Raw genomic sequence first — 57,671 nt, forward strand, 5'->3', positions numbered from 1 at the left:
AGTCTGCTAACCCTTTCTCGTTCTGCCACCATAATTTTAATGCTTTGGCAGAACTCCCAATAAAAAGGAGTTGGCTTTGCACATCCATTATTTCTTGGCAGCCTTTGCCAAAAGCTATAACGACACCACATAAACCTTAAAGCAGTTTGAGGGCTATTAGCGCTTTCAGACTTTAAATCGTCACAACCAAAAACTTAGCAACAATAAAACTTGAGATGTGCCAAGCACAGTCTTTATAGGCTTTGCTGTGCCTTTTTTCTCCCAAAAAAGTATCTCATTTACAAACAACAAGAATTTATAACGGTAAAACTATGCCAAATTTAATTCTCCCAACACGTGCCTTATACGTTGTACATAAAGCAATTGATCTGTTTCATCACCGTGGATTTCACCTTATTGGGGTCGACAGAATAGTGAGAGAATCAGAGATTACAAAAGCGACTTTTTATAATTATTTTCACTCTAAAGAAAGGCTTATTGAAATCTGCCTCATGGTGCAAAAAGAAAAGCTCCAAGAAAAAGTAGTCGCAATGGTCGAATATGACTTAAGCACTCCTGCCATCGATAAACTCAAAAAGCTTTACTTTCTACATACCGATCTAGAAGGGCCGTATTACTTATTATTTAAAGCCGTTTTTGAAATTAAAAATAGCTATCCCAACGCTTATCAATCCGCAGTGCGCTATAGAACATGGCTAAAAAATGAGATTTATAGCCAACTTAGATTGCTTAAACCCGATGTCTCTTTTACTGATGCCAAACTATTTTTATATATGGTGGAAGGCACAATCATTCAGCTTTTAAGCTCTGGTGGGGTAAGCGAGCGGGAGGGTGTGTTTGAATGTTTTTTAAGAGGAATAACTACATGCAAATGAAAAGTTTAGGGTTTTGCCAGTAGCGGCTAAATACGAGTCATAAGAAAGGGGGCTGTGCTGTATTTATCAAAAAATAACTTGTTTATTCAGCATGGCTCCTTTAAATAATGAAAGAGAAAAACAACAATGATCTCTATAGCTGTATGAGGGAGGACGTTATTTGAAGTTATTTATTGTGATATTTATTGCCATTTTTTCGAGTATTGGAATCATTTGCTTAATCGCATTACTTAGAAATTCAAAAAATTATTCACCATCGGCTGAGCATGATTATTCAGCTTCAACATATTCACCACACCACCATATTTACGATAACAGTCACCATAGTTCTCATTCATCAAATGATTGCTCATCATTTTCTGACTCGGGCGGATGTGATGGGGGCGGTAGCAGTGACTAAAAAGCCCTTTCATATAAAAGGGCTTTTAAGCAGTTTAAGGTAAATCAAACCAGATAAATTGGCTGTCTTCATTTGCATGAATCACGGCATTATCTTCAAAGACCAGAGCATCACCCGCTTTCACTTCGTACTCACCAATACGAACTTCACCTGAAATTACATGAACGTAATTTACTCGTTTTGAAGTCTCAACTGGCAATTCACGACCTTTTTCGAGTACAGCAGATTTTACCTGTGCATCTTGGCGAATATGCATTGGTGCATTTGCGTCAGGGCCTGCAATCAAATGCCATTCGTTAGGTTGATTACGCGGGTCCAAACTAATTTGCTGATAATTTGGCTCGGCTTCTTTTACATCGGGAATAATCCAGATTTGTAATAAGTGCACTGGCGTATCGGTGTTATTAATCTCACTATGAGCAACACCTGTACCGGCACTCATAAGTTGCCATTCACCTGCTTTAATCTGGCCTTCATTTCCCATGGTGTCACGGTGTGAAATTGCACCATCAAGCACACAGGTTAAAATTTCCATATTATCATGCGAGTGAGTGCCGAAACCGTTGTGGGCATCGATTCGGTCATCATTAATGACTCGAAGTGCATTTACCCCCATATATTTAGGGTTATACCAGCTACCAAACGAAAAGCTATGATAAGACTCTAACCAGCCTGCTTTAACATGACCACGATCTTCACTACGATGCAAATAAGCATTCATGACTCGATCTCCTCAATTATTATTTATCTCTTGAGGAATATGTTAAACCTGTGGGGTAAAGCTAAAAATAGAGTAGATGCAACATATTGTTGCATTTTTAAGATGATTAAGATTTTTATAAATATTCGTTTTAAATTTTAGATATAAAAAAAGCCTGTATAAAACAAGCTTTTTAAAAAGACTTTATATATAAATGTCTACCTATAAGGCTTTAAAGGAAATTATAGAGAGACACTGAGTTTGATTAAGCAGATAAAAACTCCGCGTATTTAGAAATATCGACATTGCCACCACTAATAATAATGCCGATACGTTTGCCTTTTAACTCATCTTTTAAATTACGGGCAGCCGCAAATCCGAGACATCCTGTCGGTTCAACCACCATCTTCATTCTTTCAGCAAAGAACTTCATAGCGTTAATGAGTTCTTCGTCTGTGACCGTCAAAATGTCATCAACTTTCTGTTGAATAATAGGAAAGGTCAATTTGCCTAAATATTGAGTTTGTGCGCCATCGGCAATGGTTGGAGGGGTATCAATATGAACAATTTCTCCTTTTCTAAAAGACATTTGTCCATCATTTCCTAGCGCAGGTTCAACGCCATATATTTTGCAGTTCGGAGAAAGCTGGCGAGCAGATAGGGCAGAACCTGCCAGCAAACCGCCACCACCTAAACATACAAATAGGTAATCTAAATCACCGACTTCTTCAAATAACTCTTTAGCAGCCGTACCTTGACCTGCAATCACATGCGGATGGTCATAAGACGGAATTAATGTTAGACCATTTTTTTCGGCAATCTCTTTTCCAATTTTTTCCCGATCTTCCGTATAACGGTCAAATTCAACAATATTACCGCCGTATTCTCGCGTTGCTGCCATTTTTGCAGCAGGTGCATCTTTAGGCATGATAATGGTTGCTGGAATACCAAGAATTTTTGATGAAAGCGCAATGGCTTGTGCATGATTTCCCGAAGAAAAAGCAACTACACCTGCTTTCTTTTGAGTCTCATTAAATTGCAAAAGTGCATTCATGGCACCACGAAATTTGAAAGCGCCTACACGCTGAAAGTTCTCACATTTAAAGAACACTTCTGCTTCAAATTCATTGTTCACCGTACGTGAAGTTAAAACAGGGGTTTTATTTATAAAATCTTTTATACGTTCAGCAGCGGCTGCGACATCTTCATAATTTGGAAGGGTTAAATTTTTCATAATTAAACCTGATTCTATTCAATGTTTTCGGATGCAAGATTTCGTATTGCCAAGGAAAGCACAATCTATTGACCTTGTTTAGATAAAATATATATATTTAGATAAAATGTCTAATTTATTTTTTAATTTGATAACAATGAGATATAAGATTTTGATTTACATTAAGTTTAAAATTAGATAAAAAGTCTAAATTACTGTTTGTGTACTTCACTCTACGGTTTGAAACAGTAATTAAGTCATTAGGAGAAATACATTGGGCAATCGTGATAAACATTTACTCACTCAACTTGATACTATCGCGAAAGGGTTAAGTGAAACACTAGCGCCTTTTTGTGAAGTTGTTGTCCATGACTTAACCAATCCTGAGCATGCCATACTTTCAATACACAATAATTTGTCTGGCCGAAAAGTTGGAGATCCGGCAACTGAGTTGGGGCTGGCAAGAATTATGTCTCCGGAGTTTCCAAACCTTATTACAAACTATGCTAACCAGTTTGCAGATGGCCGCCCTGCAAAAAGCACCTCGATTGGCATTAAAGATGAAGAGGGCCAGTACGTAGCTGCTTTATGTATGAATATTGATTTAACGTTATTTAGAGGGATGCAAAGCGCTTTAGAGCATTTCACTAAAATTGAAAATGACAGCATTATTGAAAATTTGGAACCGAATGGCACGGAAGCAATTCGAAGATATATCGATCAGTTTGCTTCAAAACATGCCACTACACCGCGTATGCTAAAACTCAATGAGAGAAAGCAATTAATACAAGAACTCAAAAATAATGGCTTACTAGAAATTAAAAAGGCGGTGGAAACGGTTGCCCAACATTTAGGTATATCCAGAGCCAGTGCCTATTTGTATGTAAAAGAAACTTAATTTGCCAAATCGAGGTCATCATATTCGTTCAAGGTCTTACCTTGCTGAATATGTTCCTGATAATGTTGAGCGCGCAGTTTGTCTAACTCTGAACTTGATACGCCATCTCTCCAATAGCCAGCAATGCGCACGTCATTTTTATTTAACTGTTGGTCTTCTAGAAAAAATTGACGTAAGGCTCTTGCTTCGTTGCGTTCGCAAGCCGCCCAAATCGTAATATTTTCATAATTTTCTAGCGCAAATGCTGCCTTTAAAAGAAGGCCTTTCTGTGACGTGTGATGTTCTTTATGGAACGAATGAATTTTGACATGCTCAAGTTCGGGTAATTGGCTAGCAATGTCTTTTTCAAAACTTTCAATGAAAATATCCGCACTTATGCCGAGTTCCCATTGCTTAAGTATTGAATATAACGCAGGTACAGCCGTATCGTCGGCAAACATGACCACATGCTTTTTGGCTGTAAAGTTGGGAATGAAATGAGGGCGGGGGCCAATAAGCCCGATTTTTGTACCCACTTGAGCCGAATTAAGCCATTCCATTGCTGGGCTTAAATCTTCATGTTTAACAAAATCAATTTCGATTTGAGCATTTACAGGGTTAAATGAACGGACCGTATAGACACGTGAAATGGGTTGTCCCTCTGGCGGATTGTTCACAATTAACCGAATTGCCAAATTGGGAGCTTGCCAAAGCTCTGGTTGTAATGTGTTGATTTTTCCTTGAATTCTTACAATAGAAGGATACGGCGTCTGGATCGAGACAATAGTCATCTCAAGCTGTTCCATATCTTGTAAATGGTCTTTTTCTTTTAGTAAGTCGCCATATTCTTGTTTCGATTTTTCTGCAATTTTTGTCATATATATAACCCAAGCTTAATGATTACTATAGAGCGCGATAATTGATATAGATGTAACCTCTCTATGGCTACGATAACCAAGTTAGCCCTTAATGTAAATAATAATCATTATTAATTGTGAGTTTTAGACGATAGAATTAGTTCACTAAACGATTAAACCGAATAGAAAAATTATTTTATTATTTTGATATTTATCATTTTTTATTAATGGCTTTTAAAAGAAAGAAATTGATATTTCTCTTAATAGTAATTGTAAATGATTATCATTTATATTATTGTGCTGGGGTATCTATTATTCAAACAAACAGCGATAAAGACGACATTTTTATAACATTGTTTTGAATATTAGGTCGGGTGGTATTGCATAAAGAATAGGGTGAGGACCAAGATAAATGCTAAAAGATTTGAGTCAAAATTTAGGGCAAATGAATGATAAAAATAACAACGTAGAAAATTTCTTAAAGCGAATTTATGAAAATATTTTTGAGCAAAATTCCAATCGAACAGCACTCATTTTTGAAGGTCGTAGCATTAGTTATGCTGAGGTAGGGACTCAGGTCGCCAAGGTTATGTATGCGCTAAAAATGCAAGACTTGGCGACAGGGTCGGTGGTGGCAATTTGCCTGAGAAAAAGTCCTGAGCATATTTATACAGCTTTAGCATGTGCGCTCACTGGCTTCATTTGGCTACCTGTAGATATGGATTCTCCGCCATCGCGACTGAACTATTTATTGACGAATAGTCGGGCAGATGTTGTGGTGAGTGACTCATCCATTGCAGGTGTGCAAACACTAAATATTAACGAAATTTTATCGGCTACAACTGAGTATGAACCGAGCTTTAACGCCGAAATTAACCGACTTCCGGCATATTATTTATATACTTCGGGAAGTACAGGAACTCCGAAATGTGTGGTCTTAAATAATCAAGCCACAGAAAACACGCTACAACAGACGATCTCGGAATGGAAAATTACTGCTGACGATGTGATTATGGCGGTAACACCGTTTCATCATGATATGTCGGTATTTGATGTATTTGCTTCAATGGCAGTGGGTGCAACTTTGGTGGTTCCATCTTTTGAGCAAAGTAAAAATGCTGTTGTCTGGGCCGATTTAGTAGATCGTTGCAAGGTTACGATTTGGAGCAGTGTTCCTGCCATTGTCGATATGTTGTTCAGTGTAGCTCAAAAAGAACAATTACAGTCTTTGCGTTTAATTGCCCAAGGCGGCGACTATATCAAGCCTTCACTTATAGCGAAGTTAAGACAACAATTGCCTAACGCTCGTTTATTTTCATTAGGTGGGCCTACCGAGACCACAATTTGGAGTATATGGCATGAAATAAATGTGCAAGATCAGGAAATTATTCCGTATGGAAAAGCTTTAGAAAATAACCGTTATTTTATTTTGGATGAAAATCTAAAGCCTTGCCAAATGGGCGAGGTCGGTACGATGTACATGACTGGCCTAAATTTATCTAATGGTTATTTACTTGACGGGGAAATTTACTATAAAGATTTCGTTGAAATTCAAGTGAGCGAAAATGAAACTCAAACGGCTTTTCGTATGAGTGACCAAGGGTATTTTAGGGAAGATGGAAATATTATTTTTGCTGGACGTGAGGAAGGTTATTTAAAAATAAAAGGTGTGAGAATCTCTGCGGCTGAGGTTGAAAATGCTTTGACGAAGAACCCGTATATCCATAACTGTGTGGTGATCAGTTGTGTACATCCAACGACTGAAACTCAAGAGTTAGTCGCCGTTTACACCCTAGAAAATAAATACAAAACTACTCGCCTAAATAGCCCCGAATTAAAGAACTTCTTAAAAATACATTTACCGAGTTCACATATTCCTTCGAAATATTTGGCCGTCGAAACCATACCTCTGACCCGAAATGGAAAAATTGATCGTAAAGCTGTGCAAGAAATCGCTCAGGGGAAAATTTATGTATCTTCTACGTTGTCTGCAAACTCTTCTAAAACACAGTCATCAATCGCTGAGGTGGGGGATTCGGTTTTATCGGTTTTCCGTGAATGCATATCTGACAGTCAAGCTGAAAAAATGGATATTTTTTATAGAAGTGAAATATTAGATATAGGAATTCGTCCGAAACAACTTATGAGTATTGCTCAGAAACTTTCTCAAAAGCTCAATACACAAATTGATTTTTATACGCTAGTTAGCTGCAAAACAATTCAGGATGTGGTGAATAAAGTAGAGCAGCAAATAAAATAGAAAAATTGAAATGTGCTTAAAAGCGGAGTTGAGTTGTTTGCTTTTAAGCACATGGTGGGTTTTAGGGTAACTAGATTTGAGCTAAGGTTGCCTTCATTTTTTCGCAAATACTTTTCACTATTGCAGTCGGGAAGCGGTGGGCTTGATACGTAATGATCATGCTTAACTGATGCTGTCCATCAATCACATTTTCCATAATTTCAAAATGTAATCCGAACATCGATTCATTACGTTCCGGCAAAATCTGGCGATAAGGAAGGTCTTGTCCCTGAGGTGTTTTGAGCGCGCCGTTTAAAGCATTATTTGAATGGATATGAATAAACACATCAAATAACAGTCCTTCATCTGCGCTCATCCCTAACGCATTTTGTATATGATTGATGGGAATATCTGCATAGGCCATCGAGGTATTAATCATTGTGCTGATATTGTGGAGCAACGATTGGAATGAATCTGAAGGGCTAAACTGTGTGCGATGCGCAACCATGGTCGTAAAGTAACCCACCGTATCAAAAAACTCAGGATCAGTTCGTCCAGATGCAGAAGTACCAATCACAATATCTTTTAAATCGCCTTGTTGCTGTAATGCATTGGCGATAGCAGTATAGAGAACTGCGAAAATAGAAGAGCTGTGTTGTCTTGAAAATGCGAGGAGCTTTTCATACATTTCTGGTGCAAATTTAAGTTCGAGCCATTGAACTGGAGGTTTTTCTTTTTCAGCATTTAATTCATGTTCCGAAACAGGGAGGCTTAGACCTATGGTTGCTCCTCTTAACAGCTTAGTCCAATAATTTAGATGGTCTTGGTTAATCCCTTGCTTTTGCTGGAGTAAAGAAAAATCGAGAATAGATTGGGCTGGTGCCTTCCAGTTTGGAGCTTGAGCATTTGAGCGAGCAAGATAAGCATGCGCAAGGTCAGCCATAATGGTATTTAAAGACCATTCATCAATCACCATGTGGTGAACTAAAAACGATAGAGTTTGGCGACCTTTGGCATTTCGAATCAAACGAATTCTTAAGGGAAGTTCACGGGTTAAATCAAATTTATATGAAGCTTCACTGGTAAGCGTTGCATCGTGACTTTCGGCACTGTTCCAAAACCATTTGAATTTTTTAAGTTCAGATGTAGGAATAACCTGTTGATAGGTTTGACCATTGGCGCTATTAAAAATTGTACGTAAGCCTGCATGGCGCTCAACAATATCTGTAAAGGCTTGCAAGAAAATATCTTCATTAATTTCTTCAAGGAATTCTACGGCAAATGGTAAGTTATAAATTGGGCTAAAATCGAACGCAGAATAAGCTTGCCACAGGAAATCTTGAGCTAAAGTAAGCGGGGCTTTATCGACACTTTGTAAGGTGGATTTTTCAGTTTTTGCAGATTTAACGAAAGCGTATTGAGCTAAATCGGCAGCAGATGGAGATTTAAAGAAATCATTAAATTGAATCTCAATTCCATGTTTATTAAGTAGGTTTCCAATAATTCGCGTTGCTAATAGTGAATGGCCGCCAAAATCAAAAAAGTCATCATGCTGACTCATTTCTGGTTCAGCGAGCGTATTTCGAAACTCTTCTAAAATAATTTCTGAAACATAAGTTTGATTAGGTTGTTCTGGCGCTTTTGTAGAACTTACATCTAGATGATTTGAGATATCAATTTCCATCAGCACCAATGGCATATTATTTGGTGAGTTTTGTTGATATCGATTTTGTATAGCCTGAATAAAATCTGACTTTTGATAGCTTTCATCAAGAATCGGGTGGAGCGCTAAAATAAGAAAATAGTCTTGTTCAGTTTCTACGAGACTTGTAAAAAAAGGGGGATGAAATTCTGCATTCCATGCTTGCGCTTTTAAGGCGGCGACCTGCTCAAATACTTGTTCTGCATTGCTTTTTTTTACTTCTAGACAAGCCGAATGATCATCAAATGGATACTTGTATAAATCACCTTCGTCACTAAATGTATAGCGAACATTTAAGTCAGGTGTAGTTTTAATAATGTCTTGAATTGCTTTAATGAGCAGTTGAATGTCTAAACCTTGATTAAGTTTCCATAGATTAAAACGTCGGTTAACTTGTTCAGGCTGTTGTAATTGCAACATCCAGATATGTTCTTCGTAATCAGTAACCGAAAGGAGAGAGGGCGATTTGGAAAATTGTTCCAACATAAATGAATCCTGGTTTATCAAATGGCTATTTTCATCAATTTTTATTTCGCAAATTTTTTACATTAGATTAAATTTCATATAATTCATAATGTTATAGATTTGCTTGTTTGCAAAAATTGACCTTTTTCTAATGAGTTGATGTCCACATGAACTGTACTGATGTAACAGTAGGGTTACATTTTACCTTTAAACATACTATAATTGATTCTCATTTACATCAAGATTATTATTTGCAAGTAGATAGTGCCAATTGAGAATGACGAATTTTTAAAATAGAAAATAAATAATAAGTGATTGATTAATATTTATTTAATTCGAAATTGGTTAGGCAAAAATAATTTAAAGATGAAAAAACGATCCTAAGAATAGGGCTGTGATTTTGCCTATTTAAAAGGAACTGATTCTGTTGTCTCGATAAAATTGAGGAATTTTCATGAGAATATTCAATCATGAAAGGTTAATAAGCCCATCAAATGTTGAACAAATTTTCCCTCACTTTGGTTTGATGGGACTAAATTTGCAATTTGCATCGGCTTTATTACGCTCAAGTGGGGCACGCCACTGATGCAATTCGGCTTATTCTGTATTTTTATCATTTTATGTATTTGCTCGTTATTGCTCGGGGCTGAGCCAATACAGTGGACTACCTTATTTTCTTTTTCTCATGAGAGTTGGCTCACTCTTACAGCCAGCCGTATTCCTCGTTTAATTACTATTGTGCTTACAGGTATCGGGTTGGCGGTATGTGGCGTCATCTTGCAACATATTGTGCGTAACAAGTTTGTTGAACCGGAAACATCGGGCGGTTTAGATGCTGCCAAACTGGGAATTTTAGTGTCGTTAACTTTAGTTCCGGTAACCAGCACGCTGAGCAAGATGATATTTGCGATCATTTTTTGTTTTATTGCCAGCTTAATTTATATCGCAATTATTCGGCGGATCCGTTTTAGAAATACGGTTTTAGTACCAGTTATTGGTTTGATGTACGGCAGTGTACTGAGTGCCTTAGCTGAGTTTTATGCCTATCGCTTTAATATTTTACAAAGTATGCAAGGGTGGCTTTTAGGAGATTTTTCAAAAATTGTCCAAGGCCACTATGAAGTTATTTACATTATTTTTCCGATTGTTGCCCTGACTTATCTTTTCGCACACCGCTTTACCGTAATTGGTATGGGGGAAGAGATGGCTTCTAGTTTGGGACTCAGTTATGCAGCTATAGCCGCCATTGGTTTGATACTGGTTGCCATTACAGTTTCGACCACAGTAATTACGGTTGGTGCTATTCCTTTTGTCGGGCTCGTGGTCCCCAATTTAGTCGCACTGAAATACGGAGAAAACTTAGCTAAAACCTTGCCGATTGTGGCTTTGGGTGGGGCATCTCTATTACTGATTTGTGACATTCTTGGCCGCTCAATCATTTACCCATTTGAAGTGCCGATCGGACTTACCGCAGGTGGTGTGGGGGGAATTATTTTCCTCATCCTCATTTTGAGGGAGTTCAGATAATGCGCATTACAAAGCTATGGATGATTTATCTGATCGTTATCTGCCTAGCAGTATGTTTTTTATTTTTAAACTCAGGACTAGATTTTGATTACGTCATTCCTAACCGACTTCTGCGTCTTGCCACGATTGTGATAGCCGGTATTTGCGTTGCTTTTTCCTCAATTGTTTTTCAAACATTGGTCGGTAATCGTATTTTGACTCCCTCAATTATGGGCTATGAAGCGATTTATCTCTTATGGCAAGTTTTGTTGTTGTTCTTCTGGGGAACACATGGATTAAGCCAGTTAGGAATAAATGGTAATTTCTTTATCTCTATCGTTTTAATGCTGCTTTACTCGTGGGTAATCCATAAGTGGTTATTGCCATATGGCAGAAATGATGTCTTTCTCCTGTTGCTTTTAGGGTTAGTCCTTACGATGGTCGTTGGGACGATTACTCAATTTATTCAACTCAAAATTAATCCTGGTGAATTTTCTGTTTTCCAAGGCCTTAGCTATGCTTCTTTTAATCGCTCTCAACCAGAAACTTTATTGTATGCCAGCTTAGCCGTAGTCATTGTTCTATTTCTCGGTAGGAAAGCGCTCCCTGTTCTGGATGTTCTGATTTTAGGGCGTGAGCAAGCGATTTCATTAGGCATTCATCATCACCGCTATGTCAGTTTCTATTTAGCCCTGATCGCTATTTTGGTTGCGGTATCTACCAGCCTGATTGGCCCGACAGTATTTATGGGCGTATTCATTGCCAACATTACTTATGCGCTAACAAGAAGTTATAAGCATAAATTAACGCTGCCCATGGGCTGTGCCATCACGATTGCCATATTTATTGCTGCTCAAATTTTAGTTGAGCACGTTTTTAATTACAAAACGACCGTCAGCATTTTGGTCAACCTCGTATGTGGCATTTATTTCCTTGCGCTGACGGTTCGTACCCGAGGTGTTGCATGATTCATGTCAAGAATATCAATAAGTCATATGGAAATAAGCCAATACTGACTGACGTAAATGTTGAATTTCCTACAGGTCAGGTGACGTCACTCATTGGTCCAAATGGAGCCGGAAAATCGACTTTGCTCATGATGATGGCACGTTTAATTGAGCCGGATAAAGGCGAGATTTTTCTTAATCATCAAAATATTGCGGATATTAAAACCGCTGTTTACGCCAAGCATGTCGCGACTTTACGTCAAGCACCCGGCTTTAATTTGCGCTTAACCGTAGAAGAGCTGGTGTCATTTGGACGCTTTCCCTATAGCCGTGGTGTTTTAACCGAGAAAGATCGCCAAGTGGTTGATGAAGCTATTGAGTTTCTTTCTTTAGAGCCGCTGCGCAAATCTTACATAGATGAAATTAGTGGTGGTCAAAGGCAAATGGCCTTTTTGGCGATGACGATCGCACAGCAAACAGACGTACTTTTATTAGATGAACCCTTAAATAACCTTGATATGAAACATGCCGTTCAAATTATGCGTGCACTCAGACGCTTATGTGATGAACAAGGGCGTACTGTGATTTTAGTCATTCATGACATCAATTTTGCCACGAATTACTCGGACCATATTGTCGCGCTCAAGAACGGCAAGCTTCATTTCAGTGGGTTAACGGAACAAGTGATTACAGAGGCGCAATTAAATGATCTGTACGAGCTTGATTTTGAAATTACATACAGTGAGCGTGGCTGTATGTGTAATTACTTCAACTCATCTGGAGCTTGAATACATATGAACTGGAAGAAAAAGTATGGGGGAGTAGCCCTCATCATAGCGGCAGCTGTCACTCTACAAGCATGTGATCAAAAAGTTGCAGATACCACTCAAGCTTCTCAGAAGCTAGCAGAACCGATTACGGTGAAACATGCGCTTGGAACTACGGTGATAGATCATTTACCGCAACGCGTTGCTGTACTTGATATGAATGAAGCTGACTTTCTAGATCAACTGAATGTCCCGATTATGGGAATGCCAAAAGATTATGTTCCACACTTTTTGGAAAAATATAAAAAAGATCCACAAATTCAGGATTTGGGTGCAATTGTACAGCCCAATATGGAAAGGATATATGCATTAAAACCAGACCTGATTTTGATGACGCCATTACACGTTAATCAATATCAGGAACTGTCAAAAATTGCCCCGACCATTCATTACGATATTAATTTCAACAATAGCGAGAGTAATCATATTGGTTTGGTTAAAGACCATATGATGACCTTAGGAAAAATATTTAATAAAGAAGACTTAGCTCGCCAGAAAGTTTCTGAACTTGATGAACAAGTGAAGCAAGTACAAGCCGTAACGGCCAATCGCCCGGAAAGAGCATTAGTCGTTCTTCATAACAATGGGGCATTTAGTAATTTTGGTATTCAGTCACGCTATGGCTTTATTTTTAATGCCTTTGGGGTAAAGCCTGCAAGTGGTGTGGTGGATACAAGTCTACATGGGCAACCTATTTCGAGTGAATTCATCAAAAAAGCTGACCCCGATATTCTTTATATCGTGGACCGAACTGCTGTGATGGAACATCGCTCAAACATTAATGCTGCCAGTGTTGAAAATCCATTATTACGTCAAACCAAAGCATGGAAAAACGGTCGTGTCATTTTTGTCGATGCCGATGCGTGGTACACCACGGCTGCAAGCCCAACCTCACTCAAAATAGTGATGGAAAATGTGAAAAAAGGCTATCAATAAATTTTTGGGCACATCACTTAGTTAAATTTTACAGCATAAATTTTCACTATTTTGCTATGAATTTTAAGCAGGTAGTTAATAAAAAATGAATCACAACATTAAAGGTCTTTCAATGAACAACGTTAGCTATAACCGTAATTTTAAAACTGGGAATGATCAAAGAATTAATCACCGTTCTTTTGTATTAAATGGTGTTGCATCTGCACAAATGGCCCTTCGATTAGGCTATGCATTAGGCACCGTATTTGTTCTATGTGCATCAAATACCTATGCTGCTGTTATTGATAATTCAGCAAAAACTCTAGAACAACAAACTGCTCAAACAAATGTAGCAGCTTTACCAGCAATTACCGTAAAAGCTGAACAAGATGATACTTATGCGGGAGGACAGGTTTCGTCGAAAAGCTCAGTTGGCTTTTTAGGTAATAAAACCGCTATGGAAACCCCGTTTAATACCATTGCGTATACAGAAAAATATATTGCAGATCAGCAAGCGAAAGATATCACCGATGTGATTGCAAAAACGGATCCATCTATTTTTTCAACTGGCGCTTACGGCGTAATTGCAGAAAGTTATGCTATTCGTGGGTTTAGATCAAGTTCTGTGGCTGCTGGTCGCGATACTTCTATGGGCGGATTATATGGTATTGCTCCTTTATACCGTGCCTCACCGGAAATGTTTGAACGTATTGACGTGTTAAAAGGCCCTTCAGCAATGTTAAACGGAATGCCTCCAGGTTCAACTTTAGGGGGAACAGTTAACTTGGTTCCGAAACGTGCAGGAGATGATCCCTTAACTCGTTTTACAACGACGTATATGTCGGATTCACAATTCGGAGGCCATCTGGATATTGGACGCCGTTTTGGTGAAAACAAAGAGTTTGGTGTGCGGTTCAATAGCGTATATCGAGATGGTGAAGGACCGATTAAAGAGCAAGAAAAAACCACTCATCTATTTTCACTTGGTTTAGATTGGAGAGGTGACAATGCACGACTTTCAGCCGATTTATATACTAGCCGTGACCATGCTGACGGTATAAATCGTGGTTTAACCATTTTACCGGGTGTCAATTTACCCAAAGCGCCAAATCCCGATACTTTATTGAACCCAACGTGGACGGTCTATAACACGCGTGATACGGGAGGTATGATCCGAGGCGAGTATGACTTAAATGATAAGTGGATGGCGTATGCAACGGCAGGTATGAGTAAAACAGAATATAACACTTTAGGTGCTGCTAAAACTGAAATACAAAACGAAGCGGGAGATATAAAGTTTAATATTGCACATTTAGGTTTCAAATATGAACGTAAATCTGCTGAAGTGGGTTTACGTGGTAAATTTGATACAGGTGCTGTCAAACATGCACTGGCATTAAATGCAACACATTACCGCGAAACGGATGACGAAGCTGGTATTAGACAAGGATTTCCTGAGGGAGATCGTGTAACTAATATTTATAATCCGAATTGGGGCAGTAAACCGAATCGCGTTCCTATTGCACCTATTTTTAGTAATAAAGAAAATTTAACAAGTGTTGGCTTAGCCGATACGATGTCGGTTCTTCAAGATCAAGTCCAATTAACCTTAGGACTGCGTTATCAAAATATTGTCACCGAAAGTTTAAATGGGCAGGGCGTCCGAAATATTAACGGTCGTTATGATAAGAACGCTATTACACCTGCAGCTGCAATTTTGGTAAAAGCAAATGATCATGTTTCATTATATGCAAACTATATTGAAGGATTAAGCTCAGGGGGAACCGTACCTACCGGACAAAACTACGAAAATGAGGGGCAAATATTTTCTCCTTTTAAAACTAAGCAGATGGAAACCGGAATTAAAATTGACAGCGGTAACTTCACCAATACGTTTAGTGTATTTCAGATCAAATCTAGAAATTCGTATGTAATTAAAAGTACCGATGAAAAAATCAAATCTATTTATGGCGCTGATGGAGAACAACGTAATCGCGGAGTTGAATGGGGCTTTTATGGTTCACCTGTTGACAATATTCGTGTAATGGGAGGATTAACTTATATTGATCCTAAAATTACAAAAACCAGAATTGCAAGCGAGTTAGGAAATGTTGTTGCCGGTGTTCCAAAAGTGCAAGCTAAACTTGGTATTGAAGGTGATGTGTCGTATATCCCTGGCTTAACTTTGACTGCCAATGCGACAGCTGCGTCTAAACAATATATTTATAATGATAACTCAACTTCAGTACCTGGACGTGAAGTGTACGGAATTGGCGCACGTTATAATACAAAAATAGCTCAATTTCCTGTCACTATTCGCGGGAATATTGATAACCTCACCAATAAGTCATATTGGTCAATGCCTCAATTTACAAATTTAATGCTTGGTGCACCACGTACTTATTTATTATCTGCCACAATTGATTTTTAATTTGATCTAAAAAGAACATATAAAAAAACTGCCAAATTTGATTTGGCAGTTTTTTATTAAGCGTTTTTTTATTTTGGTAAACCATAGTGCTGGAAAGAAGACTGTTTAGGAATTCGATATGCATTACGCCCCAGTAGCTGATTAATAATGACTGAGTTTCGGGTTGCTCCGATTCCTAAGTCAGGAGAACCAACGCCTTGCTGAAAAATCTCGGCATTTTGAATGAAAATTCGACCTTGTCCCTGATCACAACGTAAAGCCGTAAAGTCTTCTTGAACAATACAATCATTTTTATCATCAACAGCTAAAATAGAACCCTTCATATTTTGGAACCATTCAGGCCAATCATGAACATAGCCTGTAGCTGCGACAAGGGCATCAGTTTCTAATTCGCAACGTTGATCGAGTTGGGTATGCAAACAAGTTAAACGCAGAGAACCCGATTCAAGTTCTTCAACCGATTCAACCTCACAGCTTGTGTATAGGCTTAAACCGGATTTTTCACCAGCCACTGAACGCTCATAAAGCACATCATATATATCGCCAATGGTTGAGAAGCTAATCCCTTTATAGATCAGGCCCTGACTAGCAGCAATATCGCGGCGTTTATCTCTAGGCAGGCTTTGGAAATATTGCATATATGCAGGGGTAAAGCACTCTTGTCCAAGTTTAGAATATTCCATTGGGTGAAAGCCGGCAGAACGTGTGATCCAACGAATAGATGCGCCTGCTTTTACTCGTTCTGGTGTAAGTGAATTAAATAAAGCAAGCACACATTCTGCTGCACTCTGGCCTGAGCCAATAACCGTGACCTGTTTACATTGTTTAAGTTGTTCCTGAATTTTTGCAAACTCCGCTGAATGTTTTACCAAAGGGTGTTTGCATGTTTCCAGCCATTTAGGAATTCGAGGTTTAGTTCCAATACCAATCGCCAGATTTTGGCTTATATATTTTTGTTTTTCGCCCGAGGCTGATTCACTTTCTATAATAAATTTATCCAGCTTGGCATCATATTCCACATGGCTTACGTTTTCTCCAAATCGACAATCGGGTAATTGTTTTGAAGCCCAACGGCAATAATGGTCATATTCACGGCGTGGAATTAAAAAACTGTCGTAATAATAAAACTGATGCAAGCGATCATGTTGATGTAAATAATTAATATAGCCTAAGGGATGGCAAGGATTGGCCATAGTAACCAAGTCGGCAAAGAAAGGAACTTGTAATGTCGTACCTTGCAATAGCAACCCTTCATGCCATCGAAATTCTGGTTTACGTTCTAAAAATACGCTTTTGATTTCGGGATGATGAGACAAAAGAGCAGCTAAACCTAAGTTGAATGGCCCAATACCAATTCCGGTAATATCTATTTTTTTCATGTTTATACTTTATCTGTTTCCAAAATGATGAAAGTTCAAAATACGAATTAATGTGCTGTTAGTAGTTTCTCTACATCAGCAATATTGCGACATTGAATAAGTTGAACAGGTGAGAGCTGAATCGCGTATGTTTCATTAATACGTTTTGAAACGACCTTTAAATGATGTGGACGTAGCCCGAGATGAGTAAAATGAGTTGAGTTGTCCACTTCCATATTTGGCGGGTGGCCTATCACTTCTAAGTAAATGTCGAGTAGTTGATTTTGCTGTTTAGCATTATTTTCAATTGGTATAGATGAATGATCGGACTCATTATTTTTAAAATATGGTCGTTTATTTTGAAGCTCACTGAAAAAATTGCTGAGATCAAAACTGAATATTTCTGAACCAATAATTTGCTTGATTGCTAATTGCAGTGCATCCAAGAAATCTTCAATCATTTGGGATGAAAATGCTTCTTGGGCATAATCAATATCGAAAATCAAAGCGCCGTCATTTCTTGTGCTAAAGCGAATATCAATTGCAACTTGGGGTGTTTGAGTAAGGCCATCTTGTTGCTGAATAGGATGAGATTCAGATAATACAGGCCATGACAAACCATTTGTAATTACAATCGGCAATACTGGAGCAGTGCCAACTTTTTCAAATAATAGTCGAGCGAGATCAACGCCTGAAAATGAAAGATGCTGTAAACCCTCTAAAACTTCAGTTTGCAAGCGGTTTGCTTGTTCAGCAAATTGATCTAAAGCTTTCCACTCAACTGCAATAAACGTAGAGCTATTTGAAAATGGTCCGGCATAGAGGGGAAGTGTAGGAACAGCAACGCATAGAGATTTATCCGTGCTCCAATGAGATAGCACTTCCAAAATAAGCGCCATGATGATTGAGTTTTTAAACAGTGAATGTTTTGCGCCAATTTTAGACAACTGTTTAAATTGATCTTTTTCTATAACCAAACTATTACGTTGGTAACGTGAAGTCGGTAAATGCTGTAAGGGTGTTTTCCACGGAAGCGCAGGAATAGCCGATAATTTAGAAAATTTTCTTTCCCAGTAAGCCATATCTGCTTGATGAACAGATAAGCTATTTTCAACTTCATTTTTTTCTATTTGTGTTTGGATATCATGTTGTTGTCCATCAAATAGCTCTAACATAAGTGAAGCTATAGATCGGCCATCTAAAATTAATGCATCAAAGCGGACAAAAATCGTTAATAGATTATTTTTTAATAAAAATACGGTGATATTCCAAGGCGACTGATTTAAATCAAATAGCTCATGCGTATAACTATTTTTATAGGATTCGATGTGGTGAGAAGCACGTTCAGGTTCCCATGTAGTTAGGTCTATTTCTTTTAAATTGACACTCACTTGATCGCTTACATATTGTATTAACCTATTTTTATCAATATAGGTTCGTAAGCTGTCATGCCGCCGTACCATTTCTGCCAATCGTTGTCTTAATAAAACAATATCCATTTTGCCGTGATACTGCCTAAACTCTTGCATGGCAACACCACCTAAAGGAAGGGCTTGAGTTCGACCTAATAGATAAGCTTGCTGTAATGCATTTAATGGTTTTTGAGACGTACGATCTGACGAGGTATTTTGTGCTGAGTTTATAATTTGTGTATTAAGTTGCTCAGGATGTGCGGCAAGATTTTTAAGTAAATGAATGAAAGATTCAAATAAATTCGTGATCCATTCTTTGGGTAGAGCATCTAAACGGATGTCCCAATTAACTAAAATACCGTCATCTACTTGAGCAACTTGTGCATCAAGTGCAACTTGCGGCCCTTGTGAAATGACCCAATTCATTGACCCAAAAACACGGCGGACACGTTCGGAAAGCAAATTATCGTTTTCTAAGTCGAGTGCCGCTGTAAATACCACGGGAGCAATCTGTGCACTACCATGATAACGGGACAGGTCACGTAGAACATTCACACCCGAATAATGTGAATGCTCTAATAACTCAAGCATTTGATTTGCTATTTGTTTGCAGAATGCGGATAAGGTAGTTGCCTCTTTCATATCGACATCAAGGATGACTAAATTAGCAAAATCACCAATAGTGCCTTCGACATTTTTTAAAACCGGCTCACGCCAAAAAGTAGGAATATTTAATCGGAAGCTGTGATCTTTGGTTGCATGACCAAGCGTATAGGCAAATAGACCTAATATCAGATTGGTCACAGTAATATGTTGTTTTCTAGCAAGTTGTTGTAATGCTTTTCGTTCTTCCGGCGATAACCACGTACTTAAACGATCACTTTTTGCTGTTTTGAATTCTTGATGAATGAAAGGTAGAGACGGAGCAGGGCTAATATGAGGCAGACGTTGTTTCCACCATAAGCGGTCTCGTTGGTTTAATTTTTTTAGGTCAGGGTCTGTCCGTATTTTTTGATACCAGTCAAAAAAATTAGGCGGACGGGAGAATGATATTTCTGGGTCTTCATAAAATAAAGAAAGATCTTCCATCAAGTTCAAAAAACTGGACGGATCTATAGCAATCATGTCCGTATCTACATGAAAACGAAAAATATTATTTTTAAGAACACTTATAGAAAATCTTGCAGTCTGGCCCTGACTTAAATCAAGTTTTTGATGGGTCCATTGTTCCCGTTTTTGCATGAGCATTTGCTCAATTTGATGATCGTTAAGCTTTGAAAAATCATCGACTTCTAATATCTGTTGAGTCTTCTCAGACATAATGTTTGCGATGCCATCGGCACTCAAACTTAATCTCAAAATAGGGTGTTCTTTATAAAGTCGTTGAAGTGCTAAATGTAATTTTTGTAGATCAATAAATTGACCGTCAAATTCTGCATAGAGGTGGGCAGCAACCCCACCTAAAGTTGCGTTGCCAGAGCGACCAAACCAGCAGGCCGCTTGCATCGAAGTTAATTCACACATTGAACGATAACTCGGTTGACAAATTAATCTTGTTTCAGCATCATACAAACAAATGAAAATGATTACCAGTTGCATTTGTTAATCATTTCCAATTTGCTGTGAATATATAGCTTGTCCGTCTTAAGAATTTTCTTTTGTCGGTATTCAAATTAAATATTTATGCCGATATGTAAGAAAATTTACGAAGAATCAATAGCTTGATAACCATTAAATTAAATTGAATATTTAGAATGTCATGAAAAAACAGTTGATTGAGTTTGTTCGCTGGTCTCCCGAGAGAGCGCAACACTATCGAAATAAAGGTTATTGGATTGACCAACCTTTGACGCGCATTTTAACGGTAGGGGTTCAATCGCATCCGCATTCACCGGCAATTATTTGTGGTGAGCGTCAGTTGAGTTATATCGAGCTGGACCAGCTATCAACAAATTTAGCTTCTCGACTAGCTGAAAAAGGCTTGGGCAAGGGTGATACTGCTTTAGTACAGCTTCCCAATGTTGCAGAGTTTTATATTGTCTTTTTTGCCTTGCTTAAGGCAGGCGTGGTTGTGCTCAATGCGCTATATAGTCATCGCCAATATGAACTAAATGCCTTTATTAAACAGATTCAACCTAAGCTTTTAATTGGTTCGCGTCAGCATGAAGTATTTAGCAATAATCAATTTATTGACTCACTTCATGAAGTAAATTTAGGTCCTGAAATTATTTTGATGCTCAATCATCAAGCTACCGATTTCGGACTATTAGACTGGATTGAAACACCAGCAGAGATCTTTGTCGATTTTTCATCTACACCTGCTGATGAAGTTGCTTTCTTTCAGTTGTCAGGTGGAAGTACGGGAACACCAAAACTTATTCCAAGAACGCATAATGACTATGACTATAGTGTGCGAGCCAGTGCCGAGATTTGCGGTTTAAACTCGAATACTCGGTTATTGTGTGCTCTGCCAGCTCCGCATAACTTTATGTTGAGTTCACCCGGTGCATTAGGCGTTTTACATGCAGGTGGATGTGTTGTGATGGCACCAAATCCTGAACCGCTCAATTGTTTTTCTATTATTCAAAGACATCAAGTCAATATGGCATCTTTAGTGCCGAGTGCTGTCATTATGTGGCTAGAAAAAGCCGCGCAATATAAAGATCAAATTCAGTCTTTAAAGTTGCTTCAAGTAGGTGGAGCAAGTTTCCCTGAATCTTTAGCCCGTCAAGTTCCTGAAGTCCTCAATTGTAAATTACAACAAGTATTTGGAATGGCCGAAGGCTTGGTCAATTACACCAGACTCGATGACTCCGATGAGCAAATATTTACGACACAAGGGCGTCCTATCAGTTCTGATGATGAAATCAAAATTGTGGATGAACAGTATAAAGAGGTTCCGGAAGGTGAAATAGGGATGCTTGCGACTCGGGGACCTTATACCTTTTGCGGTTATTACCAAAGCCCTGAACATAATTCACAGGTCTTTGATAAGGACAACTATTACTATTCAGGCGATCTCGTGCAGCGTACCCCTGATGGTAATTTACGTGTAGTAGGAAGAATTAAAGACCAGATTAACCGTGGTGGTGAAAAGATTGCTTCGGAAGAAATAGAAAAACTTATTCTTCTACATCCGGAAGTTATGCACGCAGCTTTGGTCGCAATTGTTGATGAACAATTTGGTGAAAAGAGTTGTGCCTTTATTGTTTCTCGAAATCCTGAACTTAAAGCTGTTGTGCTCAGACGCCATCTCATGGAGTTAGGCATTGCACAATACAAACTTCCAGACCAGATCAAATTAATCGAAAGTTTGCCACTGACCGCAGTCGGTAAGGTGGACAAAAAACAACTTCGCAGCATTTTAAATACATCTACAACATCTTAATAAATATTGAGCAGCATATGGCTATTTCAAAAATTTCTACTTATCTCATGCCCAAACGAGAGAGTTATCCAAATAATAAAACAGACTGGCAATTAGATCCTTCTCGAGCAGTTTTATTAATTCATGATATGCAGCGTTACTTTTTAAATTTTTACGATGCTGAAAGTGAATTAATTAAAACGGTTGTTAATCATTTAGTTCAACTAAGAAGTTGGGCACATCAGAACAATGTTCCTGTTGTCTATACAGCACAGCCTTATGAACAGCCAGCGGCAGATCGTGCATTACTGAATGCGATGTGGGGACCGGGTTTGCCAGCCTCAACAATTGATCAGCAAAAAATTATTGATCAACTTTCTCCTGCTGAACATGACATTGTCTTAACGAAATGGCGTTATAGCGCGTTTAAACGTTCGGATTTGCTTGAAAGAATGCAAAACTGGAATCGTGATCAGCTCATTATTGGCGGTGTCTATGCCCATATCGGTTGTATGGTTACGGCAATTGAAGCCTTTATGAGTGACATACAACCCTTTTTGGTTGGGGATGCAGTTGCCGATTTTTCAGAAGAAGAACATCGCTTAGCTTTGAAATATGTATCTTCACGTTGCGGTCAAGTTGTGGATACCGAATCTGTAGTGGGGCAGGTGGCAACAGGCATTACACGACCTTGGCTAGAGCAAAAGGTCCAGCAGCTTATTGAAGAAGATGAATTAGATCCAGAAGAAAACCTGATTCTTTATGGATTGGACTCATTACGAATTATGCAGTTTTCTTCGGAACTCAAAGCGCAGGGAATCAATATTAGTTTTGAAGAATTAGGACGCACACCCACCTTATCAAATTGGTGGTCATTGGTTGATGCACGGCAAAGGATTGCAGGGTAGAGGGTTGCCTCATAAGGCATACGACAAATCCTGGTCGCTAAATTTTACATAAAATTTATATCTTTGATAGCGACTCCTTAGACGACTTGTAATCGTCATATTAACGGAGCAAAAAATGATTTTATCGCCTGCTGATCAAGAGAGAATAGAGACATTCTGGAATTACTGTTTAAAACATCAATACTTCAATATTGGATATCCTGAATCTGCAGATTTTGATTATTCCGCTTTATTCCGTTTTTTCAAATTCTCTATTAATAATTGTGGTGATTGGAAAGACTATAGTAATTACGCATTGAATTCTTTTGATTTTGAAAAAGATGTGATGGCGTATTTTGCTGAAATTTTTCAAATTCCCTTTGAAGAAAGCTGGGGATACGTAACCAATGGTGGCACAGAAGGTAATATGTTTGGCTGCTATCTGGCGCGTGAGCTATTTCCTGATTCCACATTATATTACTCAAAAGATACGCATTATTCGGTGGGAAAAATCGCCAAATTATTGCAGATGAAATCTTGTGTGATCGAATCATTGGATAATGGTGAAATCGACTATGATGATTTAATCGATAAAATAAAAACCAATAAAGAAAGTCACCCCATTATTTTTGCAAATATTGGTACGACCATGACCGGTGCAATTGATGATATTGAAATGATTCAAGAGCGCTTAGCGCAAATCGGAATCATGCGCCGAGATTATTATATTCATGCCGACGCTGCCTTAAGTGGCATGATTTTACCTTTTGTTGATCATCCTCAAGCGTTTTCCTTTGCTCATGGTATCGACTCAATCTGTGTGTCTGGTCATAAAATGATTGGCTCACCGATTCCGTGTGGCATTGTTGTGGCCAAACGCCAAAATGTAGAGCGTATATCAGTAGATGTTGACTATATCTCTACACGTGATCAAACCATTAGCGGTTCTCGTAATGGTCATACCGTCTTGCTGATGTGGGCGGCAATACGTAGCCAAACTAATTTACAAAGACGACAGAGAATTCAGCATTGCCTAAAAATGGCCCAGTACGCGGTTGATCGCTTTCAGGCAGTGGGCATTCCTGCTTGGCGAAATCCGAATTCAATTACTGTGGTATTTCCGTGTCCTTCTGAGCACATCTGGAAAAAGCATTATCTGGCAACCTCTGGAAATATGGCTCATTTAATTACTACGGCACATCACCGAGATACACGTCAGATTGATAACTTAATTGACGACGTTATTTTTGATTTACAAGGTGCCTCTAAACGTACAGTTGGCTTTTAGTCATATCAACCAAGATGATTTAGACAAATCCATATTAATTTTTACAGTCTAGAAAATGATCTAAAAATATTTTGATAGGGTGGTTAGGAAGTTTTTGATGCAATTAAAGTTTTTAAAAAAATACTTTTTATATGATTTTCTTATTCATGCTTTTTTAAAGCCGGAAATGGCAATTCTTGCTGGTCAATTGAAGCGAGATTTTATTTTAAGTACCGCTTTTTCTATGAATATAAAGAGAGATAAGCATGTCTGATTTAAAGTTATCTCATCTGATGACAGACTCTTCCTTGGCACCTGCACTCAAGCCAGCATTTCCTAAATTATTTGCAGGAACACTTGCTGCCGTATTTTCTGGTTTAGCCATTTTAATTGCTCTGTGGGGCATGATTCAGTTGATTGGTTATTTATCTTCTTATTGGGTGATCTTTTCAGCGGTTTTTTGGATAGTCGGGGCGGCATTGGCAGCACTAGCTTCATGGTTAGTGCATGATGCAGAGGCTGGATTTTCGGCACGATTACGTCGTCAAATTGCTCATCATTTAATTCGGTTACCTAACACAACCCTATCAAAACAGGGTGACCAAAACTTAAAACGACTGGTTTCAGACGATATCGCAACCTTACACCATATGGTGGCGCATTTACCGTCGGAAATTGCGATTTTTGCTGTAATCCCTTTAGTTTCTATTGTTTTATTAATTGCTTTGGTTGGCCCGATGGCCCTTTGGGTATTATTACCTGGTGCAATAGCTTCACTTTATTATTTAATTATTGTTCCCCATGTATCAAAACGGGATGGCGCTGCACGTATGCAGGTCATGTTAGATATTATTGGTTCTGCTGATGATTATGCGCGCGGCATTCGTGATAATCGAATATATGGGCAACAATCTGGCGCTTTAACAGCCTATACTCAATCAGCACAAAATTTCACTCAAAATATGGTGTCTTGGGTGAGTAAAGTCGCAACACTCGCTGCTGTTGCCACTGCATTACTACAAGCTGTTGCAACCTTTGCCATAGCCTATCTCGTGGCTTATCAATACGACAGCATGACCTTGGCTGCAACACTTTTCTTTAGTTTGGCCATCGTGACACCTTCGCTACGTTTAGGACATGGTCTTGATTATGTCGCTGCTGGGCGAGCTGCAGCTACTCGTTTATCTGCTTTCTTAAAAGAGCCAGTACTCTCATCGGGCAATCTACAACAGATTGAGGGAGATGTAACACTCGAAATAGTGAATGCAAGCTTTGCAATTGAAAATCAAAAAGTATTTGATCGATTAAGTTATTCATTTCCAAAAAATACAATGACTGCAATTACAGGGCCGAGTGGAGTTGGAAAAACAACCTTACTGCGAGCACTTGCTGGGTTTGCCGTATTGCAAGAAGGTGTTGTTCAATTAGCAAAAAAAGATATTTTGCAATTACATGAAAAACTAAGACATGAAAAGGTTTTGTTTATTCCACAAGGTGGAGATGTATTACCGACCACAGTAAGAGAAAACTTGTCCTTATCTGCCGTTAATGCAAATGATGAACAACTTGAACAGGCATTACTCAAGGCCCAACTAAAAGTAGATTTAAATGCAGATGCAACTTTACTTTCAGGCGGTGAAAAACAGCGCATAGGAATAGCGCGTGCGTTTTTATCCTCAGCTCCTATTATTTTATTAGATGAGCCAACGAGTGCACTCGACCAGACCAATGCGACAAAAATAATATTGGAATTAAGCCACTTAGCTAAGAACCAGAATAAAACCATCGTCATGGTCACTCATGATCTCGCCTTAGCTGCTCATGCCGACAACAGGTTAGTGCTTAAAGGCCCAACTGACTCAGGGAAATCTTTATGAATACTCCTGCTAAATTAAATAAAGATCAGATTTTTTCGATGCTTCCTCGTGCGGCCAAACAAAAATTAATTATTGTTGGTATTGGATGGATCATTGTTGCAGCAATTGAAGCAATCGCATATACCGTATTGGCATTTGCAATTGTCAATCAATGGTCACCAAGCTGGGTTCTCATCAGTGCAATTGCAGCAATATTAGTGACAGTTATAGTCACTCGTGCTGGCTTCCTTACTGGTGTGCGTTTAGCAGGAGACCTATTTGCTGAGTTAGGCAAATCTTTAGCTCGTGCTAAGCTCTCTTGGTTTACCAATGAACAGCGTGCTCAGATTAAGACAATTGCTGGACAGGGAATTCCTGGGTTTATGAGTATTCCTGCTCATCAATTGCAAACCTTTTTACATGCGCCTTTTATGCCTTTATTTCTCACAATAGGAATAAGCATGCTTGCCGGAGCAGGCGTAGCATTTGTCGCTTTAGGCTTACTTTTACTCTCTTTATTTGCTCAATTCCTAGCACAACGTGCACTCATGCATATTGATAAAAAACGTAATACTGCCGATTTAGCTGCTTCACAAGCAACGTTGGAATTGGTTGATCATGTTGAGTTATTACGCACAGCCGCGGGACCAGAACGTGCGGTTCAAAGGCTGGAACATCGTTGGGAAGAGCAAGAAGAGACATTAGTACGGATCAACCGTGCTGCTGCATTTGCAAGTTTTGTTGCAACCTTGGCAAGTGTTTTACCCATTGCAGGGCTGGCAACATATCTGGTGATCGCTGGAGTCAATCATGCTGCTTTGGTATTGGCATTACTCGTCTTAATTGGACGTGCAGCAGCGCCGTTAGGTGAACTTGCTACCGCAGGGTTGCATATCAATGATTTATTTGCTGCACTACGCAGCTTTAATCAGATCACCCATCCACCTGAGTTGCCTGAGCCATTACACCCTCAAATTCCTACTGGTCATCATATTTCGGTACAAGACGTTAGCTATGCGCCAGCAATTGAAAATATGTCTCTCGACATCGCATCGGGGAGCAGAGTATGGGTTACCGGACCAAGCGGTAGCGGTAAGAGTACTTTACTTGAATTGCTTACACGGTTTGATGATCCACAAAGAGGAAAAATTATCCTGGGTGGCATAGCTCTTGATCAAATGAAATATGAAGATTTGGTCTCGAATATCGCTTATGTCACACAAGAACCTATTTTGTTCACAGGTACACTGGCTGAAAATATCCGTTTAGGAAAATCTGATGCAACTGATGATGAAATAGAAAAGGTTGCAAGAGATGCCGAATTAGGGGCAATGATTGACCGTAGTTCAGAAGGAATTAATCAATCGGTGGGTAAACAAGGTACCGCATTGTCTGGTGGTGAACGTCAGCGGGTCGCAATTGCCCGAGCATTACTCAAAAATGCGCCGATTTTAATACTTGATGAAGCAACCTCTGCCTTGGATGAAGAGACTGAGCAGGAAATTGTTACAACGATACGTGCTCTTTCTTCTACGGTTATTTTTGTCACACATCGTGATTCAGCTATTTGGCAACCGACTCAAACTATCAATTTAGCTTCAACTTCTGTTTAAAAAAATAGCGCAGAAATCTGATTTAAGCATTTTTTATAAAAGAAAAATGCTTAATATTTGGAGAATTCTTAAATGAATAAACCTCAATATAATATGTTCTGTTTACCGTCTGCGGGGAGTAGCGCAAGTATTTATCATCCATGGAAAAAGCAGATCTCTGACAATATTCGTATTATTCCTATTGAATATTCGGGTCATGGTATAAAAATAAATGAACCATTGATTGATGAACCTGATCTATTGGCTATGCAAATTGCCAATGAAATACAAGCTTACTCAGACACACCGTTCATTTTATTTGGACATAGTGTAGGAGGTGGCTTGATTTGGAAAGTACTCAATTATTTGAATGAAAAAACCATAATTGATCAGTTGAGATTAATTGTTATAAGTAGCCGACCTGAGCATCACTATATTCAACATATGCGGTACAAGCATGAGCTAACCGATGAAAAAATTATTGATGAATTAAAGCGATACAATAATTTTCCTGACGAAATTTTAAATAATCAGGATGCACTCACATTCTTTCTCAAAATCATTCGTAATGATTTCTATCTTAGTGATCAATTACTTGGCGAGAAGATTCATAAGACTGAGGTTCCGATCGTTGCATTTTATGGCAAACAGGACCCTGATATTCCTAACAAAAGAATGATGGACGCATGGCAACAACACACAGAAAATTGGTTAGGAAGTATTGAGTTTGAAGGGGACCATTTCTACTTTCTCAATCCCGAGACTCGAGTAAAGATGCTTGAAAATATTGCTGCAATCGTTGAAACATTGACTATGAATATTGAATAAAGTCCATGCTATGAATACGAAGAAGCAGTTAAGTAGAGGGGCTAATTCATGTCTGGATGAAATAAATATTCAATATGAAAAGCTAACAGCTTTCGGGCTAGATATACATAAAGTCCAGCTCAGCCAAATCAAAGAAATACCTCAGCTTGATCATATCTATCAGGAGCTGAATATATTTCTTCCACCGAATATAAAAAGCTCACGCTTTATTCGTCAATTAGAGTTCTTGACGGGACGCTTAGCAGCAAAATATGCATTACAAAGCCTTAACTTACAAGATTCTATTGTCTATCAAGGTAGACATGGGGAACCCCTATGGCCCGAAGGAATGATGGGTGGGATTAGTCATGTTGGATCAAAAAAATCATGTCATGCCATCGCATATGTTAGAAATAACACGCTTAAAGAAAAAATATTTGGAATCGATATAGAGTCTCAAAAACATCATATTTTTTTTCAAAAGAAAGATGAATTTTATGATGTTTTTCTCAATAAAAACGAGCAAGAAGAAATTGAAAAGCTACTAAAAGATCAAGCATATTTATATTTGATAATATTCTCCGCTAAAGAAAGTATCATTAAGGCATTTTATTTAAAATATAAGCAAATTATTGATTTTAAAAATATAAAACTTAAAGCACTAGATGGCGCGTTTCTTTATTTTTACCTTAGACAAGAAAGTTTAAGCGGGATAACTCTAGAGGTTAAAGTTTATTTTTTTCATACAAATAACGAGATAATTACAATTTCTTGCATTGAAAACTAAATTTGTTATTGATAATAATAATCATTTGCATTAATGTGTGTTTCAGTATTTTTATATCCTTATATTTAAAAAGAAGTACTACAGAATTTGCTTGAAAAAAATCAATGTGAGAGGTGATATACAGATGATGCAGACTCAAATATCAGTAGAGCAAAATTTAGATCATATCGGTCAAAAGAAATTTTCATGTTTTTCTACGAAGAATTATTATCTTGAGGTGAGCGAATTTATTAAAACGTTAAATACACCTGCAGCAAATACCACACTATTGAATGAAGAGATTGCAAAATGCTTTGAAGAAATTAAAAAGCAAGGCCATCAAAATCCAGTTTTAATTGGTGCTATACCTTTTGATATTACAAAGAAAAGTAGCTTAAATTTTTATACTGATCATAAAAAAATAACACAAGCATCTTCTACGATTAACTCATTAAAAAATCGTAATAACATTGAGATAATTAATAAATCATTACTCATTCAACGACAAAAATTTGAAGGTACAGTACAGCTAGCTTTAGATGCTTTTGAGAAAAAGAAGGTAGAAAAAGTTGTTCTCTCTCAGGCTGTTGAATATGAGTTTAACCGTCATCAAGAGCCAGAAAATTTATTGGCTGCTTTATTAAAGCAAAATCCAAATGCTTATAATTTTGTGATTCCAGTCGAACATAATAATTATATTCTAGGCGCAAGTCCTGAACTGCTTTTGTCAAAACAAGGGCGTATTGTAACCAGTAATCCTTTGGCCGGTTCTCGTCCTAAATCTCAAATTTCTGAAAAAAACTTCGTCAGTCAACAAGAATTAAATCATTCCGAGAAAGACCAACATGAACATCGAATTGTGGTTGAAAATATTATTAGAAATTTAGCCACTTATTGTGTAGAGCTTAAGGTTTCTGAATTTCCAGATATTTTAGAAACATCAACGATGTTGCATTTATCATCAGAATTCCAAGGTGTGCTTAAGCAACAAGCTCCGAATGCTTTAAACCTTGCATTAGAATTACATCCAACACCAGCAGTTTGTGGCTCACCAACCAATGTTGCTAAGCAGTTTATTTTAGATCATGAAGGTTATGACCGACATTATTACACGGGGTTAGTCGGCTGGATGGATGCGGAGGGTAATGGTGAGTGGGTAGTGACGATTCGATGTGGTCTACTCAGTGACAATAAAATGCGCTTATATGCTGGTGCGGGGATTGTTGAAGGGTCAGATGCTGAAGCTGAATGGCTGGAAACAGAAGCTAAAATGCAAACCATGTTAAATATTCTAAATACAAAAATTGCTGTGTAATTAGAAACCCTAGGCTGGTTTTATTTTTATAGCCAAAACAATAATTAATATTCCACGGGGCTATGCTAAAAAATTTAATAAAAAAGCCTGCATAAAGCAGGCTTTTTTAATTAAGAGGATTATTCTAAGAATTTAACAGTTACGCCTGAACGTACTTTATTACCTAAATCGTTAGCATCCCAGTTCGTTAAACGGATACAACCGTGTGATGCAGTTTTAGAAATTAAAGACGGGTTTGGTGTACCGTGAATACCAAATGATTTTTTGCTTAAACCAATCCAGATATTACCTACAGGAGCATTTGGACCTGGTGGTAATGAAAGCGGTTTTAAGTTATTGCCTTGTACAAAGTTAGAAGGAGAGTAGCTGTACCAAGGGTTACGTGCTACACCTACTACCTTGTAAGTACCGGTCGGAGATGGCGTATCAGTACTGCCAATTGTTGCAGGAAATGACGCAATCATTTGATTACGGCTGTTAAACAGATACAACTGTTTCGCACCTTTATGCGCAATAATCAAGTGAATATCTTCTGGTAAGTCATTGCGTACATTTGGAACAATGATTTTTTCACCAACTTTTTTGAATGTCGCAGTCGGGTTAATTTTCTTTAAGAAGGCTTCATCAATATGAAACTTCTCGCCCAACATTTCACTTACGCGTGTGTAGTACAAACCTTTCATTTTTGCTTGTAAAGCATAGTCAGAAGGAATTGATTGTGCGTAAGGACCTTTTAAATCGGCATCGGTAATGGTGTATTCAATAAATGCTGGTTTGTTTTGTTTAGCAACAAGCGCATCCCAAGTTTCTTTAGTTAACTCGCCAGTAGGAGATAAACCATTCATTTGCTGGAAAGATGCAATTGCTTTTAATGTATTTTTACCGCTCATGCCGTCAATCGCACCCGGTGAAGCATGTGCATTATTAAGCATAACGTGAGCGCGTGCATAAACTGGAAGTTGGCCTTTGCCAATATTTTCATACCACTCAGCGTTGTTTAAGCTATCTAATGTCCATGTAACCGCTGGCGCAGAAGTTGCTGTAGACGCAGTAGCTGTTGTGGTTTTAGCCGTAGCTACTGGTGTTGAAGCGGCAATACCTGAATCAGCATTTTGGTCTTCAGCTTTTTGTAAGTTTTGTAATGTTGTTGACGCTCTATTTAGGTCATTTTGTTCTTGTGCAGTAATCTGAGTCTGAGCTTGAGCTTTTACAGTTGAAGCAGCATCTACAGCAAGCGGATCAATCGGATCTTCTACAGGAGCAGATATTTTATTAGGGTTCAGTGGTTGCTCAGTTGTTGACGCAGCCAAAGCAACATTAGCAATAATACAACTTAAACTCATAGCGAGTAATGAGCGAACAAACATGTAATTCAACCTTAAGAATTTTCATATAAGCAATAGGGAAAATCAGATCCTTTAGGCCATAAACTCACCAATCATTCATTCTTATGAATTTAATATTGGCTTATTTGAGACTCGAAGGGATATAAATAAACCCGATGTAACATGCTGCAAGTATTGCAGAAAACGTTTCTTCTTGCAGTAGACTTTTGTGTAAATATGCATTTTTTAGTAGATTGGCAAGTTTTTTGTGTGAAATTGAAATTATAAAAACACTCACCTTTTGTTATGATGCTGCCACATGAAAAAGATAGAGATCGGCAATGACGACACTTAAAAATGATCGTTTCTTACGTGCTTTATTACGTGAGCCTGTAGATACCACTCCAATATGGATGATGCGCCAAGCAGGACGTTATTTGCCTGAATATCGGGAAACACGCTCAAAAGCTGGTGACTTTCTATCTTTATGCAAAAATACAGAGTTTGCTTGTGAAGTGACTTTACAGCCTTTGCGTCGCTACGATTTAGACGCAGCAATTTTATTTTCAGATATTTTAACTATTCCTGACGCATTAGGGCTTGGACTATATTTTGAAACTGGAGAAGGTCCGAAGTTTCATAAAACGGTACGTACTGAACAAGATGTGGCTAACTTACCTAAGCTTAATGCTAAAGCCGATCTTGATTATGTGATGAATGCAGTAAGTACGATTCGTTCTGCTTTAGGTGGACAAGTTCCACTGATTGGTTTTTCGGGTAGTCCTTGGACACTGGCGACTTATATGGTTGAAGGCGGCTCAAGCAAAGAGTTCCGTTTTACCAAGCAAATGATGTATGCGCAGCCGGAAGTTTTGCATGCGTTGCTCGACCATTTAGCAGATTCAGTCATTGACTACTTAAATGCGCAAATTGATGCAGGCGCTCAGGCAATTCAAATCTTTGATAGTTGGGGTGGGGCTTTAGCACACCGTGAATATGTAGAGTTCTCTCTTAACTATATGAAGAAGATTATCGCGGGCTTACAACGTGAAAAAGATGGACGCCGTATTCCAGTGATTGTGTTCACTAAAGGTGGCGGTCAATGGTTAGAACCAATGATTACCACTGGTGCAGATGCATTAGGGCTGGACTGGACGACGCCATTAAATACGGCTCGAACCACGGTGGCAGGTCGTGTTGCCCTACAAGGGAACCTTGACCCGGCTGTTTTATATGGTTCGGCGGCTTCAATTGAAAAAGCTGTAAAAGCAATGTTAGATGATGCTTATGCAAACGGTGAGAAGACCGGTTACGTTGCTAACTTAGGGCACGGAATTACCCAATGGGTAGATCCGGCGCAGCCAAAAATCTTTGTAGATACAGTACATGAGTATAGTGCTAAATATCTAGGATAGTTTTTTGTGCAATATCTGTTTTTACCTCTTCAATTTATTGGCAAGGCTGTTTCGGCAGCCTTGTTTGGTATTTTGCTTCTCATCGCTTTTGCCCTAACTGCGTCGATGGGAAGCCATGAATATATGGGTTTTTATCGTTATGACTATTTACTCATCTATGCAGTGCTGATTCAGATCTGTCTTTTATATTTAAAACTTGAATCATGGGCAGAAGCCAAAGTTATTGCTTTATTTCACGTCATGGCGATGGCCATGGAAATATTCTTAACACATCCTGCGATTGCGTCATGGCAATATCCGCAGCCTGCGGTATTTAAAATTTTAACTGTGCCTTTATTTGCAGGCTTTATGTACTCTGCCGTAGGTAGTTTTTTTGCACGCTCAATACGCCTGCTGCAAGTTTCATTTGAAAAACTTCCGAGTTTTGGAAGTATGCTTTTGCTCGCATTTTTCTCATATATAAATTTTATGAGTAAATTTTTTGTACCCGATATTCGCTATATTTTATTTGCTATCAGTGTTTTTATTTTTTGGAAAACAAAACTTTATTTTCAATTAAATGAGCATAAATTTAAAATCCCGATGCTACCTGTATTGTTAACACTCGCTTTTCTGATCTGGATTGCTGAAAATATTAGTACTTTTTATAAAATCTGGCTCTATCCAAGTCAGGTAGAGGCTTGGCATATGGTGGGGTGGGGTAAACTTGGATCATGGTATTTATTATTACTTTTGAGTTTAGTGTTAGTACTTAAAATATTAGGTCATCGAGATAATCAAGGTAATTGGAATTTAAGATAAATTTTTCTTTTACACTTTTTATCATATTATTTATTTTTTAATTGCTAAATGATTGGCTTATCGCTATCTTTAATATCGTGTAATAAGAATTACACATAACAATACATAAGAAACAATCAATAATGATTTTTGGAGATATACATCTATGTTAAAAAAATTAGCTTTAGCTGCTTTGTTAGCAGCTGGTTCAAGTGTTGCTATGGCTGATAACGATGTAGGTTGTGGTGTGGGTACGCAAGTATGGGCTGGCCAAAAAGGAGTGGTGCCTAAAATTCTTGCTGCAACAACAAACGGTATTTTTACTAACCAATTATTAGGTATTACTTTCGGTACTTTAGGTTGCCGTCAGGGTGGAACAGTTACAGCACAAGTTGTTACTTTCACAAATGAAAATGCAGAAGCTTTAGCGCGTGACATGGCTGTAGGCCAAGGTGAAAGCCTGAATGTACTTGCTGAGTTAATGCAAATCAAACCACAAGATAAAGACCGTTTCTTCAAAGTTTCAAAAGCAAACTTTGGTGAAATCTATTCAACAAACAACCAAAACACACTTCAAGTATTAGCATCATTACAAAACGTAATGGCTAAAGACGAAGTTTTAAAAGCTTACGTATAAGTTTGAAATTGAAAACCCTGTCATTTGGCAGGGTTTTTCTTATATTTAATGATTAAAATTGATGAGCTTAATGAAATCGGTTGTTTTAATTTTTGCCTCTTTGGCAGTGAATATTGCGTATTCAGCAGAAACAAATCCATCTATTCAAAACTACTGGTCCATTGCAGAACAAAAAAAATTAGACCAAGACATTACATGGCAAAGGCTCATGTATGCCAATAAAAACCAGAAAAGTGAGGTCACTTATGCTGGCTATTTTCTATCAGAAAATGGAAAAAATAATTTAAAAGAAGAACTGAAAGCAGACATCTCGGCATTATTTATACCTACGCAAGATAACCAGTCAATTCGCTGTAAATTTCCGGCACGCAGTCAGTGGCTTATACAGCAATTAGGCATTCAAGAAAATGTATTGCCGCAAGTAAAATGTTCAGAATTTGAAAACTGGATTGGGCAGATTAAGCCTTACAAAGCGACCCTAATTTACGCCACAGATTTTATGGGTAATCCAAGCTCAATGTTTGGGCATACCTTATTGCGTCTAGATCCTAAAGATCAACAGCAGTTAAACCTCGTTTCTTATGCCGTAAACTATGCAGCAACTGTGGCAGGCAATGACAACTGGTCATATGCATGGAAAGGCTTAACAGGGCAGTATCCGGGTGAATACTCACTTATGCCTTACTATCGTAAGGTAAAAGAATATGGTGATTTTGAGAGCCGTGATTTGTGGGAATATGAGTTAAATCTATCTCCAGAAGAAACGCGGTTTTTGGTAAGTCATATTTGGGAAATGCAACATGTAAGCTTCCCTTATTACTTTGTGAGTGATAACTGTGCATATCGGTTATTGGGCTTAGTCGATTTAGTTAAACCTGAATCTCATCTACAAGAAAAGTTTAACTACGCTTCTATTCCAATGGAAACCATTAAAGCGATGCAACAACAGGGACTCACTAAAGCTCCTGTGTATCGACCTGCTTTAGAAACTCAATTATTGGCCCAAGCTCACCAGCATGGTGCATCTTTAGCTAAAGTTGCTCATCAGTTAGCAATGAAGCCAATTAAAGAGTCTTCGGAAACACTTAAATCATTTGGTCCATCAGATCAGGCCAAAATTCTTGAGATGGCTTATGATGATTTATATCTACAATTTATTGGTCGCAAAGTTGAAGAAAGCTTTGCTCAGCCACAGCTTAGACAGCTTTTAGCACTACGAAGTCAGATTGATTTAGACAAACAGCGCCAAGAACCTAAAAGACCATCAACCGAGCCGACTCAAGGCCATAATGCACGTAATGTTTCGTTAAAACTGGGCGAAGTGCAAGGTGACAAATTTATCGAGATAGGTCATAGACAGGCTTATCATGACTTAATAGATCCGCAGGGCGGATACCGTGCCGGTACTCAATTATTATTTTTAAATGGTAATGCACAGTGGCGAGATGATCATTTAAAACTAGAACATCTTGATCTGTTAGAAGTGAACTCTTATAACCCGATTCAACCATTTAAAACTCCACTGACTTGGGGATTTAACTTAGGCTGGCGTCAGGAAGCGGTTCATGACGGTGTTTATAGTGATGAAAAGCAGCATGGCGTCGCGAGTTTTAATGCTCAGGTTGGTTACAGTCTTGCAGATTATGAGCGTAAACATATTTGCTATGGGCAGGTACAAACTTATGTCCAAGCGGGTTCAAATTTAGATAAAGGCTGGCGTGTGGGAGTAGGGCCGACATTAGGATGTATGAATCAGTGGTTTGAAAAATTTAACACTGTGGTACAAGTTGAGCTGCCATATTGGGAAGACCAAAACCAATGGAACTTACGGCTAAATACACAGTGGCAATATGCCATTAATAGTAATAATGCCATTCGCTTTAATTGGGATTATGAAAAACAAAATCATCTAGATTGGATGAAATCAAGCTTAGGATATGTTTGGTTCTTTTAAACCATATACCTATAAAAAGAGAGAAATAGATGATGACTATTTCTCTCTTTTTATTTTAGGGAAAAATTATTTCTTTATTGCACTCAGCACAGCATAAGCTGCCTTAATGCGCTCTTCATTTGGAATACGTTTATTGGTTAACATGACTAAACCAATATTTTCTTTAGGAATAAACACCACATATGTTCCGAAACCGTTGGTTGAGCCAGTTTTATGGTACATCTTAACTGAAGGCTCTTTTGAAATAGCAGTCACTTTATTAGGTTTCATCACAATCTGTTCTGAATTACTGTCTAATAAAGTTTGTAACGTTGCCGGATAAGAAAACTCTTCCCAACCGAGTGCCTGATACATGGTATTTATTTGATAGCGACCCTGATGTGTTTCATTAATTGCACGTTGAATATCTGCCGAATATTTTTGTGGGTTCAGATTGGCATGAATAAAACTCAACATATCCGGTAAGGTGGATTTGACGCCGTATGCTGGGGCATCGAGTGGGCCGGGGTTAACTCGAATCGGCTGATTTTCCTGGTTATAGCCAAAAGCATAGTTTTGCATTTGGGTCTTAGGTACATTTACATAGCTATGTTTTAAGCCAAGGGCCGGAAAAATTGTTTTTTCTAAGACTTGATCGAAAGGTTTATTCATAGACAAAGCAACAACTTTTCCAAATAGGCCAATACTTGGATTTGAATATTGTCTGTATTCACCGATTGGGTTTTTAGGTTTCCAGTCTTTGAAAAAAGTTAAAACTTGTTGGTCTGTTTGTACTTCATCTGGAAACTGCAAGGCAAGGTTACCACTTGTATACGTCGCGAGTTGAAGTAAGTTAACTTGGTCAATCGGTGTATTTTTTAGTTCTTTCCAATATTTACCAGGCTTATCGTCAAAAGAGATTTTTCCTTTATTTTTTGCATATCCACCTGCTGTCCCGGTAAATAATTTACTGACAGAACCTAGCTCAAAAATAGTACTGCTATTTACGGCTTTTTTATCTTGAACAGATTGAAGACCATAATACATTTCATACTTTTTATTATTTTGAATAACACCCACAGCCATACCTGGCACATCATATTTTTCTAATAACGGTTTAAAATTTTGATCTACCAGTTTTTTAATTTCTTGGTCTTTTGGTGTATTGCCCGCATAAATTGAGGTACTAAAAATAAAAAGCGGGGATAAAAGTAGACAAGAAATTTTTTTAAATCGCATGATTAGCTCATAAATTATTTAAAAAGAAAGATGCCTACTTTTATAACAAAAATCACCTAATTTAATTGTTATGTTTTATAGAATTGGATTGAAGTTTATCGCGTTCAGCTATAAAAAAAGCCCAACATTGTCGGGCTTTTATTTAGGCAGTAAAAACTATATTAGTAGCTTTCTGGTACTGCACTTAAGAATTCACGGCGCGCTTCTTTATCGGTTTTAAAATCTCCGACAAATGAAACTGTACGGGTGGTAGATTCTTGTTTACCTACACCACGCATCATCATACACATATGTGCTGAATCGATGACTACAGCGACACCGCGAGCACCAGTGACTTCTGCAACAGCTTCAGCGATTTGCTGAGTCAGGTTTTCCTGAATTTGCAAACGACGAGCAAACATCTCGGTAATACGTGCAAATTTAGATAAGCCAAGAACTTTGCCTTCTGGTAAATAGGCAACATGAACACGGCCATAGAATGGGAGAAGATGATGTTCGCAGAGCGAATAAAATTCAATATTCTTCACCAATACCATTTCATGGTTATCTGATGGGAAAACAGCATTATTGGTGACTTCTTCTAAAGTTTTACTATAGCCAGAAGTTAAATATGAAAAAGCTTTAGCCGCACGCACAGGCGTATCTTTAAGGCCGGGACGATTAAGGTCTTCACCGACGGCAGTCAGAATATTTGCGTACGATTGCTGCATTGACATAAGACGTATAAATTTACTCTATTAGACAAGCTCGGCATTGTATCAGAAACATGACCTGATGTTCATAAATCCTCGCACTATATTTATTTTGGTTTTTCTGTACGCTTGATAAAAGATGAATAAATTTCATGTTTTTTAACGTTAATAGTCAAGTGTTTGGACATGAAATGTGCGCTTAATATTGATAAGTTCTAAATGATCGCCTAATGGCATCATATTTGCACAGAAGCATTATTATAAAGCATAAGGATAAAACATGTTAGAACGTCCAATCACCTTCTTTTTCCGTGGTGGTCAGCAGCAAGTAAAAAACGTAGTACCTACAATGACGGTTTTACAATTTCTGCGAGAATATACTCAAACTGGTAAGACTAGGCAGACTGGTACAAAAGAGGGATGTGCTGAGGGCGATTGTGGTGCATGTACAGTAGTGATTGGTGAGTTGGTCAATGACAACCTGCAATTACGTAGTGTGAATGCGTGTATTCAGTTTTTACCAACTTTAGATGGTAAGGCCCTATTTACAGTAGAAGACCTTCATAGCTTATTGCCAGTACCAGATGGCACACTTCATCCGGTACAACAGGCGATGGTCGATATGCATGGTTCACAATGCGGTTTTTGTACACCCGGTTTTATCATGTCGTTATGGTCAATGTATGAAAATGAACAACAGTCTCCAAGCAAAGATAAAATCAGTGATTATCTTTCTGGAAACTTATGTCGCTGCACAGGCTATCGCCCTATTTTAGATGCAGCACAAAAAGCTTATGACTATCCACGTGTGGTATTACAACGCCAAAAAGTAATGGATGTATTAAAAGAGATCAAAGCATTACCTGCATTGCATTTAAATAATCATAGTCAGCAATTTTTTGCACCCAAGACTTTGCAGGATTTTGCCGTATTACGCTTAGAGTTGCCGCAAGCACGTATTGTTGCAGGTAGCACAGATGTCGGTTTGTGGGTCACAAAGCAGGGCCGTAATTTGGGCGATATACTTTATATAGGTCAAGTTGAAGAGCTGAAAAAGATTGTAGTCACAGACCATGCTTTAACGATTGGGGCAAATGTAAGTTTGAGTGATGCACTCATTAAAATTTCAGATTTTTATCCCGACTTTCAAGAATTGCAGCGCCGTTTTGCTTCCATGCCGATTAAAAACGCAGGAACGCTAGGTGGAAATATTGCCAATGGTTCGCCTATTGGTGATTCAATGCCAGCATTAATTACGCTAGGTACACGATTGATTTTGCGTGTAGGTGAGCAGACTCGTGAAATTGCTTTGGAAGACTTTTATTTAGACTATCAAAAAACAGCATTACAGCTTGGTGAGTTTGTTGAGGCGATTGTTATTCCGCTTCGTGAAGGGCCGACACGTTTTAAATTTGCCAGCTATAAAATTGCCAAACGATTTGAGCAAGATATTTCTGCGGTATGTGCAGCTATTTCTTGTGAGTTAGATAATGATGATGTCACTCACAATGTAAGAATTGCTTTTGGTGGTATGGCAGCTATTCCCAAACGTGCAAAATATGCAGAAGCCATATTAGAAGGCCAGCAAATTACAGCAGAATTGATCGTTCAGGCGCAGCAGGCATTGTCGCAAGACTATCAGCCTTTAGATGATGGACGTGCTAGCTCGGCATATCGTTTACACGTCTCGAAAAACTGTTTACAGCGTTTTTATGTAGAAAAAATCCTGTCTCAAACGATCACTCGTGTGAATGACTTGATCGCTATGGTGGAGATCTAAAATGAATCAAACCATTGACTTAAATATTTCTAAAAAATCAGCTAAAGCAGGTGATTCGATTCCACACGAGAGCGCGCATTTACATGTGACGGGGCAGGCAACTTATATTGATGATTTACCCGAGCTTGAAAATACGTTGCATTTGGCAGTCGGATTCTCGAATTGTGCCAAAGGCAAAATCAGTAAGTTTGATTTAGATGCAGTACGTCAGGCCGATGGCGTCCATGCAGTTTTTTCGGCAAAAGATATTGAGGTTGAAAATAATTGGGGACCCATTGTTAAAGATGACCCAATTTTTGCCGAGGAACAGGTTGAGTTTTATGGACAAGCCTTGTTTGTGGTTGTGGCCGAGAGTTATCAGCAAGCTCGTCAGGCAGTTCGCTTGGCAAAAATTGAGTATGTGCCCGAAACTCCGATTTTAACGATTCAAGATGCAATTGAAAAAGAATCGTGGGTGTTACCGCCTGTTGAATTTAGCCATGGTGAAGTTGAACAGGCATTTCAAAACGCAGCCCATCAACTTTCTGGAACCATTGAGCTGGGTGGGCAAGAGCATTTTTATCTTGAAGGACAGATTTCTTATGCGATTCCACAAGAAAATCAGAGCTTAAAAGTCTATTGCTCAACGCAACATCCAACCGAAATGCAGTTACTGATTTGTCATGCATTAGGCATGAATATGCATCAGGTCAGCGTGGAAAGTCGCCGTATGGGTGGCGGTTTTGGTGGTAAAGAGTCACAGTCAGCGCAGTGGGCATGTATTGCCTCTTTGGCAGCACAAAAAACGGGCCTTCCGTGTAAATTACGCTTAGATCGTGATGATGACATGAGTGCTACAGGCAAACGTCACGGTTTTGCTTATGAGTGGTCTGTGGCTTTTGATGACAGTGGTGTTTTGCAAGGCTTAAAGGTACAACTGGCTTCAAATTGTGGTTTTTCGGCTGATCTTTCTGGACCAGTGAATGAACGAGCGATTTGCCATATTGGCAACGCTTATTATTTAAATGCAGTTGAGCTACGTAACTTGCGTTGTAAAACTAATACTGTTTCCAATACGGCATATCGTGGTTTTGGTGGACCGCAAGGCATGTTTGTGATTGAAAATATTATTGATGACATTGCTCGTTATTTAGGTTGTGATCCGGTTGAAATTCGTCAGCGCAATTTCTTTGCTGAGCAGCCTGGTGGTGGACGTGACCGTATGCACTATGGGGCAGAAGTCCGTGATAATGTTGCGCCAAAATTGGTAGCCGAACTATTGCAAAGTAGTGATTACGCGAAGCGTAGACAGACTATTCACGCCTTTAATCAGAACAATGACATCATTAAGCGTGGTATTGCGTTAACCCCATTAATGTTTGGTATTTCATTTAACGCCGTGCATTACAATCAGGCAGGTGCACTGGTCTATGTGTATATGGATGGCACTGTCGCGATTACACACGGTGGTACAGAAATGGGACAGGGGCTATATACCAAAGTACGGCAGATTGCTGCACATGAGTTGGGTTTACCCATCGATAGCGTTCGTTTAATTGCAACCGATACTTCTCGTGTGCCAAATACTTCGGCAACTGCAGCATCGAGTGGCGCAGATCTAAACGGTAAAGCTGTTCAAAACGCCTGTATTAAAATTCGTGAGCGTCTGGCAAAACTTGCAGCAGACCTAAGCGACAGTGCGGCTCACCAAGTCCAGTTTGAAGATAGTATGGTCACAACAGCGAATGGTCATTCATGGACATTTCCTGACTTGGTTCAACGGGCATATATGGCACGTGTACAACTATGGGACAGCGGTTTTTATAAAACACCAGAAATTCACTATGATCAGGTCAACCATTTAGGGCGTCCATTTTTCTATTATGCCTATGGTGCAGCGGTTAGTGAGGTCGCAATAGATACCTTAACTGGGGAAATGAAAGTATTACGTGCCGACATTTTGCATGACGTCGGGCGGTCAATTAACCCTGCAATTGATATTGGACAAATTGAAGGCGGGTTTGTGCAAGGGATGGGGTGGCTCACGACAGAAGAGTTGTATTGGCAGCCGCAGGGGCCACACGCAGGCCGTTTGTTTACCCATGCACCTTCAACTTACAAAATCCCGACCAGTGTGGACATTCCTCATATTTTTAATGTCAAACTGTTTAATAATCAAAACCAGGCAGACACTATCTATCGCTCTAAAGCGGTAGGTGAACCGCCATTTATGTTGGCATTATCGGTTTTCTCTGCAATTCGTCAGGCAGTACAGGCGGCTATTCCAGAAAATGCACCGCTCATACTCAATGCTCCGGCAACTGCCGAGGAAATTTTACGTGCAATTGCGATTGGACGGGGACAAGATTTGGCTGCTCGCCCACAGGCTAAAATGTAGAAGATTATGCAACATTTACAATGGTGGACTGATTTTGTAGCGTGGCAAGTTGATGCTCTGCCTATGGTATTGGTCACAGTGGTCCGTGCTGATGGTTCTACGCCACGAGAGGTTGGCGCAACGATGTTATTGCGGTTTAATTTGCAACAGCAATGGCAGCAGTCAGATACGATCGGTGGTGGGCATTTAGAGTTTCAGGCGATTGATATTGCTAAAGCAATATTAAAAGAATCGGAAACTTGTGTGAGGCGTATTGAACGGTTTAACCTCAGTGCTCGGCTTGGGCAGTGTTGTGGCGGAGTAATGTGGTTATTATTTGAAAAAATATTACCCGCTGAAATTGCGTCGGATTTATCTGGGAGTTTGCAAGCATGGCGAGCTGGAAAGCATATATGGCGTAATGTCTCATATCAATATGCATCCACTTGGCAAACGATGGATATGGAACAACAACCAAGTTTCGAGTTTCATTCTGGCAGCAGTGAAGAATGGCAATTTGGCCAGCAGATTCAACCAAATACCATGCAAGTGCTGATTTGTGGCGCGGGGCATGTGGCTGAAGCAATTGTCCGTTGTTTATTACCTATTGGTGTGAGGGTGAAATGGATTGATCCGCGTGATGATATTTTCCCATCCGATTTACTGGAACAGGCGTACTGTATAACAACTGATACCTTAGACGCCGAGATCGAACATTTTGACCGTTCAGGTGCAGTTTTAATTTTAACGCACGATCATCAACTAGATCTGCAACTGTGTTTTACAGCCTTAAAACCTACAGAAAAACCATTTGCTTATGTTGGGATGATTGGCTCAAAAAGTAAAAGGGCCATTTTTGAAAAACGTATGCAGGTGCGAGGTTATACTTCGGAAACATTACAACGTTTGGTTTGTCCGATCGGGATAGACGGGATTTCATCAAAACAACCTGCAATGATTGCCATTGCAGTAGTTGCTCAATTATTACAGGTATTTGATGTAAAAAAATGATCCCAAAGGATCATTTTTTTTGTTCAAATTTTGGATTTTTTTCTGCACGTTTAAGCAGTACGAGAACAGCACCTGTGCCACCTTGGTTTTCAGGGGCACTTACAAATGCCAAAACATCACGATGTTGGCGTAGCCATCCATTGACATAGGTTTTTAAGACCGCTTCTGGGCCTTTACCATGCACAATTTTAATGACATTTTGATTTTCATCTTTTGCCATCTGGATGATTTGTAAAACTGCGTCACGTGCTTGTTCAATGGTACAGCCGTGTAAATCTACAGCTTCAAACCAACGCATCTTGCCTGCTTTTAAGTCTTCAAAAACCTTATGTTGAAGAGTCGCAATGCGATAGCTTAACGTTGCTTGGCTTGCGACCGGATTTAAAGCAGCTTGTGTATCTGATAGCTCGGCATGTTCGGTATCACGACCACCTTCGGCAGCTGCACGTTTCGCCAGAGTTTGTGCATCAACTTTTTTGGCACGTGGGATTTTTACATCGGCAATATTACTATTGTTGATGGGTTTAACGCCTGCAACAGCCTGCTTAAATAGATGTGTGTCTTCCAATTCTTCAGACTCAACCTGAGATTTTTTAGACTCAGGCTGATTTGCGATTTTGCTTGAATGAGGATTGGAGATTTGCTTTTTAAATTGCTTCAATAACTTTTGTTGCTCTTTAGAAAGCGATGAATCTTTATTACTCATATATCTTCATTAAACCGTTTGAGGTTGTCCAAAAAGGGCAGTAAAAGCTTGATCTGGACGTGGTTGTTTCATAAAACTTTCGCCAACCAAGAAACTGTGAATATCATGCTCTTGCATCATACGTACATCATCTGGTGTCGCAATACCACTTTCAGTGATCAATAAACGTGAGGCCGGAAGTAATTTTTTCAACCGGATAGTAGTATTTAAATCTACATCAAAGGTTTTTAAATTACGGTTATTCACGCCTAATAGACATTGTTCAGAAAGCTTTAAGGCACGCTCTAACTCTTCTTCGTCATGAACTTCAACCAATACATCAAGTTGATGCTCAAACGCAGTTTTAGACATTTCTTCGAGTTGCTGGTCAGACAAACATGCAACGATTAATAAAATACAGTCAGCATGCAAAGCACGTGCTTCAACTACATTGTATGGGTCGACCAAAAAGTCTTTACGTAAAGCAGGTAGGGTACAATGATTACGGGCAATCGCAATATTTTCATCTGCACCCTGAAAGAAATCAACATCGGTCAATACCGATAAACATGCTGCTCCAGCTTGTTCATATTGCTGAGCAATTTCGGCAGGATTAAAGTCTGCGCGAATGATTCCTTTTGATGGAGATGCTTTTTTAATTTCAGCAATCACGCCCGGACGTTTATGTTGTAAAGCATTTGCAAAGCCACGCACCGGAGTCGCAGCTTTTGCTAGTTCTTCAACATCTTGCAAATTACGTTGTTTTAAACGCGCAGCAAGTTCCTCATGTTTACGGTCAACAATTTTACCTAAAATGGTATTTTGAATATTAATCATGAGAAATCCTTAATCTGCCTGAGATTGCTTTAATGTTTTGGTAAATTCAGCCAAAACACTCATTTTTTCTAAAGCCTGTCCGCCATAGATAATATCTTGAGCGAATGTAACAGCCTGAGCATAAGTTTTGGTAATGCCCGCTACATAAATGCCTGCGCCTGCATTAAGCGCAATCATGTTTGCAGCTTTTTCACCAATATCAGATTTATTTTTGCTTAAAGCATCTTTAATGAGCTTTAGACTCGCCGTTGCATCTGCGACAACCAAACCATTTAATGTTTGTGACTCAATCCCGACATCTTCAGGATTAAGGGTCCATTCCGTAATTTCACCGTCTTTAAGCTCAGCAATAGTTGTCGGAGCTGCAAGACTGATTTCATCAAGACCATCTTTTGAATGGACAACCATGACATGTTCGGCACCAAGTTGTTTCATCACTTCGGCAATCGGGCGACAAAGTTCATCTGAAAACACACCAATCACAAAGCGCTTTACACCAGCAGGGTTGGTCAGTGGGCCAAGTAAATTAAAAATACTACGAATACCAAGTTCACGACGTGGACCAGCAGCGTATTTCATGGCTTTATGATGGTTTGGAGCAAACAAGAAACCCACACCCATTTCACGGATGCAGCGTTCGGTTTGTTGCATATCTAAATCAAGATGAATACCTGCTTGCTCAAGTAGGTCTGATGAACCTGATTTACTTGAAACGCCACGATTACCATGTTTTGCAATGGTCGCACCTGCTGCAGCAATCACAAAGCTAGATGCTGTAGAGACATTAAATAAATTTTGTCCATCACCACCAGTACCCACAATATCAACTAAATGTTTGATATCGCTCACATCGATCTTGATCGCAAATTCTCGCATGACACGTGCGGCCGCTGTCATTTCGTCAATGCTTTCACCTTTCATGCGTAGGCCCATCATTAAAGCACCAATTTGTGCTTCGGTTGCCTCACCTTGCATGATGCTGCGCATAATTTCTTCCATTTGAGGCTGAGTCAAATGAATGTTCTTGGTAATGTGGTTGAGCGCCTGTTGGATATTCATAGTCATGATTTACAGCATTAATGATTAAAATTTTTAGGTGAAGTTGATTGAGTGTGGGAGGTTCGGCCTATTGCGTTCCATGATTCACTAGCTAGGGGGCTATGTTAGCAGAAAATAACCAAAGATTTTTGCTGTTCGATAAGAGTTTTAAAAATTTTGCTCAGTTAGGGTATGGGTTTGAGTCATAAACAGGATTTATTTATTGAAAAAGGTTTTAGTTTATTGTGAGTTTTTATGATAAATAATTAACCATTTGGTATATCTTAAACATCAATATATCTAGAAAAAATGTGTATAAATCAACCAAATAAAAGTGGATATAGTAGGGCGATCTTTATTTTGTCTATTAATAAATATGTATTTAAATAAATTGAAATATGTAGGGGCTTTAAAAAATAAGCGCTCATTTATTTTTGTATTTGTTGCACTGTTTCATCCATTAGAGAGCTATGCGCAAGAAACCGTAGAGCAAACACAAAACCAAGCTAAACCAGATAAAGTAGTTCGTGTTGCGGTGACAGGTTCTCGGATTTCAAAAGCACAAAAAGATGGCCCGACCAGTGTGACCGTCATTACCGCAGCTGATATTGAAAAACAAGGTTTTAGTAATGCATTTGACGCACTCAATAACCTGACGCAAAACACTGGTTTTGTGCAAGGTGCCGATTATGGAAATACTTTTACACCTGCAGCGAACGCCATTAGTTTGCGAGGTCTGGGACCCAATCATACTTTGACTTTAATTAATGGACATCGGGTTGCAGACTATCCTGTACCGTACGATGGTTCTGTCAATTTCGTGAACTTAGCCAATATTCCCACTGCCATTATTGACCGTATTGAAATATTAAACGGTGGCGCTTCTGCAATTTATGGTTCAGATGCAATTGCAGGTGTGGTGAACATTATTCTGAAAAAGAAAACAGACGGCACACAATTTAATATTAAGGCAGGTGGAACCAAAGAAGGTGGTGAAAACTTACGTTTACAACTGAGTGGCAGTAAAACTTTAGACAAGCTTAGTCTCGTTTATGGGGTCGAGCTTAGTGGCCGTGAACCGATATGGGCAGCCGATCGGGATTTTATGAAGAGCCGAACTCGTTTGGGGGAGAAACCCGATACTGTTGTCGGCCGTAAAAATGCCGATACTGGTAAATATCTTTCAATTGGAGGGTGTCAGGCGTTTAACGGTTTATTTAACGGATCAGTCAATAATATTGGACAAGCAGGGGCGGACAATTGTGCCAGTGGTTTGGCACGGCCAACTTATTGGACTGTTCAGACCCAAAACCGCAGCCAAAATGGTTATCTCGGTTTAGATTATGAGTTAAATGATAAAACCCAATTATTTGCAGATTTTTTGATTGGGGCAAACCAAATTGAAAATAATACCCGTAGTCCGATATGGACTTCTTTAGCTGCAACGAGTGGTTATTTCCTAAATCAAGATTCGGGAAATTATGAAATTTGGAATCGCCGTTTTGCACCTGAAGAATTAGGTGGGGTAGAACGAATAAATAAAAAATGGAAAGAACTTTCTTCTAACTTAAATTTTGGAATTCGAGGCGATATTGGAGAGACGAGCTGGAGTTATGAAGCAGCCTATAATGGTTCCATTTATACTAGTCAACTAAACCGCCAAGGCTTATTACGTTCGAATGTTGATGAATATTTCTTAGGTCAGCAACTTGGTACAGATGCAGATGGTATTCCTATTTATTCACCTCATTTAGATCGTTTAAGTCGACCACTAACAGCAAGTGAATTTGAAAGTATTTCGGGCACAACAAAAGAAAAAGATAAATCGTGGGCACAAAGTTTAACCTTAAGTGCGAATGGTGATGTGTTTAAGTTACCTGCGGGAACTGCCAAACTTGCAGCAGTGGCTGAAATTGGGCGTCAAGGCTTTTCGATTAAGCCAGATCAGGCAGTTGAAAATGGTGAGTTTTATAATACGAGTTCTAGTGGAGAATATAGCGGTACTCGTACACGCCAAGCACTTGGTGCAGAATTATTCTTACCTTTAGCAAAGCCCTTAAATTTAACCTTGTCCGGACGTTATGACCGTTATGCTTTGTCAGATAACAGTATTGATAAGCTAACTTTTGGTTCAGGCCTTGAGTTTAGGCCACATCCGACTTTATTGGTGCGCGGTAACTACGCAACTAGTTTTCGTGCACCAGATATGAACTATCTATTCTTAAATAAGCAAAAAGGTTATTTCGCAAGTACGACTGACTATTTACGTTGTAGCCAAACGGGACAATCTTTAGATAAATGTACCTTTAAAGATTACGCACTTGGGGCGAACTACACTTTAGCCGGAAACAAAGAGCTGAAACCTGAAGAGGGTAAATCTTATGGTGCAGGGTTTGTTTGGTCGCCAACCAATAAGTTTGACATTAGCGTCGATTACTGGGATATCAAAATTGATAATCTTGTGACCAACTTAAGTGCGGACAAAATTCTACGTTTGGAAGCAGATTGTCGTTTAGGCAACCAAGATATTAACTCTGCAGCCTGTATTGATGCATTAGCACGTGTGGAGCGTAACCCTGCAAATGCAGTTGTCGACCCAAATGTGATTAAGAATATAAATATCGTTCCGATTAATGCTGCATCCGACCATACCCGCGGGATTGATTTCACTAGCAGATGGCGCTGGAAAACAGATAGCTTTGGTAACTTTCTCTGGACGATCAATTATAGCCGTGTACTAGAACATGAATATCAACAATCAAAAGATGGCGAGAAAGATGACTATTTAAAAGATTTAAGTATTCCGGATTGGCGTGACCGTTTTAATACTAGTCTCAGCTGGAGCTTTGGTGATTGGGCATCAACAGTATTAGTTAATCGTTATGGCAAAATTCCAAACGGCGACCAGACTGCCTATTTAAGCCCAACGTATTTGGTGAATTGGAGTGGTACTTATCAAATCTCTCCAAAAGCTTCTGCTTCAATCATTATCAATAACTTGTTTGACAAAGTGAAACGAGATGACACAGGCGGTTGGCCGTATTATCCGATAGGATCATATTCACCATTTGGCCGTCAAGGTTGGTTGGAGTTTAACTATAAATTCTAAGAATGATGTATGGATGCAGCGAAGTGGTACAGCATTTGCTGCATCTTTTTATTTAAAACTACAGAGGATAAAACCCCTTATGCTGGTCAAGCCTTCATTAAAAAAAAGATTGTTACTTACAACATTATTATCTTTATCGGCTACACAGATTTTTGCATCTAATAACAGTGAACAAATCCCGATTGGTAAATTACCTGAGTGGGTCGTACCCGAATCTTATGATTTAGATTTTAAGATTGATCCCGCACAAAAAGGCTATACCGGTAAAACTACTATTCATTTAAAGCTGGCTCAAGCCACAGATCACATCTGGATTCATGGTAAATCTTTGACGGTTAAAGATGTGAATATCACATCGGCAGAGGGTACTAAAACCAAGGCAAAATATGAGCAAGCCTCCGAGGTCGATGGGGTGAGTAAAATTAAATTTGCCAAGACTTTGCCCGCAGGACAGTATCAACTTGTTCTAGATTTTAATGCAGCGTATGACCAGCAGCTCGATGGTATTTATAAAATTGAGTTTGAGGGAAAACCTTATGTGATGACTCAAATGGAAGCAATTAGTGCACGCCAGTCATTTCCGTCATTTGATGAGCCACGTTTTAAAACGCCGTTTAATATTCGTTTGACGATTCCAAGCAAATATTCAGGGTTTGCCAATACCCAACAAACTTCGGAGCAAGCAGAGAAGTTGGGTTGGAAAACACTCAGTTTTGCACGAACTAAACCATTGCCAACATATTTACTTGCATTGGCTGTTGGACCGTGGCAATTACAAAAAGGGCCTGATATTGGAGCAACTTCGTGGCGTAAGCAGCCGATCCAGTTACGTGGTATTGCGCCCGATGCTAAAGCTGAAAAAATGCAGCAAGCCTTATCTGAAACGCCAGCCATTTTAAAAACTTTAGAAGATTATTTTGCCTTTGGTTATCCATTTGACAAGCTCGACTTACTTGCAGCACCAGACTTTGCTGCCGGAGCAATGGAGAACCCGGGGTTAATTACTTTTAGAGACTACTTGATGTTGCTAGATAATGACTCGCCAGTTTTTTTTGTACAGAATTCATTTAATGTCAATGCACATGAGTTGGCACATCAGTGGTTCGGTGATGTCGTCACGATGCCGTGGTGGGATGATTTGTGGCTAAATGAATCTTTTGCCACATGGATGCAAAGTAAAATTACTCAAAAATTACATCCCGAATTTAATGCTGACCTAGAACGTATTACAGACACTGCAGATGCGATGAAAAGTGACAGCTTGGTAAGTGTGCGTCGTATTCGTCAGCCTATTTTAAGCAATGCTGATATTCAAACGGCTTTTGATGGTATTACTTACCAAAAAGGTGCGGCTGTTTTAAATATGTTTGAAAGCTATTTAGGCGAAGAAAAATTCAAACAAGGGGTGCGCAATTATATTAATAAGCACCAATATGGTAATGCGACAGCCAATGATTTAATTAGCGCTTTAGCAGAGCAGTCTGGACAAGGTGAGCGCTTTACTAGAGCGATGAAAAGTTTCCTTGATCAACCGGGTGTACCTTTACTCAATACTTCACTACAGCAAGAAGGCAATAAAGTCTTTTTAAATGTGAAGCAAAGCCGTTATTTACCTGTGGGCTCAAAGGGTGATGCAAGAAGCCTCTGGGGTGTACCGTTATGTGTACGTTATGAAGTTCCAAATGCAGGCAGTAAAGTGCAGTGTGAGCTGGTAGACCAAGCAGAAGTCAAGATTGAACTCAAAGGTGCCAGCCTTGGCAGTTGGTATATACCAAATGCAGATGCGGCAGGATACTACCAATTTAGTTTGCCACAAAAAGAATTTACTCGTCTGACTGCAGCTACAGAAAAGCTTTCTAATACTGAACAGCTGGCCTACGCCTACGCGATTTCAGCTGCATTTAACCACGGTGATATTAATTTGTTGGCTGTCGTAGATGCCGCGAAGAAATTCACCAATTCAAATAGTCGACAAATTAGTACAGCGCTGTTTTCCCAGTTAAGTACCATTCATCGTCATGTATTAAAAACAGAAGCTGAACGTGAACATTTTAGAAAAGTTTTGGCAAATTTATATTTACCTAAATTAAATCAGTTGGGTTATGTCAGCAAAACAGGTGAATCAGCTGAAGACAGTTTATGGCGTAGTGAGTTGGTTAGATTTCTTGCTTTAGATATTCAAGTTCCTGAAGTTCGTACTCAACTGTTAAAACAGTCAGATGCTCTATTTGCTCAAAAGCAGCTTAATTTTGCGCAAGTAACACCTGAATTATTGCCAACTATTTTGGCTGTACGTGTACAAGAAAAAGGTCAACCAGCTTTTGACCGATTGTCTGGAGAGTTACAACGCGTGACTCAACCGACACAGCGTCTTGCGATTCTTACAGCCCTAGGTTCAGCAAATCAAGAAGCAACACGCCAACAAGCACGACAGTTGATTTTGAACCCGCGTGTTAAAGTTGGTGAAGTTCGTACCGTGGTCAACTCAATCAATAATTATGGAGATGAACAAGGTGGCTTATGGTCCTGGTTTAAGGTAAATCATGATGCTGTGTTTGATCGTTTAGGTAAATCTTCGGCTGGGCGTTTCCCTGCAATGTTTAGTGGGGCAGCATGTACCCAACAACAAGCGGCACAGTTAAATGACTTTTTTGCACCACGAACTAAAGAATTGGTTGGGGTAGAAAGAGGATTGAAACAGACTAAAGAGCGTATTCAACTCTGCGAATCGCTGGTAGCAAAACAAGATGGGTCAATTGTGCAACAGTTAAAGTTGTAATTGATTCAGCCATAAAAAAGCCAACTGATCGTAGTTGGCTTTTTTATTAAGGGTTCTTATCAAATTACTTTAAAAACAATCTATTGACGGCTAACTTATGCGTAGATGTCTAAAAAGTTTTTAAAGATTTGATGGCCATGTTGGCTCAAAATGGATTCCGGATGGAATTGCACGCCTTCAACAGGAAGTGTCTTATGTTTAACGCCCATAATTTCTTCCATTGAGCCATCTGCTTCATTGGTCCAGCATGTTACTTCAAGGCAGTCAGGTAGTGTTTCTTGATCAATGACTAATGAATGATAACGAGTTGCTGAGAAAGGGCTAGGAAGATTACTGAAAATACCTTTATTGCTGTGGTACATGTCAGATAAACGTCCGTGCATCACCGTTTTGGCTCTTACAATTTTCCCACCAAAAGCTTGCCCAATACTTTGATGGCCTAAACACACCCCAAGTAAAGGAATTTTTCCGGCAAAATGATTAATTGCAGGAATTGAAATACCTGCTTCACTTGGAGAGCAAGGGCCAGGGCCAATCACAAGATATTTTGGTTGCCATCGTTCAATATCCTCTAATGTGACTTGATCATTGCGAACTACTTTTACTTCCTGATTCAACTCGCCAAAATACTGGACGATGTTGTAGGTAAAAGAGTCGTAATTGTCGATCATTAGAAGCATGATGAACTTAACCTCATGATAATTAAAATATATTTAATGAGTAGTTAGAATATTACTCACATTCATACTCACTGTTTAGAAAAGACTTTTTAGGTTTGAAAAATAAGAAGCCGCTTTCTAATGGGCTAATATAGCAAAAAAAGAAGTAACCAGTTTAACTATTTCATTCGTTAGAAATTTGCAGAAAAAACGGCTTTAAAAAGTGAGGTTTTTTGAAATTATAGATAAGTACAAATAAGGCAGAATAAGCTTCTATTGTAAATAAAAAACTATTTTGCCTTGGTCATACAAGAAGATTAAATCTTACGTGTGTTATAAATCAACCAATCTAAAACATCGCCAGATAAATGTTCAGCCAGTCTTTCTTGAACAGTTTCATGATAACCATTTAACCAGTCTTTCTCTTCATCCGTTAGCATGTCAACGACAATACAATCTAAATGAATCGGGCAAATGGTCAGCGTTTCAAACTCTAAGAAATCGCCGTAGGTTTTCTCAAACCCTGAGTGAAGTCTGTTTGCAACCAGATTCTCAATACGAATACCGTATTGTCCCTCATGGTATAAGCCCGGCTCGTTAGAAAGAATCATACCTTCACGCAACTTACTATAGGCATGAATAGGCGCGTAATAAGAAAGCACTTGCGGCCCTTCATGTACGTTAAGCGCAAAGCCTACGCCGTGACCTGTGCCGTGGCGATAATCTAAACCATGTTGCCATAAAGTATGGCGACAAATTGAATCGAGTAGAGGAGCGGCTAAACCTTCTGGATAAATCGTTTTTGCCAAAGCAATATGACATTTTAAAACCAGAGTATAGTCACGTTTTTGTTGCTCTGTTGGTGTTCCTACAGGAACAACACGGGTAATGTCGGTAGTGCCGTCTACGTATTGTCCACCAGAGTCAATCAGTAATAGGCCATCGCCTTCAATGAATGAGTAATGTTCTTCAGTTGCACGGTAGTGAGGTAGAGCACCATTGGCATTAAAGCCGGCAATTGTTGAAAAGCTTGGGCCTATAAATCCGTTTTGCTCAGCACGGAAAGCTGTAATCTTTTCATCAATGGTGAGTTCTGAAATGCGTTGACTTTGATGAAGTGCTTTTTCTAACCAGTGGAAGAAATGGCAAAGGGCAACACCATCTTTCACCATGGCATGACGGATATGAGCTATTTCACTTTCATGCTTACGCGATTTAAAAAGTGTACTTGGGTTGATGTCGTAGACAACCTGAATATCTTTTGCGATAGCTTGCTCATGATAAATCGATACTTTGGCTGGATCTAACAGCACAGATGCATTAGAAATATTTGCTAAAAACAGAGCTGAATCTTGATAGTCACGTATCTCAATGCCATCAGCTTTGAAAGCCTGTTGGGTAGTTAAATCAACTTTGTTGCTATCAATGAATAAAACAGCCTGTTGAGTACTGATATATAAATGTGAAAGGAATACAGGGTTGTATTCTACATCTTGCCCACGTGCATTTAAGACCCATGCAATATCATCTAAAGATGAAATGAAATGTCCTTCAATCGCTTTAGTTTTTAATGTTTCGCGTATTGCCTGAATTTTTTCTTTACGAGATAGGGCATTTAACCCTTCAGGCATTAAATGAATCTGCTCTAAAGGAAGTTCTGGACGATTAGACCAGATCAAGCCAATTAAATCTTGCTGTGTTTCAAGCTTAAAGCCACGTTGCTTTGCTGTATTTTCCAACGCTTTAAATTGCTGGATTGAAAGTGTTTGCCCATTTACTGAAATAACCGAACCAGCCAGTAGATTTTTCTCAATCCATGCGAGATGTGTAGAAGATTCATCACTGGTCAGTTTTTGTAATTGAAAGCCAGTTCCAGCGAGTTGTTGTTCGGCTTGTACCCAATAGCGCCCATCGGCCCAAAGTCCTGCAAAGTTTTGGGTCACAACTAAAGTGCCAACAGAGCCACTAAAACCGCTTAACCACTGCCTTGCTTTCCAATAGTCTGGTAAATATTCAGACATATGGGGATCTGCACTCATAACAACCAAAGCATCAATACTTTGATTGGTCATGAGTTCTCGAAGTTTCGCTAGTTTTTCTGGAACAGTTAAGTCGTTCATATCGTTTCCAAATCAGGTTGAACTTTGTTGGTACTTTTGTCCATTAATTTATTCATTGGTTTCTTTAATAAAAATAACACGATTGCGCCAATAACCAAGGCTAATACACAGCGCATAAATAGGCTAGGTAAATGATTAATACCATCTGCCGAGACTTGCCCGCCAATTAAACCTGCCATGAGGTTGCCAAGAGCTGTACCTGTAAACCATAAACCCATAATTTGACTACGTATGACATCAGGTGCAAGTTTGGTCATGGTTGATAAGCCAATTGGGCTTAAGCAAAGTTCACCTATGGTAAGAAGAAATAAAGTACCGACTAACCAAAATGGTGAAACTACTCCGCCATGAATAGCAAAATGACTGGCTAGAGACATAAGTAAAAAGCCACCTGCTGCGAATAACAACGCAATAATAAATTTGCTGATATAGCTTGGATCTTTATTCGCTTTACCTAGCTTCGCCCATAGCCAAGCTGCAACGGGAGCAAAGATAATAATAAAAAGAGCATTGATTGATTCAAACCATACAGTTGGGATTTCAAATCCGAAAACAATACGGTCCGTATAATCTTGCGCAAATAAAGTAAAAGTCGTGGGTTTTTGTTCGAAAGCTGACCAAAATAGGGCAGAGGCTGCTAATAAAACGAAGCAAATAATTATTTTAAATTTTTCATGTTGCTCTAAATTCAGGAAAAGTAGTAAATATGCAAAATAAGCAATAATCCCAATGCTAATACCTACGGTTAAATAGGTTGCGACAGCGACGGGATTGATGTGAATGATACCGAGGAAGGTTAGCGCAATAACGACTGCAACTGCGAATAAAAAGCTAAATACAATTTTAGGCGCATTTTTATTTTCTACAACAGGTTTGCTACAGCTATTAGCTTCTTGGCGTAGCTCATTAAATGTTTGGAGCTGAGGCATTGCCATAAAACGGAAAATTAATAAAGCAATTAACATCCCAATGCCACCAATACCAAAGCCTAAATGCCAGCCATGGTCTTTCGCCAAAAGCCCTGTAATAAGTGGGGCAATAAATGACCCCATGTTAATTCCCATATAGAAAATGGAAAAACCTGCATCACGTCTTGCATCATTGGCTTTATATAGTGTTCCCACGATCACGGAAATACATGTTTTAAATAATCCGGTACCTAAAACAATCAGTACTGAACCTAAGTAAAAGAAAGATTGATCAAATACAGATGTAAGGGCAATTGATAAGTGACCTAAGGCAATAATAATTGAACCGTACCAGACAGCACGTGCTTGGCCTAACCAGTTATCAGCAACCCACCCCCCAAAAACGGTCATTAAATACATGGAGCCTGCAAATAATCCAACAATCGCTGCGGCAGTTGGTCGATCAAGTGCTAGACCACCGTCATTGACCATCGCAATCATATAAAGAACGAGTAAGGGTCGGATTCCATAATAAGAAAATCTTTCCCAAAGCTCTGTAAAAAATAGCGTTTGTAATGGTTTAGGATGGCCGAAAAAAGCTTTATCCGATTGTTCAAAGTCATATTTCATTATTCAAATCCTTGAATGCTTTTAAGTTTTTTATAAACATAACTTTTGGTTTGTTTATTTATAACAAAAATTTATGCATATAGTTTTTAGTTTTTTTTAATAATAAAAGCAAGTTTGGCCTGTATAAAAAAAGTGAATGAAAAAGAACATGAATAGTAAAATTTATTTTTTGTCGAGTAATGTGAGATCTACTATATGTGGTCTTATTAACTGCTTAGATAGCGACTAAATAGTGCGTTTATTTAGAGAAATTCATAAAAATGAAAAATAATTATTAGATTTTAACTAAAGCAGAAGGCATTTAACTGATGGTTTAAGTCATAAATTTAAGTTGCTGAAATAAACCAAAGGAACTCATTGGGGAAGATCGATGTCAAAGGAGTGATTATTTTCAAGTAATCCGATAAGAATCTCAGCATTATATATAAGAAAGTATTATGATCATGGACGACTGTTAGAAATTGATGCAGCGGGTTATATCAGTGCAACAATTTTGCACTAAATTAGGGCAATAATGAGCTATTTAAATATGCCATAATTTGAAAATGTGTGAATATGGTGCATTTACACAAGCAAACAGTATAATGGGTTCAAGACAAGGGGCCTAAATCATGAATACTTATAAGTAATTCAATGTTTTAGGTAAGTCTTATAAAGTTGGTATGAGAATTGCTTAATAAATACCAGCAACTAACACGCACTCAACAAGTGCAACAAAATTTCATTGGAGCAAAATGAGCATGGCGAACAAGGTCCTTCAACTCATACAAGAAAGTGGCGCAAAATGGGTCGATTTTCGCTTTACTGATACTAAGGGTAAAGAACAGCACGTAACTTACCCAGCTGATTCTATTGATGAAGATACTTTTGAAGACGGTAAAATGTTCGATGGTTCTTCAATCGCTGGTTGGAAAGGTATTGAAGCATCTGACATGATTTTACGTCCGGATGCAGAAACTGGTTTCATCGACCCGTTCTTTGCTGAGCCAACAGTAGTTGTGACTTGTGACGTTATTGAACCTTCAACTGGTCAAGGTTATGAACGTGACCCACGTTCGATTGCTCGCCGTGCAGAAGAATACTTAAAATCTACAGGTATCGGTGATACTGCATTCTTTGGTCCAGAGCCAGAATTCTTTGTATTTGACGAAGTGAAA

At 38.8% G+C, this 57,671-nt stretch carries 42 protein-coding genes (1 of these 42 running past the window's edge); 27 read left to right on the forward strand and 15 right to left on the reverse strand.

What is annotated here, in order from left to right:
- Window positions 1–311 precede the first annotated feature (311 nt).
- Window positions 312–875 carry a TetR/AcrR family transcriptional regulator gene (locus tag MKL62_RS18790; RefSeq protein ID WP_005128200.1) on the forward strand — a complete coding sequence of 188 codons (564 nt, stop codon included), beginning with the start codon at window positions 312–314 and terminating at the stop codon, window positions 873–875.
- Window positions 876–1,309: 434 nt separating this feature from the next.
- On the opposite strand, the gene MKL62_RS18795 is transcribed toward MKL62_RS18790, so the two are convergent.
- The gene (locus tag MKL62_RS18795) at window positions 1,310–1,996 is read right to left on the reverse strand and encodes a pirin family protein (protein WP_005128202.1); all 687 of its coding nucleotides are present in this window, start codon (window positions 1,994–1,996) and stop codon (window positions 1,310–1,312) included.
- 244 nt (window positions 1,997–2,240) lie between these two features.
- Window positions 2,241–3,209, reverse strand: a complete 969-nt coding sequence (locus MKL62_RS18800) for a threo-3-hydroxy-L-aspartate ammonia-lyase (protein WP_000793828.1) — start codon at window positions 3,207–3,209, stop codon at window positions 2,241–2,243.
- A gap of 253 nt (window positions 3,210–3,462) precedes the next feature.
- Here MKL62_RS18800 and MKL62_RS18805 point away from each other — a divergent pair, with 253 nt between their 5' ends.
- Window positions 3,463–4,086 (forward strand): helix-turn-helix transcriptional regulator, encoded by a 624-nt coding sequence (locus MKL62_RS18805; RefSeq protein ID WP_000528170.1) that lies wholly within the window; start codon window positions 3,463–3,465, stop codon window positions 4,084–4,086.
- Here MKL62_RS18805 and bauF read toward each other — a convergent pair.
- The gene (gene bauF / locus MKL62_RS18810; RefSeq protein WP_000160879.1) at window positions 4,083–4,943 is read right to left on the reverse strand and encodes an acinetobactin utilization protein BauF; all 861 of its coding nucleotides are present in this window, start codon (window positions 4,941–4,943) and stop codon (window positions 4,083–4,085) included. The genes MKL62_RS18805 and bauF overlap by 4 nt on opposite strands.
- A gap of 391 nt (window positions 4,944–5,334) precedes the next feature.
- On the opposite strand from bauF, the gene basA reads away from it, so the two are divergent.
- Window positions 5,335–7,182, forward strand: coding sequence for an acinetobactin non-ribosomal peptide synthetase subunit BasA (basA, locus tag MKL62_RS18815; protein WP_005128206.1), 1,848 nt, complete (start codon window positions 5,335–5,337; stop codon window positions 7,180–7,182).
- A 70-nt stretch (window positions 7,183–7,252) separates the two neighbouring features.
- Here the strand turns inward: basA and basB are convergent, their stop codons facing one another.
- Complete coding sequence (gene basB, locus MKL62_RS18820) at window positions 7,253–9,283, reverse strand: acinetobactin non-ribosomal peptide synthetase subunit BasB (RefSeq protein WP_109850609.1); 2,031 nt, start codon at window positions 9,281–9,283, stop codon at window positions 7,253–7,255.
- A 630-nt stretch (window positions 9,284–9,913) separates the two neighbouring features.
- Here basB and bauD point away from each other — a divergent pair.
- The 5 genes from bauD to MKL62_RS18845 all read left to right on the forward strand — a co-directional run bounded on the left by bauD (window position 9,914) and on the right by MKL62_RS18845 (window position 15,954).
- Window positions 9,914–10,855: a ferric acinetobactin ABC transporter permease subunit BauD gene (bauD, locus tag MKL62_RS18825; protein ID WP_030423600.1), complete on the forward strand. Its 942-nt coding sequence runs from the start codon at window positions 9,914–9,916 to the stop codon at window positions 10,853–10,855.
- Window positions 10,855–11,802 (forward strand): ferric acinetobactin ABC transporter permease subunit BauC, encoded by a 948-nt coding sequence (bauC, locus tag MKL62_RS18830; protein ID WP_005128211.1) that lies wholly within the window; start codon window positions 10,855–10,857, stop codon window positions 11,800–11,802. The genes bauD and bauC overlap by 1 nt, the downstream gene beginning before the upstream one ends.
- Window positions 11,799–12,569: a ferric acinetobactin ABC transporter ATP-binding protein BauE gene (gene bauE, locus MKL62_RS18835; RefSeq protein WP_005128212.1), complete on the forward strand. Its 771-nt coding sequence runs from the start codon at window positions 11,799–11,801 to the stop codon at window positions 12,567–12,569. Before bauC ends, bauE begins: the two co-directional genes overlap by 4 nt.
- A gap of 6 nt (window positions 12,570–12,575) precedes the next feature.
- On the forward strand, window positions 12,576–13,544 hold the full coding sequence (bauB, locus tag MKL62_RS18840; RefSeq protein ID WP_005128213.1) for a siderophore-binding periplasmic lipoprotein BauB: 969 nt from the start codon (window positions 12,576–12,578) through the stop codon (window positions 13,542–13,544).
- A gap of 85 nt (window positions 13,545–13,629) precedes the next feature.
- Complete coding sequence (locus MKL62_RS18845) at window positions 13,630–15,954, forward strand: TonB-dependent receptor (protein WP_025470000.1); 2,325 nt, start codon at window positions 13,630–13,632, stop codon at window positions 15,952–15,954.
- Between the two features lie 68 nt (window positions 15,955–16,022).
- Here the strand turns inward: MKL62_RS18845 and basC are convergent, their stop codons facing one another.
- Both basC and basD read right to left on the reverse strand, forming a co-directional pair.
- Window positions 16,023–17,333, reverse strand: a complete 1,311-nt coding sequence (gene basC, locus MKL62_RS18850; RefSeq protein WP_000717765.1) for a putative histamine N-monooxygenase — start codon at window positions 17,331–17,333, stop codon at window positions 16,023–16,025.
- Between the two features lie 47 nt (window positions 17,334–17,380).
- Window positions 17,381–20,323: an acinetobactin non-ribosomal peptide synthetase subunit BasD gene (basD, locus tag MKL62_RS18855; protein WP_005128215.1), complete on the reverse strand. Its 2,943-nt coding sequence runs from the start codon at window positions 20,321–20,323 to the stop codon at window positions 17,381–17,383.
- Between the two features lie 160 nt (window positions 20,324–20,483).
- On the opposite strand from basD, the gene basE reads away from it, so the two are divergent.
- From basE to basJ, 9 genes are all read left to right on the forward strand, one after another.
- Window positions 20,484–22,112 (forward strand): (2,3-dihydroxybenzoyl)adenylate synthase BasE, encoded by a 1,629-nt coding sequence (gene basE / locus MKL62_RS18860; protein ID WP_005128216.1) that lies wholly within the window; start codon window positions 20,484–20,486, stop codon window positions 22,110–22,112.
- 17 nt (window positions 22,113–22,129) lie between these two features.
- Window positions 22,130–22,999, forward strand: a complete 870-nt coding sequence (gene basF, locus MKL62_RS18865) for an acinetobactin biosynthesis bifunctional isochorismatase/aryl carrier protein BasF (protein WP_001018271.1) — start codon at window positions 22,130–22,132, stop codon at window positions 22,997–22,999.
- A gap of 115 nt (window positions 23,000–23,114) precedes the next feature.
- Entirely contained in the window at window positions 23,115–24,266 is a 1,152-nt protein-coding gene (gene basG / locus MKL62_RS18870; protein ID WP_005128217.1) for an acinetobactin biosynthesis histidine decarboxylase BasG, read from the forward strand.
- Window positions 24,267–24,363: 97 nt separating this feature from the next.
- A complete protein-coding gene (locus MKL62_RS18875; RefSeq protein WP_001176132.1) occupies window positions 24,364–24,519 on the forward strand; it encodes a hypothetical protein in 156 nt (51 codons plus the stop codon).
- Window positions 24,512–26,122 (forward strand): acinetobactin export ABC transporter permease/ATP-binding subunit BarA, encoded by a 1,611-nt coding sequence (barA, locus tag MKL62_RS18880; protein ID WP_005128218.1) that lies wholly within the window; start codon window positions 24,512–24,514, stop codon window positions 26,120–26,122. Before MKL62_RS18875 ends, barA begins: the two co-directional genes overlap by 8 nt.
- Window positions 26,119–27,714 (forward strand): acinetobactin export ABC transporter permease/ATP-binding subunit BarB, encoded by a 1,596-nt coding sequence (gene barB / locus MKL62_RS18885; RefSeq protein ID WP_005128219.1) that lies wholly within the window; start codon window positions 26,119–26,121, stop codon window positions 27,712–27,714. The genes barA and barB overlap by 4 nt, the downstream gene beginning before the upstream one ends.
- A gap of 72 nt (window positions 27,715–27,786) precedes the next feature.
- Window positions 27,787–28,521 (forward strand): acinetobactin biosynthesis thioesterase BasH, encoded by a 735-nt coding sequence (gene basH / locus MKL62_RS18890; protein ID WP_005128220.1) that lies wholly within the window; start codon window positions 27,787–27,789, stop codon window positions 28,519–28,521.
- A gap of 10 nt (window positions 28,522–28,531) precedes the next feature.
- Window positions 28,532–29,287 carry an acinetobactin biosynthesis phosphopantetheinyl transferase BasI gene (basI, locus tag MKL62_RS18895; RefSeq protein ID WP_005128223.1) on the forward strand — a complete coding sequence of 252 codons (756 nt, stop codon included), beginning with the start codon at window positions 28,532–28,534 and terminating at the stop codon, window positions 29,285–29,287.
- A gap of 124 nt (window positions 29,288–29,411) precedes the next feature.
- On the forward strand, window positions 29,412–30,581 hold the full coding sequence (gene basJ / locus MKL62_RS18900; RefSeq protein ID WP_005128224.1) for an acinetobactin biosynthesis isochorismate synthase BasJ: 1,170 nt from the start codon (window positions 29,412–29,414) through the stop codon (window positions 30,579–30,581).
- A gap of 119 nt (window positions 30,582–30,700) precedes the next feature.
- Here basJ and MKL62_RS18905 read toward each other — a convergent pair whose 3' ends face one another.
- On the reverse strand, window positions 30,701–31,948 hold the full coding sequence (locus tag MKL62_RS18905) for a L,D-transpeptidase family protein (RefSeq protein ID WP_005128226.1): 1,248 nt from the start codon (window positions 31,946–31,948) through the stop codon (window positions 30,701–30,703).
- Between the two features lie 299 nt (window positions 31,949–32,247).
- On the opposite strand from MKL62_RS18905, the gene hemE reads away from it, so the two are divergent.
- The 4 genes from hemE (at window position 32,248) to MKL62_RS18925 (ending at window position 36,692) form a co-directional block, all read left to right on the forward strand.
- A complete protein-coding gene (gene hemE / locus MKL62_RS18910; RefSeq protein ID WP_000209397.1) occupies window positions 32,248–33,321 on the forward strand; it encodes a uroporphyrinogen decarboxylase in 1,074 nt (357 codons plus the stop codon).
- A 6-nt stretch (window positions 33,322–33,327) separates the two neighbouring features.
- Entirely contained in the window at window positions 33,328–34,122 is a 795-nt protein-coding gene (locus MKL62_RS18915) for a DUF817 family protein (RefSeq protein WP_001199677.1), read from the forward strand.
- Window positions 34,123–34,267: 145 nt separating this feature from the next.
- Complete coding sequence (locus MKL62_RS18920) at window positions 34,268–34,738, forward strand: DUF3015 family protein (protein WP_000914200.1); 471 nt, start codon at window positions 34,268–34,270, stop codon at window positions 34,736–34,738.
- Between the two features lie 70 nt (window positions 34,739–34,808).
- Window positions 34,809–36,692, forward strand: a complete 1,884-nt coding sequence (locus tag MKL62_RS18925) for an Lnb N-terminal periplasmic domain-containing protein (RefSeq protein WP_005128227.1) — start codon at window positions 34,809–34,811, stop codon at window positions 36,690–36,692.
- 66 nt (window positions 36,693–36,758) lie between these two features.
- Here the strand turns inward: MKL62_RS18925 and MKL62_RS18930 are convergent, their stop codons facing one another.
- Together MKL62_RS18930 and folE are read right to left on the reverse strand one after the other, a co-directional pair.
- A complete protein-coding gene (locus tag MKL62_RS18930; protein ID WP_005128228.1) occupies window positions 36,759–37,910 on the reverse strand; it encodes an extended-spectrum class C beta-lactamase ADC-155 in 1,152 nt (383 codons plus the stop codon).
- 161 nt (window positions 37,911–38,071) lie between these two features.
- Complete coding sequence (gene folE / locus MKL62_RS18935) at window positions 38,072–38,620, reverse strand: GTP cyclohydrolase I FolE (protein WP_001187844.1); 549 nt, start codon at window positions 38,618–38,620, stop codon at window positions 38,072–38,074.
- Window positions 38,621–38,882: 262 nt separating this feature from the next.
- Between folE and xdhA the strand changes: the two genes are divergently transcribed.
- From xdhA to xdhC, 3 genes are read left to right on the forward strand one after another with little or no spacing between them, the layout of a single operon-like run.
- On the forward strand, window positions 38,883–40,382 hold the full coding sequence (gene xdhA, locus MKL62_RS18940; RefSeq protein ID WP_005128229.1) for a xanthine dehydrogenase small subunit: 1,500 nt from the start codon (window positions 38,883–38,885) through the stop codon (window positions 40,380–40,382).
- 1 nt (window position 40,383) lies between these two features.
- Window positions 40,384–42,759: a xanthine dehydrogenase molybdopterin binding subunit gene (gene xdhB / locus MKL62_RS18945; RefSeq protein WP_005128230.1), complete on the forward strand. Its 2,376-nt coding sequence runs from the start codon at window positions 40,384–40,386 to the stop codon at window positions 42,757–42,759.
- A 6-nt stretch (window positions 42,760–42,765) separates the two neighbouring features.
- Window positions 42,766–43,749 carry a xanthine dehydrogenase accessory protein XdhC gene (gene xdhC / locus MKL62_RS18950; RefSeq protein ID WP_005128232.1) on the forward strand — a complete coding sequence of 328 codons (984 nt, stop codon included), beginning with the start codon at window positions 42,766–42,768 and terminating at the stop codon, window positions 43,747–43,749.
- Between the two features lie 10 nt (window positions 43,750–43,759).
- Here the strand turns inward: xdhC and MKL62_RS18955 are convergent, their stop codons facing one another.
- From MKL62_RS18955 to trpD, 3 genes are read right to left on the reverse strand one after another with little or no spacing between them, the layout of a single operon-like run.
- Window positions 43,760–44,455: a Smr/MutS family protein gene (locus MKL62_RS18955; RefSeq protein ID WP_005128233.1), complete on the reverse strand. Its 696-nt coding sequence runs from the start codon at window positions 44,453–44,455 to the stop codon at window positions 43,760–43,762.
- 9 nt (window positions 44,456–44,464) lie between these two features.
- Complete coding sequence (gene trpC, locus MKL62_RS18960) at window positions 44,465–45,271, reverse strand: indole-3-glycerol phosphate synthase TrpC (RefSeq protein WP_000608310.1); 807 nt, start codon at window positions 45,269–45,271, stop codon at window positions 44,465–44,467.
- Between the two features lie 9 nt (window positions 45,272–45,280).
- Window positions 45,281–46,330, reverse strand: coding sequence for an anthranilate phosphoribosyltransferase (trpD, locus tag MKL62_RS18965; RefSeq protein WP_079270573.1), 1,050 nt, complete (start codon window positions 46,328–46,330; stop codon window positions 45,281–45,283).
- Between the two features lie 355 nt (window positions 46,331–46,685).
- On the opposite strand from trpD, the gene MKL62_RS18970 reads away from it, so the two are divergent.
- Entirely contained in the window at window positions 46,686–49,418 is a 2,733-nt protein-coding gene (locus MKL62_RS18970; RefSeq protein ID WP_270899800.1) for a TonB-dependent receptor plug domain-containing protein, read from the forward strand.
- 13 nt (window positions 49,419–49,431) lie between these two features.
- Complete coding sequence (locus MKL62_RS18975; protein ID WP_079270557.1) at window positions 49,432–52,197, forward strand: M1 family metallopeptidase; 2,766 nt, start codon at window positions 49,432–49,434, stop codon at window positions 52,195–52,197.
- A 95-nt stretch (window positions 52,198–52,292) separates the two neighbouring features.
- Here the strand turns inward: MKL62_RS18975 and MKL62_RS18980 are convergent, their stop codons facing one another.
- From MKL62_RS18980 to MKL62_RS18990, 3 genes are all read right to left on the reverse strand, one after another.
- Complete coding sequence (locus MKL62_RS18980) at window positions 52,293–52,877, reverse strand: anthranilate synthase component II (RefSeq protein ID WP_000925673.1); 585 nt, start codon at window positions 52,875–52,877, stop codon at window positions 52,293–52,295.
- A 296-nt stretch (window positions 52,878–53,173) separates the two neighbouring features.
- Window positions 53,174–54,976 carry an aminopeptidase P family protein gene (locus tag MKL62_RS18985; protein ID WP_005128238.1) on the reverse strand — a complete coding sequence of 601 codons (1,803 nt, stop codon included), beginning with the start codon at window positions 54,974–54,976 and terminating at the stop codon, window positions 53,174–53,176.
- Window positions 54,973–56,514 carry a peptide MFS transporter gene (locus MKL62_RS18990; RefSeq protein WP_270899801.1) on the reverse strand — a complete coding sequence of 514 codons (1,542 nt, stop codon included), beginning with the start codon at window positions 56,512–56,514 and terminating at the stop codon, window positions 54,973–54,975. The genes MKL62_RS18985 and MKL62_RS18990 overlap by 4 nt, the downstream gene beginning before the upstream one ends.
- 734 nt (window positions 56,515–57,248) lie before the next feature.
- Here MKL62_RS18990 and glnA point away from each other — a divergent pair.
- Window positions 57,249–57,671, forward strand: the 5' end (the start) of a protein-coding gene (gene glnA / locus MKL62_RS18995) for a type I glutamate--ammonia ligase (protein ID WP_000061267.1). The gene runs 993 nt beyond the window's last position; 423 of the gene's 1,416 nt are visible here — the first part of the coding sequence; the start codon lies at window positions 57,249–57,251; the stop codon falls past the right edge of the window.

The sequence above is a fragment of the Acinetobacter sp. AOR01_HL genome (assembly GCF_027855455.1).
In the GTDB taxonomy this organism is placed as follows: Bacteria; Pseudomonadota; Gammaproteobacteria; order Pseudomonadales; family Moraxellaceae; genus Acinetobacter; species Acinetobacter baumannii.

Coding starts and splice junctions, on each gene's coding strand:
- MKL62_RS18970 (WP_270899800.1), top strand. CDS start 46,686: ATGTATTTAAATAAATTGAAATATGTAGGGGCTTTAAAAAATAAGCGC.
- MKL62_RS18975 (WP_079270557.1), top strand. CDS start 49,432: ATGCAGCGAAGTGGTACAGCATTTGCTGCATCTTTTTATTTAAAACTA.
- barA (WP_005128218.1), top strand. CDS start 24,512: ATGTCTGATTTAAAGTTATCTCATCTGATGACAGACTCTTCCTTGGCA.
- MKL62_RS18800 (WP_000793828.1), bottom strand. CDS start 3,209: ATGAAAAATTTAACCCTTCCAAATTATGAAGATGTCGCAGCCGCTGCT.
- MKL62_RS18985 (WP_005128238.1), bottom strand. CDS start 54,976: ATGAACGACTTAACTGTTCCAGAAAAACTAGCGAAACTTCGAGAACTC.
- MKL62_RS18875 (WP_001176132.1), top strand. CDS start 24,364: ATGCAATTAAAGTTTTTAAAAAAATACTTTTTATATGATTTTCTTATT.
- bauF (WP_000160879.1), bottom strand. CDS start 4,943: ATGACAAAAATTGCAGAAAAATCGAAACAAGAATATGGCGACTTACTA.
- MKL62_RS18980 (WP_000925673.1), bottom strand. CDS start 52,877: ATGCTTCTAATGATCGACAATTACGACTCTTTTACCTACAACATCGTC.
- basH (WP_005128220.1), top strand. CDS start 27,787: ATGAATAAACCTCAATATAATATGTTCTGTTTACCGTCTGCGGGGAGT.
- bauB (WP_005128213.1), top strand. CDS start 12,576: ATGAACTGGAAGAAAAAGTATGGGGGAGTAGCCCTCATCATAGCGGCA.
- hemE (WP_000209397.1), top strand. CDS start 32,248: ATGACGACACTTAAAAATGATCGTTTCTTACGTGCTTTATTACGTGAG.
- basF (WP_001018271.1), top strand. CDS start 22,130: ATGGCTATTTCAAAAATTTCTACTTATCTCATGCCCAAACGAGAGAGT.
- MKL62_RS18790 (WP_005128200.1), top strand. CDS start 312: ATGCCAAATTTAATTCTCCCAACACGTGCCTTATACGTTGTACATAAA.
- basB (WP_109850609.1), bottom strand. CDS start 9,283: ATGTTGCAATTACAACAGCCTGAACAAGTTAACCGACGTTTTAATCTA.
- trpC (WP_000608310.1), bottom strand. CDS start 45,271: ATGATTAATATTCAAAATACCATTTTAGGTAAAATTGTTGACCGTAAA.
- xdhB (WP_005128230.1), top strand. CDS start 40,384: ATGAATCAAACCATTGACTTAAATATTTCTAAAAAATCAGCTAAAGCA.
- MKL62_RS18930 (WP_005128228.1), bottom strand. CDS start 37,910: ATGCGATTTAAAAAAATTTCTTGTCTACTTTTATCCCCGCTTTTTATT.
- MKL62_RS18955 (WP_005128233.1), bottom strand. CDS start 44,455: ATGAGTAATAAAGATTCATCGCTTTCTAAAGAGCAACAAAAGTTATTG.
- barB (WP_005128219.1), top strand. CDS start 26,119: ATGAATACTCCTGCTAAATTAAATAAAGATCAGATTTTTTCGATGCTT.
- basD (WP_005128215.1), bottom strand. CDS start 20,323: ATGCAACTGGTAATCATTTTCATTTGTTTGTATGATGCTGAAACAAGA.
- MKL62_RS18905 (WP_005128226.1), bottom strand. CDS start 31,948: ATGTTTGTTCGCTCATTACTCGCTATGAGTTTAAGTTGTATTATTGCT.
- bauD (WP_030423600.1), top strand. CDS start 9,914: ATGCAATTCGGCTTATTCTGTATTTTTATCATTTTATGTATTTGCTCG.
- basA (WP_005128206.1), top strand. CDS start 5,335: ATGCTAAAAGATTTGAGTCAAAATTTAGGGCAAATGAATGATAAAAAT.
- xdhA (WP_005128229.1), top strand. CDS start 38,883: ATGTTAGAACGTCCAATCACCTTCTTTTTCCGTGGTGGTCAGCAGCAA.
- basI (WP_005128223.1), top strand. CDS start 28,532: ATGAATACGAAGAAGCAGTTAAGTAGAGGGGCTAATTCATGTCTGGAT.
- MKL62_RS18990 (WP_270899801.1), bottom strand. CDS start 56,514: ATGAAATATGACTTTGAACAATCGGATAAAGCTTTTTTCGGCCATCCT.
- bauC (WP_005128211.1), top strand. CDS start 10,855: ATGCGCATTACAAAGCTATGGATGATTTATCTGATCGTTATCTGCCTA.
- xdhC (WP_005128232.1), top strand. CDS start 42,766: ATGCAACATTTACAATGGTGGACTGATTTTGTAGCGTGGCAAGTTGAT.
- MKL62_RS18920 (WP_000914200.1), top strand. CDS start 34,268: ATGTTAAAAAAATTAGCTTTAGCTGCTTTGTTAGCAGCTGGTTCAAGT.
- folE (WP_001187844.1), bottom strand. CDS start 38,620: ATGCAGCAATCGTACGCAAATATTCTGACTGCCGTCGGTGAAGACCTT.
- trpD (WP_079270573.1), bottom strand. CDS start 46,330: ATGAATATCCAACAGGCGCTCAACCACATTACCAAGAACATTCATTTG.
- basE (WP_005128216.1), top strand. CDS start 20,484: ATGAAAAAACAGTTGATTGAGTTTGTTCGCTGGTCTCCCGAGAGAGCG.
- MKL62_RS18795 (WP_005128202.1), bottom strand. CDS start 1,996: ATGAATGCTTATTTGCATCGTAGTGAAGATCGTGGTCATGTTAAAGCA.
- basC (WP_000717765.1), bottom strand. CDS start 17,333: ATGAAAAAAATAGATATTACCGGAATTGGTATTGGGCCATTCAACTTA.
- bauE (WP_005128212.1), top strand. CDS start 11,799: ATGATTCATGTCAAGAATATCAATAAGTCATATGGAAATAAGCCAATA.
- MKL62_RS18925 (WP_005128227.1), top strand. CDS start 34,809: ATGAAATCGGTTGTTTTAATTTTTGCCTCTTTGGCAGTGAATATTGCG.
- basJ (WP_005128224.1), top strand. CDS start 29,412: ATGATGCAGACTCAAATATCAGTAGAGCAAAATTTAGATCATATCGGT.
- basG (WP_005128217.1), top strand. CDS start 23,115: ATGATTTTATCGCCTGCTGATCAAGAGAGAATAGAGACATTCTGGAAT.
- MKL62_RS18845 (WP_025470000.1), top strand. CDS start 13,630: ATGAATCACAACATTAAAGGTCTTTCAATGAACAACGTTAGCTATAAC.